Here is a 57,671-nt window from a genome sequence, read left to right on the forward strand (position 1 = left end):
TATCACTCCTTTATATAATTATAAATCAGAAAGAAAAACCCGTACACACAGAATATGTACGGGTTTAACTTGCTTTCTCATTATCATTTTTATCTTTACTTTTACGTTCTTTTTCGTCTTCCAATTTTATTTCTTGTGCCAATTCAAGGAGGGCTTTTGCTGCTTTACGAGCATCAAACTTTCCAATTTCTTTGTATTTAAAATTCATGATGCCTCTCACCTCTGCCGATATGATATGCGAGACGTTTTGTCTGTGTTCTTTGTCCCTATCGTTTTTCTATCGAGAGAATGAAAAGTGTAAATCAAAAACTAAAAAAAACATAAAAAAAGCCTCCCACAAGGGAAGCTTCTTCATAATCATCTATTACTTAATATCTTTAAGGTCTCCTTGGTCAAATAGCTCTTGAGTGATTTCTTCTCCGAAGTTATTCAAAACAAAAGATTGCTCTGCTACTGGATCCATAACTCCCGTAGCTTTACCAATGTTTCCTTCTTGAGTATCCCAGAAGTAATTATGATCTTCTACAATTTTACTAAAATCTCTGTTTACCCATCTTTCAGCTATTGCTAAAAGTTCTTCTTTCTTTTCAAAGTTACTATTTTTTAAGATGTCTCTTACTTTCTCTGCATTCTTCTTTGACATTGGGATAGTGCCCCATTTTTGAGTTGCTACTATTTTTTGGTGAGTCATGTGATGCATTGCTCTAACGACTTCATATTCTTGAGAATCTTCAGTAATAGGAAGATTTATAAAAACACCATCTTTTTGTTCTTTTGGCTGAATCAGTGACTCTTTTTCTCTTGGAACTGTTTTGTATTCGTCTGTATTTATATCGGCACTTGCTTGTTTGTCTGCGGGATTGTCTGCGAGTTCTAACATTCCAAAAGTAACTGCAACAGCAAGAAATCCCATAGCTGCTGTTATTCCTAACCAAGTTAATATTTTATTTTTCATTTTCATTCCTCCTGACTTCATTTAAACATCTCACTCTAGTAATATTATATCAAAATTACCTTTTTATGGATATATTTTCTTGTATTTCTTTTTTAAATCACTGATTTCATACACACTCTTTAAAATTAGCATTTTTATAAGAATATCCTGCTATTTCCTTTCAAATTCATTTTTATAAAAAATCACCTCGATGTTTGAATATCGAGGTGATAATAAAATTGATATTTTATAATTTTGGATTGTATTTGTACTAGTATTTATTTATTAGTCATTTTTTCTACATAAAGGACAATATGGTCTTGCTAATAAATGGTCACTACGTATTTCCCACTCATATCCACAGCTCTTACATTGCGCTGTTACTTTTTCTTTACTTGAAACATACTTTAATACTTCAATGGTATTATTAGACTTAATTATGACCTTTTGTTTATAGTTTTCTGCCCTTTTAACCTTACTTTCAACTTTAGGTTCACTCGATTTATCTATTACTTTCTTAGCTTTCGTTATTGAAGACTTTTACGTTTCTTAATTTTAGGTAATTTTTCGCAATCATTTTTTCTACAAATTCATTATTTTGAAGTCCTCATTTATCATACATAATCTTAAACAGTTATATGATTCGGAAAGATTGATATTAAATTGAGTTTCTTCATCGGTTAATTGCTGAATTTCATCCAATACAGCCGATAATTTAATCAATTTTTATCTTTTATTGTATAATCATTAATTCCATGATTACATTCAGCTAAAACCGATATAAAAGAGTTATCTACTTCATTATTTATTATGCTAGCAATTTTAAACTTCTCTTTCTTTATAGCCCATGGGTCATCAAAATCTTTTTCAAAATACTCTATTCCAGCCTGACAATTTCTTGTTGTTTCATTATCAATATAGTACTTATTTTCTATTTTATTTCCTTCGTTATCAATAAAACAATAATCAACCCTAATAATATCTGGGTCTTTTCTGATTTCAAAATTTCTAGTCCTTGCATTGTTCGAAATATATATTTGGATATGGCACGTGTTTAATAAATCATTATTTTCATTTATTTTTATGGAAAAGTTGTTATTTCTATCTTTTAAAGAAAAAGAATCAAATTGAAAAGAAGGAAATATTAATTTATATCTTTCAGTTCTCATTTGATCATCTCTTTTAAGGTATAAATCACGAACTTCTTGATAAGGAACGTTTTTATTATCTCTTTCTTCTAATTTTTTGTTCACATCTATAATCCGTTCATCAAAATTTTATAAAAATCCAATTTACACTTTTTGGATTTTAGATATTTAAGAAAGAGTTCTTTATACGTAGGATTACTTTTGTACTCTAAACTATAGATAAAACATTTAATTGCTTCCTCACTGTAGATTTTCAGTTCTTCAAATTTCTCACTAATATCTCTTTTCAGCAATTCTAATGATTCATAACATTCATCTCTGGAGATCTTATAAACTTCATATAGTCTTCGTTTCTTTTCAACCATTCTTTGAATTTCTTCAAAATCAGGTATGTACCGTCTGCACAATTCATAAAGACTTAATTTTACTTCATCAAATTTTAATAGTAGGTCACTATCTAGCCGTTCTTTTTCTTTCAATAAATAAGTAATATCTTTAGGTATCGAATGTTCAAAATTAAATCTTGTAAACCCATATTCATAATAAGAGTAAATACCTTTAATATCTTCCTGCAATATACTTAAATAATCCTTTATTTCCGAGTCAATCATTTGTGACTTTGAAAATCGAAAACTAAGCTGTTTAAGTAAAGAATTTAACTGGTTAAAGCCGAAAAATGAGGGTAATAATTTGTGAAAGTATTCTTGTTCTTTTCATCTAAATATTCTTCATCTACTTCTTCTAGTATAGTCATATGGAAGTCTTGTAGAGTACATTTATTTTCAATCATGTATTTAAAAATTTTACATGATTTAAAAGACCCTTCATAGAACGAACCAGATTCAAAAAAAGTATTTATGATACTCATCATAAGAAAGCCTGTTTAAAGCAATAATTTCTTCGAAATGTTGTTTATATCTTCTTTGTATATCCTTTGCTTGTCCTATATAAATTGGAACACTTTTTCAGAAATAAAATTGTCTATATAAATCATATATATACCTGAAATATTATGTTTTGTTTCTGGTGTAACTTCTCTATATAAATTATCTTGTATCAATTGTTTTACTTGGAATTTTATATTATCGATTTTTTCATATTATTATCCATCTGTCTTCTCCCATTCATTGTCAATGAATTGCTAGAATAGTACACGTTTTTCTATTCAGCTACCATAATAACTATCTCATAACCTATCTAATTCCTTAAATATTTTATGTACTCTAATTCCACCTTCTTATTTTCATTCTTTTGAGAAACAAACGGCTCAATCCCTTAGTTCATTCCAACTTAACATTTCCATTTACATCTCTCCTAACTACTTGTTCAATATATATTTTCACTTTTATTTACGGAAACCATTGTATAATTGGATTATATAGTAAATTGTACTAGAAAACATTTATATGTTACTTCACCTTTTATCTAATTTATTACAAAATTAAATGAGGAGAAAAATATGATTAATATATTGTTAAAAAGGAAGATTTTTAGAGACTAATTGGCAAAACATCATAAGTTCGGAAGAAATAAAAGAAAACCATGACTATAGTCAAAGTTTTTATAAAGCAATGCAGGAAGCCAAAGATAGTGGTGACGAAAAAAAAGAATATATTTTTAAATTATTAGGGGATGTTACATCTTATCATTTAGATTTAGACTCAAAGGAGAATGATTTTAAGCCCTATTGGATAATGGATGGAAAAAGATCCGCGAGTATAGAAGATCTAAAGGAATCCGATCTTTCCTTTTTTGAAGAAATTGTTGAGGAAATTAACAATCCAGAAATTAGATCTAGAATAGCTGATGTTTTATGGGTAAGAAGAAAAAATTATAAAAGAGCTATTCTTGCAATAGAAAATTATATTGAAGTATACGATAAAATGGATTCAGTGAATTCTTGGTATATTTTAGGGATACGACTGGAAAGAGCTGTTCAATTGGTAGGTTTATTCAAAAAAGGTTCAGTTAGAGAAGCATTAATAGAGAAACTAGAAGGAGAAATTGAGAAACATCAAGCAAATAATGAAGCATTTATTGTTAATTCCCTTTTAAAGTTACTTTTAAAATTGAAAAGGTCTGATTTAGAAAAATATATCCAAATTTCGAAAGAATTAGCGAAAATCGAAGAAGAAAGAGAAAATTGGAATGGAGCAAGGGAATCTTGGAACCTTTGTATTGAGTGTTTAACATATGAAAAAAGGTTTCATGAACGAAAGGAAGTACAATTATTAAGCGCTAAAACATATGAAATGGAAGCTGAAACTTCTCTAAAAAATAATATGAGTTACTTTGTGACTGCATCACATACTCAAAGTGCTATTGAAGCATACAGAAGAATTGAAGGAACAACAGAAATAGTAAATAGCCTCCATATTAAATTGTTAGAGTATCAAAAGAAGGCCCTTTCTGAGATGAAATTATTTGAAGCCAAAGGAGGTGACATTACTGAAGTCGTTGAAAATTCAGTCAACAAAGTAAAAGGAAAGCCTTTTAATGATAAACTTGTGACATTAACTTTAATGTCACAAGGCTTAAACATTCAGGAGCTTAAAAAAAACGCAGAAAAATACATTAAAGGAAGTGCTTTTAGTTCCCTTTTTTCTTCAACTAAGCTTAACTCAGAAGGAAAAGTAATTGGCAAGACGCCACCAATAACATCGAACAATCCTGAAGAATATAAGGAAGCCTTAATAATCGAAATGTATAAGGATGCTGGTTATCATCGACAAACGGTCGTTCAAGCTATTATAGAACCGATACGTCAACAAATTCTGCTAGAACATTTTGTAATGTTAAGAGATTTTATACCATTAGTAATTAACAATCCTTTTATCCCAGAGGGAAGGGAAGAAATTTTTTTAAAGGGATTATATTACGGATTACAAGGTGAATTTTTAATTAGTACTAATTTATTAATACCTCAAATTGAAAACTCTATTCGCTACATCCTTAGCAAAGAAGGAGAAATAGTATCAAGTCTTGACAGTGATGGAATCCAAGAAGAAAAAAATTTAAATACACTGCTTTATTTACCAAAGTTAAAAGAGATACTAGGAGAGAATATTGTATTTGACCTTCAAAGCTTATTAGTAGAAAAACACGGAGATAATTTAAGAAATAATGCTTCCCATGGATTACTTGGCAATGGTGAATTTTACTCTGCCTCAACAATTTATCTCTGGTGGTTAGCCCTTAAGCTTTGTATCAAGTATAAACTGGGTTGGTAGATATTTTTGAGCTTGTGCATTAACTGCATGAGCTTATTTTATTTCAATGGAGTTTGGGAATTTTCTTTAATGTCAGAGACCTAACGTCTACTAGATGATAAAGAAGGTATAAGCTTTCATAAAAAAGAAATAATATCGGTGAGGCTATTAAAATTGAACTAAGAGGGAGAAAATGAGTATGTCTGATAAGAAGCAAAATGATTCAAAAGCAGAATTAGCCCTTCCAGAAATCACAAGTCTAGATGAGCCGAGCAATCGGGAGGAGTTTGGCGAAGGTGTTACAGTTCACATAAGACCTTATCCAGGCATGGTAGGCGGAGATAAAGTCACACTTGAATGGCGTGACACTCAATCGTTTGGAAAAGACGAACCGAAGGATAAAGAATAAAAAATAATTCGAAGGGTTATTCTTACAGAATAATCTTTTTTTATTTCAACGGAGTTTGGGCCAATTGGTACCTTGGGTGTGAGTAACCCTCCCCTCGTTATTACATGATATTTTACGTTTTTTTCAAAAAGGGTAGGCGGTATCTCCCAAACTTTTTAGCCACACACTTTCCCAAAATTTTTCATCCTCTTTTTAACCGCGAATTTTTTGATCAATCATTTCTCTTTTAACATCATTGGTTTGATCTTCATCTTCAACCACTGCATCATCAACAACAATCATCTTACATCATCTCATCATCACTGTTGTTGAATCTGCTTCTACTACTGCATCATCTGAAGTAGTTGCTGCTGCTTACGACTGCATACATCATCTCTTATTACTGCTGATTGATACTGCTTTACTCACTGATGTTATAACTGTTGTACCTACGTATGTGTATGCTGTTGTTACTGCTGTTCATACTGCATATCATTCTGCTTATCTATCAGCATACATATCTGTTTATATAGCTGTAATAACCGCTGATTAAATGCTGCTGAGTACTGCTCTTATATCTGCATTTGTATCTGCTAGTAACTACTATACATACGGATATGTATAACAACATCCTATCCATATTAATTAGGTAGTGGCTTCCCCCCTCTTTAAGTATTACTTTCATTTGTATGCTTTCACCTATCATCCAATAGTGCTTTAAATAAAAAAAGGAGGACCGGCGAATGCCGATCCTTTAAATAATTAATCTAACTAGCGTTTTAAATACTTTAAACAATAACCAATTTAGCGATAGCTTCAGGATTATACACTGCACCATCCATGTAAGCATCAAGAAGAAATCCAATTGAACCTCGAAGAGCTTGTTCACTATCTTGAACTGTAACTAGCTCTGGTCCTTTCTTGATCATTACTGCATAGCCAGCTCCAATATTTCCAAACACACATGGAACCTGCCCAATAACATCACCAGCTTCTAAAGAATCAGTAACTATTACTTCTAAACCAAGAAAAGTATAAGATACTCGATCATTTACAATACCGTTCTGCATATAGAAATGGCCTGCTCCATCTTTCAACTTAGCAAGCCTATTAAAGAACGGTCGTGAAACAATAAATGCCGAACCTTGCAAGTAATCTGGGTGAATTGATGTTACCATATCGAGCATCTTATCCAACAATTCTTCGTCTGTAACTGTCGTCTGTAAAGTAAACTTTCCAATCTCTTCATTAGAAACAATACCTTTAAACTCTTCTTTCAAAGTACCTCGAAGGATTGATTTTTCAACAGCCTTGAATGTACGCTTTGCTAGTAAGTTAGGAATGTATTCACCCATGTTAATTGCAGCATCATTAACTAATTGTGTTGTTAGAGAAAGATACGCTCCTACTCGCTTTTGGCCAAGTTCTACATGTCCAAGAGAAATTATACCCTCAGTTAGATTTTTCCCTTCACCTACAAAAGCTCCTACACCTGTTGATGTTTCTCTTGCAACTTGTAATGTTCCACTAACCGATGGAAACTTACGAGCACGAGCAAATACCGGAGAAGTTTCTTCTAATTTCTCAACAAGAATATCAGCAACTGCTGTTGGAATCACAGCTCTACCTGATCCAGTTGTTTGAAGACCTATAGCACGTGCTTCTTCAATTTCACCTTTAACAAATTCATTAAAAGCTCGATTTTCTAAACTTCTATCTTCCACTGCTTTATTCTTATAACCAGTTCCATATCGATGTTCAGTTTTCATATTGTTTTTGTTCTCCTCTTTATTTAATTTAATTTGTTTTTCTAATTCTGTAGGAATATCAACATCTTCAACTAAATCAATACCTCGAGCTGCAATTGTCGATTGAGAATACGCAGGATCTCGAACAACTGATACTTCAAATAACTCAAGTTCTTCAATCGTTCTCTCGTAAAGATTAGTTTCAAGTAATCTCCAACTGTCTTTGATAGTACGGAAACCAAATGACATGTTTCTGAGAATGCCAGAATCGATTAATTCGTAATAATCTTTTCCCCAAGAAGTAGGAGTAATGGCTGCTTCCATAAACAAACCTTGCTCATCTTCAGTTAGTTTCAAAGAATTGTTACGAGTGGAAGCCAAAAGTAATTTGCTCTTATGCTCAGCTAGGAAATCAATATCCCTTGTAGCTGATTGAATCGCACGAGAGAAAGCTCCTTTAGCAATCTTTTCAACAAATCGTTTTGTAACTCCCAATACGTTACTTAACTGACCAGTTTTATTGACATAACCGGAAACTGTCATTGTTCCATCAGTATTTGCATGTAATTTAGCATTTTGAACTCGGAGTTCCATTTTCATAATTAGCTTTCACCTCTAAAGTTTTTAATTCGGGATAAGTCACTGTTTTATCAAAATAATCAGTAACAACAGACTCTAACAGTGCATCATTTAGACTATCGTTACACGTTCGATTTTCCACAATTAAATAAATGTTTCCGATAGCATCTTCATATGTATATGTCCTACCTGCTTTCACCCATTTATAAGAGTTTTTCATTTTCATTAATTCCTTTCTATGAACAAGATTTATAAATAAAAAATTACTTTTAAAATCAAAAATCGAAAAAATAAAAAAGCCAGGATATTTAATCCTGACTTCCGATGCACTTTGGTAAATACAAATCAACCACTACTCATGAAAGTATGTAAGCAACAAACAAAGCCGTTTTTATATTGGAGGAATATTAACGCCGAACAAATAGTTGTCGCTTTATCTACATACAATGGTGCCCATAAGAATGGACATGATAAAAATAGAAGGTTAAGTACTTAGACAGTACTAAAACTTAGAAGACCTAAGAGACTTTAGTACTGACCAAATACTCAACAATTCATGAATTTAAAAGGTCTTTAAAAGATTCAAAGACTTAGTCAGAAGTGAGAGAGTTAATAGGAGGAAACGTCTCTCATTATATATATAAACAAACAACGTTCAGTTTTTCCTTTTTGTACAAATTCCTCAAAAAATTTTCAACTTTTTTCTTTCATGAAGTCTTCGTACTCCTTAACAGGTACAAAATAAAAAGTATCTTTGTACAATGCTCGATTCTTTATATGTCCATACAACAGCGTTCGTCCATATCCTTTGTTAAACTTCTTACTTCTCCTAAGCCATAATCCAACTTCATGCTTAGCTTCAACCCAATCAATAATATTCATCTCATTATCAAGAATATAAACTGATTGAGAATGTTCTGGAGGTAGGAAAACCGAACCAATAAATAAAATTTGCTCTTTGTTCATACACCATTTGTTCCAATTGGGATTTCTAGAAATATGCTCTCTCTTACTCTTTCTGATTATCTCAATTTTGGCGATTTTTCTTCTTACTAGCTCTGGAATTGGGTGTTCATACGGATATACGAAATCTTGTATTTCCTGTTCCATTTTACGTTCTCTTTCTTTTTTTTCTATACGAGCTCTTTCTTTTCTTTGTCTTTTTCTTTCCTCAGGATCTTTCGGACCATCATCCCGACTAACAAAATTGTATTTTATCATTTTTTTCCCTCCATACATTTAAATTCTATATATTGTATTCTATCTGCACTTTTTAAAACGTAAATTAAACTCCTTACTTTTTAATAAAAAAACGCTTAGAATCAATATTTGTTAAATGATTCATTACAAGAAAAACTTGTTTTTCTTGTATAAATAAATTTTATAATTAAGTATTATTAATTAAATATTAATAGAGTTTACTTTTTACACTATCTAAGTGTATTTTTACACTTTCAAGGTGTAATAAGTACACTTAAAAAACAAATAAAAATGATAGCTTATACAGCTATCATTTCAATAAATTCATCTGGAGCAAGTTTTTCTTCTTCTTCAGTTAAAGCATTAATTACAACAGGATAATAAACAATATATTTATTTACTACGTTTTTATTAATATTAATTTTTTTCGAATAACTTTAACAAGTTTTTTCTCTTCTAAAAGTTCAATAGCCTTAACAACAGTTTTATTGCTTCCAATTCCTAAATCTTTTTGTATCGTCTTGATTGATGGAAACGCACAATTCATGTTTGTATTGTAGCGATGATTTAAGTAACTGTATACCATGTAAGCTGTTGCTTTACCTTTCAATAGATAAAATACATTGTTCGAAATTTGAGTAAAGTCTCTGTCTAGTTTATCAATTCTTCTAAATTTGATTTCAATTTTTTATTCATAATTAACTCCTCCGATTGATTTATTTCTCTCACTTTATGTTTATATATGCAAAATGAAAACGTAAATCAAACGGAGCAATTTTAAAATTTATTTTTTTAGAGGTGTTCCAAAAGGTTATCTTTCTATTTTAAATAAGAAACGTAACAAATTTGGAACATTAGAAAAGTATATAAAATGAGAATTTTATATCTTGTTGACTTAACTATTGCAGAGTAACTTTATTCTTTTACAATTACAAAAGGAGCTTCTAAAAGCTCCTTTTGTAATTATTGATACTATTAAAGTTAATACTTGATTTAAACAATCACCGATTAGAAGAATACTATTTGATTATTTAGTGGCTATTTTTAATTTAATATCCTTTTAGTTTTGTTATAATACTTTCAGCTTTTTTAAACCTTCAATAATTTGGTCATTGTTTATTGTTTTCTCTGTTGAGTGCACAATATTGTTCCTTAAACTCAAAATATATTTATAGCTTTCCATATCTTTATCATTTAAAATTTTCTTATTAAACAAAATGTTAAATACTTTTGTGATTGGAACATTATCAGAGACATCATTCTCCTTATTAATAATCAGATAAGAAAGTTTTTCAATTTCATTCCACTTCTGAACTAATTTATATTCATTTTCCGGTCCAAGCTCAAAGTACTGTTTTTTCTTATAGATAATTGATCTACATAGAAACCATAAAAATACGCTAATACTGTAGTTAAAACTCCTATACCGGCAAACAGTACACTTATCTTCTGCATAGAATTCTCAACACTTATATTTGTATATATGTACAACCAAATCCCGATTATGGTGTAAAGCATACCCACAAGTTTAATTAGTTTTATTGATCTTTCTCTTTTGGGATTATATTTATTCATATTAAGCGAACGCTTAAACTCTTCATTAAGAATCATGAGATCCCTAGGAAGTATATCCTCTGTTCTTTTTAAATTGTTGTTAACTAGTGCCTTCTCCACTAATAACTTCTTATATTCTTCAGATAGATTATCTAAAATTACTTGAGTACCCTCTTGGAGTTTATTATTATTGTAATCTCTCATTTAGTTGTCCCTCCCAACAAAGGATAAAATTGTGGTAATTATCGCAACAATAGAAGTAGCCCCAAATAACCATAATAAAGTTGTATTTGATGTATTAACTGCCCAAAGAGTCAATACATTCCCACTAATAAAGGTAGTGAGAGCTGCGACTGCTTGGAAAATAATTGCTTTTTTTGAGGTCTTACTTCTGTTATAGGGACTTTTTTGATAAGTTACTGCATCTTTAATTGTTTGCCTTATAATTTCAGGATCATTATTACCGGTTCTATACGCTGCTTCTAATCTCCCTGCTTCCTTAATAATACCGTCGGCATACTTAAGAGTACTTTCTTTAAGTTCTTCCTTTGCCCCATTTGATAGGTATTCTAAACTAGCATCAGGAATTTCAATTCTTAATGGCATTGGCCTACCTCTCTCTGAAAAAAACTATTATGTTACATATAATATTATACTCTATAGGAAATAAGTAGCAATATCGAATTGCTATCTTTATGTTGAAATTCAAAAAATTCCACTAGATTTAAAACGATTCACAAATATAATGGAGAAAACGAGAGGGAAGGATAAAATTATACTTACTTTACCAAGAAAGTATAATTTATATGGAAGCCACAAATTAAAAGATTTTTAAGCTGCTTTAGGATCTAATGTTCAATTTTGTTTTTAATTATAAAATATTGATTTTATAATTAAAAAGCTGAGCATAAGCCTAGTTGTGATAAAATAATGAAAGAAAAAAGGGGGGTAAGAAATGGGTAGAGGTGGTACAGGTACAATTCCAGTAGTTTGTTATAAAAAATTAGCCGATGGATCAGAAGTAGTTATTAAAAGATTTGATAGTGTTGGAGAAGCTAAAGAATGGGCTACAACTAATACAATAATGGGTCATGGTTCAGTTCAATGGACTCTAAATAACAATGCATATATAAAAAAACTTCACTGGGCAACTAATAGAAAGGAATATTCAGAACGTCATTTATATAGATTTTCTAAAATCTTAAATTCGAATATACATAATTGATAAGAGACCGAGCATTAAGCTCGGTCTGCACTCCAATATTCGTCAAATTCAGTACCACCTAAAGTTTTAACTTTCCTTAAAACCTCCAGATAGCGATAAATAGGCCACCCTCCAATATTGATGGGAGCAAAATCTTCTGGTCTTTTAAACACTCTAGTATCATGTCGTTGCATTGCTTGATAGAACGCTTCCCTCTTATTTTCCGCATTACGGATTTCATCATTAATTAACGAACGCAAAGTATAAAGAATGTTGAGGTCTACTTGATAATTGTAGTCCCTCTCACGAATAATTCTGTCCGCTTTCTCCAAATCTGCCTTTGTAATATTTCTTGCGTCGAATCTTTCTTTTTGCACATTTGTCATAATAATAACCTCCAGTAGTATTTTTATTTACACTACTCTTATATCTCGAACATACGTTCTTTAAAGTGATAAATGTGACAGATTTGTGAACAAATAAAAAAAGACCTGATTTCATTCAGGTCAATAATCTTCATCTAAAGGTTCATAATTCCCGCTTTTGTTGAAATATAAGTCGTACATTTTATCAAGAAGTTTCCAACGTTCTCCATTTTCCATCTCTTCAATGAGTCTTAAAATGTCCTCTGCGCTCATGCTCCAACCTCCTTATTTTACATATTAAACCTACATTTCAATTCAACAGCTAGCCTTATAAGGCCTCCTAAGAGCCATTCTGAAGACTTATTTTATAGCCATTCAATTTCTATTGTAGCGTCTTCTCTTGGTCTTGTTGTGTCATGATTCGCTTCTGTATTACTACTGAACCATATCTTCTTTATAAATTTCTTCAAAAATGTATTACATGATTCTGCTTTAAGTTCTTCTAAGTTATCTAGTTTTTTAATAGCATCTTGTAATCTAGCTTGTTCCTCATCTGTATTAGATAAATTCTCGAGTTTAATATCAATGAGCTCCATCTGTTGCTTAACTTGTTTGATTTGTTCTTCGTTTTCATCACGCATCTCATAAAACTCAGCTTTTGAAATTTCTCCATCCATCCGCATTTCTTTAAGATTCCGTTGACGTTTATTAAATCTGTTTATTTGTTTCTCTAAAGACTCTCGTTGAATTAATAGTTTCTTTTCTACCTCTGTCGTATCAAGAGATTTCAGCATTTGCAGTTCTTGTTCAAAAGCTGGCTTCTTTTCTTTAATTTTTTGTAATACAAATTGCTCAATTGGTTCATATTTGTATCCACGATCTCTACATTTATTATTATCAACTTTATAGATACATGATTTAATATAATCAATACCATTTCCATCGCATTGTATGTATCGTTTCCTCTTACAACAGTTACAGTAAATTAAATTTTGGAGCTTTCTTGTCGCTTTTAACTTATTAAAGAAATTGCCAGTCGTATTTTCCTCCAATATTTTTTGGACTTCTAAAAACATTTGCTTACTTACAATTGGTTCATGTGCGTCTTCAACAAACACTTCATCAACGACTCTACCATTTACTTTCCTACCTGCTTTTACAACTCCATAATAAACAACATTTCTTCTCATATTTGAAATGTGCGTCGAAGTTAATACTTTCCCTTGCCTGCTTCTCCATCCAAGTATATCTAACTGCTTCGCAATTTCATTGGCACTAACTCGTTCTAACGTCTTTTGAAAAATAAATCGAATTATTTTAGCTTCATCTTCAACTACTTCTAAACGCTTTTCTTCGTTCTTTTTATAACCTAGAGGGACTCTGTTACTCATTGTCCATTTTCCTTGCTCTGCTGCTGCTAATCGTCCCCTTCCCAATCTTTTACGAATTTGTTTATATTCAAAGTTCGCCATCATTGCTTGGAAAGAGAAAAGCATTTCATTACTTTCCTGTGATAAATCAATTGCACCTTGAGGAGTCAAAATTTTAATGTCGTGGATAATCAACATCTTCTTAATCTCTTCAGCATGAGCATTGTCACGTGAAATTCTGTCTATATCCATTACAAGGAGAGCGTCATAATCATCTAATCTGCTTAACAATAAATTAAGTTCCGGCCGTTCCGTATTTACTCCACTTGAGATTTCTTGATAGATGTCATAAGTCAACTTTTGCTGTTTTGCAAGCTTAGTTAATGCGTTTCGATGGTTCAATAAAATCTCATCTATGTTTAGTTGCTCTTCGTTTCTTGATAAGCGTAAGTATATTGCGGCTAATCCCATTTACTTCACCTCTTAATATATGTATTAGGAATGATAACATAATATCCACCGAGTAAAAATAGAAAATTAACATTTGTGATTTTCCCAACGGTTCCATATAGCGTAATCACGACTATGTCCCCTACGTTGTATTTAGGTTGTTTTTTTCTTGCCATCTCTATCTCTCCTTTTTTTGACGTCGTGATTTTGATATCAGTATATGCAACCTACATAAAAACGCTTATCACAGAAGCTTATATTCATAAATTTTTTCAATAAAAAATATAATCTTATAAAATTTACATTACACTCAAACAAAAGCTAGTAACTAGACTAGCTTTAAATCAACAAATTTCATAATAAAACATACAGAATACTTCACTTTAAATAAAGTAATGTATTCTGTATGTTTTCAAATAGTTTTTATCTATCTTGTATGTATAAATCCCAGGCTTCATCAAATATAGACATACTTTCTAGCATTCCGCTCAACTCTAAGTATGAACTAATTTCATCATAGTCTTCAGATTGCTTCGGAAAACTTAAATCATCATACATCGCCTCTGCTAAATCTGAAATTTCATTTCTAAATAAAGCTGCACGATGCTTCATCATATAATGGTAAAATGTCTTTTTCAAAAATATTCCCTACCTTTCTAACTTGGGTACATTATACAAGGCAAAAAAGAAAAAAACCAGCATAAAAGCTGGTTAAAAGTCGAAATAATTTCTTTTTAATAGACGCGGTCTTCCCATTAATTCTTCATATGTTAGTTGTTTTGGTAAATCTTTCGTGTAAATTAAGAATAATTGATCTTCAATTTCTTTTACTGTATGGTCTGATTGATAGTCCATCCCGCACGAGGAACAAGAAATACATGGTGTCTCTTGGATTTCAATGGCTTTCGTACCATCTGGTAATTCCCAATATACAGTATTCAAGCTTTCTTTCGCTTCTGTACTGTCACACCACATACAATTCATACTGCATCACCCTCAGTTTTTTTGTCGTTTTCTTCTAACTTAGCCATTTGTGCTTGATATTTTTTATCTTTTAATTGATCGCGCTTATCACGTTTATCTTTTAAAGATGCATGAGTATCATTATCTTCGTAGTCTTTACGACGGTTCATACGCTGTAAGTCGTCTGGAACGAGGTTAAATTTCTTATCGCTCATAAGACCTGCGATACCAACATCTGAACGTTTTTCTTCGTAGTTCGGATAAATCTCTTTAAAGTATCCTTCCGCTCTTCCTGGAATATAGCTCTCTGGCTCTGGATACGTCGTAATAACACCTTCAAAGTTACGAAGTACAACTTTATCTGCACTTTGTGAGATTAAATAGTTTGGCTGAAGTGCAATTTTACCGCCTCCACCTGGCGCATCAACAACGAATGTCGGAACAGCATAACCAGATGTGTGTCCACGTAAACCTTCAATAATTTCAAGACCTTTAGATACTGGTGCACGGAAGTGACCGATACCTTCAGATAAGTCACATTGATAAATGTAGTATGGACGTACACGGATTTTTACTAAGTCATGCATAAGTTTTTTCATAATTGGAACGCTGTCGTTAATACCAGCTAAAATTACTGCTTGGTTTCCGACTGGAACACCAGCATTCGCTAACATTTCACATGCCTTTTTCGATTCTTCAGTAATTTCAATAGATGTATTGAAATGTGTATTTAACCATACTGGATGGTATTTTTTAATAATGTTACATAAGTTTTCTGTAATACGTTGTGGGAATACTACTGGTGCTCTCGTTCCGATACGAATAATCTCAACATGCGGAATCTCTCGTAAATTTTTTAATACATATTCTAAAATTTTATCGTTAATTAGAAGTCCGTCACCACCGGAGATTAATACATCTCGTACTTGTGGCGTTTCACGAATATAAGCAATTGCATCATCTAATTGTTTCTTCGGTACACCCATTCCAATTTGTCCACTAAAACGACGACGTGTACAGTAACGACAATACATAGAACATTGATTTGTTACTAAGAATAGTACACGGTCTGGATAGCGATGTGTTAGCCCTGGAACTGGTGAATCTTCGTCTTCGTGAAGTGGGTCTTCTAAATCATATTTTGTTTTATATAACTCTTCCGAAATCGGTACTGATTGCATCCGAATCGGACAGCGTGGATCATCAGGATTCATTAGCCAAGCATAGTACGGTGTAATATTTAACGGGATCGTTTTCGTTGAAATTTTAACGCCCTCTTCTTCTTCAGGTGTTAAGTTAATCACTTTTCTTAAGTCATCTAACGTTTTGATCGTATTCGTTAATTGCCAAACCCAATCATTCCATTGCTCTTCAGTAACATCTTTCCATAATTCGATATCCTTCCAGTGACGATTTGGTTTGTATACATCATGTAACATTGCTATTCCCCCTTTTTATACGCTCATCCTTTATATAAGCAATAGTTATGCCAACTTTACATTGTTGATAAGTAAATGTGCGGAGAACCCTATTACATAAGCGAAAAAATATTTTTAAGCGTTGTATGAAATCAATACTTAACATCATATTCATTACTTTTTATATATGTAAACGCTCTTTTATTCGTGCAAACACACAAAAACCGCCGATTATTCGGCGGTTTTGTCGTACTTGCTCAGTTTATATTGAAGCGTTTGACGAGGGATACCCAACATTTTTGCGGCTTGTAATATATTCCCTTCCGTTTCAATCAACGCTTGATCTATTAATTCTTTTTCTGTTTGATGAAGTGCTTCTCTAAGTGGCATTATACCCTTCTTCTTCGAAAACTTCTCTTTCCGAAATGTACGTGGTAAACAATTGGCTGTTAATGTATTCCCTTCTGCAATAATAACAGCATGTTCAATCGTATGTTTTAACTCCCGTACATTTCCAGGCCACTGATAAGCTTGCAGTCTATCTTTCGCTTCCTCATCAATTTGAAGTACACCTTTTTTATAACTTTTATTATATTCTTTCAAAAAATAAGATGCTAATAATAGTACATCCTCAGTTCTTTCACGAAGCGGTGGGATATATAATGAAAATACGTTTAAGCGATAATATAAATCAGTGCGAATTTTATTCTCTCGTAAACATATTTCTGGAGGCTGGTTCATCGCGGTAATAACACGAACATCTACTTTTCTCGTCTTATTATCACCAATTCTTCTAATGACTCCATCTTCTAACACTCGTAACATTTTTGCCTGCAAATCAAGAGGCATTGAATTCAGTTCATCTAAAAATAATGTCCCACCATCAACAAGTTCAAATAGCCCAGCTCTTTCAATCGCTCCCGTATAGCTTCCTTTTGTCGTTCCAAACAATAAACTTTCTAATAGCGACTCTGGTAAAGCTGCACAGTTTTGTGCAATAAATGGCTTGTTTTTTCTTTTAGAAGCTTCATGAATTGCTTGTACGAACAGTTCTTTTCCTGTTCCTGTTTCACCATATATTAAAACATTCGCGTCTGTTGGTGCTACTTTTTGTGCTAACTCTTTCGTCTGTTTAAACCGCGTATCATTTGTCACTATCGTCTCAAATGCAGCGTGCTTTTTAATCACTTTTTTTCTAGATGATCGCTTTATTTTCGACTGTAAGTCAACAATTGTGTCAGTAAGCTTTTGAATTGTAGAGTAATCCTTTGCAATTTCAACAGCCCCAGCAATATTCCCATCTATAAAAATAGGTAACGTCGTATTTACTGTACAAACATCTTCACCATTTAAATTTTGATAATGTTGTACCTGATGTACGATAGGTTTTTTTGTATCTAGTACTTTCATCAATGTACTCGTTTCCCTTGATAAAGACGGGAACGCTTCTAACAGATGTTTCCCTAACACTTTTTCAATCTTCGATCCATCGTGTTTTGCAGCTACAGAATTATAAAATATTGTAATTCCATTTTCATCTACAGCGTGTATAGCCTCATCAATACTGCCCAAAATCGCTTCAATGACTTCTTGTGTCGAAACTGCTAGCAATGTCATCCCCCCTTTTGCCGAAAATCCAGCAATTACATGCCGAATTTTCGGCACACCTATGTGCGATTGTAAGCATGACGATTCCGTTCTATAATTTTAATCAATTTTATATTTTCATTAGATAACTCGAAACTCTAATTAGTACGGCTTTTTCAAACACCCAGCTCCACCTAACTGTTTTGCTTTACAGCCAAATTTTGAGGCGGAAGTTTTACTGCTTTCGAATAGCTAGAAAGATCTTTCACCCATATATTCATATCTTCCAACTTATCGAAAATGTAGCAATTATTCGCCAGTCTTCCTGTATACGTATAGCCTAATTGATGAAAGGCAGCATTCATTCCGAAAGAAAGCGATCGAGCAATTGTATAGGAGCAGAAAATAGATCTTTCTTGAAGTTCTTCCTCTAATTTAATTAGTAAACTTTTCATAAATCCATGTTTACGGTATTCAGGTAAAGTAGCACAATTCGTTAATTCTGCATTCCCTTCCTTTATGTTCATTTCTGCAGATGCTGTACTAATAATTTTCCCCTCAAATTCATACACGTAGTAAATTGTATCGTCTTCTTTCATCGTCTGTAATACATAACTCGCTTCATTTAAAGGTGTCGGATACACTTCAAATACTTTTCCGAATACAGTTGCTAATTCTTCTGCATCTTCTTCAGTCGCTTTTCTCAGCAAAAATTTCTCTGGAACTACTTTTTCTTTTATTTCTTTTCCTTTTACACCGCTTAATATAGTATCTTCCTCAATCCAATGCATACTATTTCGTCTTTCATCATTATTATATTTCACAAAAAAGTATGCATCGTGTCCTTGAAAATAATGAGGTATCGTTGCTTCCAACAAAAAACCGAAAGAGAGCCATGTTGAAACATGCTCTCCCTTTCCTTTAATAATACATTTAGTGAAAGAATGTTTCTCTGCTAGTTCGTCAATTGTCTGTATAATACTTTCAACATTTCCTGTATAGTGATCTACCCGAATACGCTTATTAAAATAATCTAAAACACCTTCTACTGTATAACAATTCGTCTGTTCTCTAAAAGATTCATAGTATTTCATTTTTTCACCTCACACCAATCTAGTAATGTACATGCAATAATTTTTGCGGCAGCTATCATTTTATCAACTTCTATATATTCGTTTGGATAGTGTGCTACTTTCGTCTCTCCTGGACCAAATACTATTGTTGGTACGTTTGCAATTTGTGTAAATAAACCTCCATCAGTCCCCCACGGAGATGCTTCAATAATTGGTTCGTTCCCTTCGATTTCAACAAAGTTGTGATGAAGTGTCGTAATGAGTTCATGATTCTCTTCTAGTTCACCAGGAACCCATCTCGCTCCAAACCATTCTACTTCTACTGGATTTTCAACAAACCAATTGTCCACATCATTTAATTCAGCAATCCAATTCTCAAACTCTTCTTTTGCCGCCTCTATAGTCTCATTCGGCGCAACACCGCATCTTCCTTCTAAAATTAATTCATCGGGAACAGAACTTGGCCAACTCCCTCCTTCAATTTTCCCAATGTTAATTGGAATTGGAATCGGAATTTCTTTAAATAACGGATCTGTAATTCGACTATTTCTTTTCTCCTCTAGCTTTCTTACATGTTCTATAACAAACATACTTTTTTCAATTGCACTAACCCCTTCATAGCGCGTTCCACCGTGTGCAGCTTTCCCTTTTACACGTAGACGAAACCACATGGAACCTTGTTGTTTCGGGAAAAACTTCATATTAGTAGGCTCCGGAATAATGACACCATCTGCCTTATATCCTCGTAATATAGTTGCTAATGTCCCTGCTCCGCCACTTTCCTCTTCTATTACACTTTGAAAATAGATGTCTCCTTTTAATTCAATGTTAGATTCAATAATCGCTTCCATCGCAAGCATAAGTGCGACATTTCCGCCCTTCATATCCGTCGTTCCACGGCCATATATACGATTTCCGATTTTCTCACCGCTATAAGGATGATGTTCCCACTGATTCACATCCCCTTCTGGAACTACATCAATATGCCCATTCAATATCATAGATTTCCCGTCGCCACTTCCTTTTAAAGTTGCTACAATATTTGGGCTATCTGAAAAACTTGTACGGGGTGATACAAAATAAGGATGATCTTTCATTTTAGAAAAAGAAGGCTCCCATATATCGAGCTCTAAACCTAATTCACGTAATTTTTCAATCACAATTGCCTGCGCACCGCTTTCATCACCAGATACGCTCTTTTCTTGAATTAATCGTTTTAAAAATTTCACACTTTCCTCTTCATGGCTCTCAATATAATCACAAACTTGCTTTTTTAATTGCTCCATATATTACATCTCCCTTCATTCAATTACTAGTAAGTTAGAACTAATTTGAAAATCAGCTTCTGTATGTCGTTTTACATCTTCTACTGTGTATGGGCTCATTAATTCTTGTAATATAAGTCCACTCGGAGTTACCTCCATGACTGCCATATCAGTAATAATTAAATCTACACATTTCTTTGAAGTTAATGGCAATGTACACTCTGAAACAATTTTTGCATTTCCGTACTTATCAACATGATTCATCACAACAACGACCCGCTTCGCTTTTTGTGCTAAATCCATTGCTCCACCAATACCTGGAACACGTTTTCCAGGTACAATCCAGTTTGCTAAATCACCATTTTCACTTACTTGTAATGAACCAAGAATCGTTATGTCTAGCAAACCTTTTCGAATCATCCCAAACGCTGTGCAGCTATCGAAATAACTTGCTCCTGTTATAAGAGAAGTTGGTAAACCTGCTGCATTACACAAATTTTCATCTTCATTCCCTTTACTTGGCGTTGGTCCCATGCCGACGATTCCATTTTCCGCATGAAACATAACATTTATATCTTCAGGCAAATGATTTGGTACAAGCGATGGTATGCCAATACCTAAATTTACAATCATACCATTTTGTATTTCTTTCGCCGCACGCCTAGCAATCTTATCCCTCACTTCTACGCCCATACCCATTTCCAGTTCACTCCTTCCGACGGTACAATATAATTTACGAAAACACCTGGAACGACAATTTCCTCTGGATCTAAACTTCCAAGCGGGACTATTTCTTCTGCTTCTACAATTGTTATATCCCCAGCCATAGCTACATGGGGATTCATATTTCGTGCACTTTTGTCAAATACAAGGTTACCAAACGGATCTGCCTTTTTCGCATATACAATTGAAACTTCAGCAGTTAATGCTGTTTCAACTAAGTAGGTCTTACCATTCATTTCAACTGTTCGTTTTCCCTCTTCCACAATCGTATCAACACCAACATCAACTAAAACACCACCAAGACCAACGCCACCAGCGCGAATACGCTCTGCTAATGTTCCCTGCGGAGAAAACTCAATTTGTAACCTTCCCTCGTTTAGTTGCCTTCCTGCATTTGGATTGGAGCCAATGTGAGAAGTAATTATTGATTTAACTCTTTCATTTGTAACAAGACGACCGATACCTACATCAGGAAATCCAGTGTCATTTCCAATTAAATTTAAATTTGTAACGCCTTTTTCTAAAATTGCCTGTATTAAAGATGGAGGGGATCCAATCCCTCCAAATCCCCCAAACATCAATGTCATATCATCATGGAACAAAGAAATTACTTCCTCAATTTCTTTTAATTTACCGAATGTATTTGTAATAGTTGTCATGCGATACTATGCCCTCCTTTTTGCATCATCTCTTCCACACTTTTAGAGAAAATTGAAAGTAATTCATCTAACTCGGAATATGTAGTTGTCATTGGCGGTGCTACAAGCAGTGCACTATCTTCTTTTCCTGCTTGCCCTGAAACTGCTTGGTATAAAAGCAGACCATTTTTAGCTGCAACTGAAATAAGCTCTGACGCTTTTGTAAACGGTTGCAATTCTACCCCGATTAGCAACCCTTTTCCGCGCACATCAGCAATGATTGTCGATTGTTGCTGAACTTTCTGTAAGCCTTTTATTAAATACTCTCCCTTTTCTGCTGTTTTTTCAGGAAGATTATGTTTCTCCATATATTCAATAACAGCTAAAGCCGTTGCTGCAGACAATGGATTTGCACTTAACGTATGACCGCTCATTACTGAACGTGATCCACGTAATATTGGTTCCATAACACGATCACTTACAACTGTCGCTGCCATCGGTGTATATCCCGCTCCTAACCCTTTACCAAGTGTCATAATATCCGGCTCTACGCCCCAATGCTCCATCGCAAACCATGCTCCAGTACGACCAAGCCCAGTCATTACTTCATCCGCAATAAATAAAATATCGTAATGGTCGCAAATCTCTTTAATGACTTTATAATAGTCTTTCGGCGGAACAACCGCGCCTCCAGCTGCTCCGATAATCGGCTCAGCAATAAAAGCAGCAATATGCTCTGCACCAATTCTTTCAATTGATCTTTCTAGTTCAGTCGCACATGCCAGCTGACAAGTTGGATATACCTTTTGAACAGGACATCTGAAACAATATGGAGCTGGTATAGTCGGATAATCTTCCAAAATAGATACGAAACGTTGTCTACGTAGTGGATGCCCAGACATCGATAAAGCACCCATCGTAATACCGTGATAACTCATCCATCTTGATAAAATTTTATGTTTCCCTTGAATACCTCGCTCTTGAAAATGCTGAATTGCAATTTTCATAGCTGTTTCATTCGCTTCCGTGCCACTATTTACAAAAAAACTCCAGTTCAAATCTCCTACACTTAAATCACTTAACTTCTTCGCTAATTTTTCAGCTGGTTCACTCGTAAACTGTGATCTATAAACGAAAGCAATCTCCTCAGCTTGCTTTTTAATAACGTCTGCAATCTCCTTTACGCCATGCCCAATACCTGCCGTAATTGCTCCTGACGAACCATCAAAATATTTATTGCCATTTTGATCATACAAATAAACACCTTTTCCATGTGAAATCATTGGATACGGCTGACCAACAAGTGGTTTAATTAAGTAATCGCGCATAGCGCTCCCCCATTTCTCCAATTTGTATATATATATGAAGAAAATTGACGTTTCTTTCATAAAAAAGAATCCTCTGCAAAAGCAGTGAATTTATCAAAAAACTATTATAAAATATACAAATGAGTGCTTAAAAATTTTTATAAAACAGAAAATTCAGAACTAAAAAACCGAAGACCAACCCTTTTCTATACGCCCAAATAACCCTCCTTTTTATATGAAATGACTACATCACCAAATGTTTTTATAGCATAATGCCAACTGTCCTTAAATGCCGACATTCTGTACACTTCGACGGAACTCCCGTTAAACTCCTTCCTATTATCCTACTTTAAATTGCATATTTTAAAACAAATTTCGACACCCACCTTACTAATCAATTCAGATTCCTATTCATTATGTAAACTTTTCAGTTTTAAACTATAAAAAAAGAACCGATTAACCACACTAATCAGTTCGTCATGACGCTCTCTTATGGGTTAATACTGTCAATTGCTAAAATAAATAGAAAAATGAAGTTTACAAATTCATCCTACAGCCTATAACACAAAACCTTTTCATAACTTCATTCACAACTACTATCGGGATATCCCTATCCCGAAGTGGCACTCCTTTCCTCAGATTCAAAGTATCTTTCCTTTATAATTTATGTAGGACAATTATCACTTTGTATGTGTATTTGCCTATAATTAAAAAAATCCCTAGTTTTCTAGCGATTTTTGGACATGTATTCAATATGTTAATTGAAATGCACTTTCAATTTGGCATTTATTTTACTTTCGTACAATCATATGTACTGCTTTACTCTGCGAAATTCTCGTAAGCACCAGCACCTCTTTATGAAAACATATTTGTTGTCAATTTTTAATTTTCCCTTTATAAAATCATTTTTTTTGCATAACCGCTTTCTTGCTTTGCATATAGTTTTAATGATGACAAAGGAGGAATGTTCATGTCTCAATCTGAAATCGAAAAATATGGACAAGAAGTTACACAATACGAACAACTCGCACGTTACTATCAGTTTCGTAATCCTAAAAAATATATAGAATTATATATGAAATATTACGATGCACTATCAAAACTTGTACAGGCGTATGAAACAAGAGACTCACAAGAAGCTGCTTTACCGTCACATATAAGAATTTTTCATGCCGATCCAAATATACCAGCGGTTGACATTTTAGTAAACGGACAAAAGGTTATTAAAAATATTTCATTTAAGCAATTCAGCCCTTATTTATCATTAGTGCAAGGTAAATACCGTATAGATATTGTTCCTGTCGGAAATGAAACTCCAATCTTTTCAGCGTTGGTACCAATAATGGGAAATCATACTTATACTCTTGCTGCAATAAATAGTGATAATCACCTACAATTACAGCCTATACTTGATAATACACATTTACCAGCTGGTCAAGCCAAAATACGGTTTGCACATTTCTCTCCAGATACCCCTGTTGTAAACGTAGATTTAAAAGATGGGGATCATTTATTTGAAAATGTACTCTTTAAACAAATAACAGATTTTTTGCAAGTTAGCCCTGGTACAGCAGATATTGAAATTTCACTCGCAGATAATAAAAACGTTTTATTGACTATACCAAAATTCAATGTTGAACCAAATGTTATTTATACAATTTCAATAGTAGGTTATTCAACTAAAGATCCTAAATTAGAAGCCGTTATACTCACAAATTAAAACAGTCTACACCATTCATTTGGTGTAGACTGTTTATTTTTGAAATGCAATTTGAAATTCTGTCCAATCGTTATCTGATCGACACATAATGGATCCATTATGTTTTTCCACAATTTGTTTACATACAAATAATCCAATACCAGTTCCTAACTTTTTAGTAGTTACAAATGGTTCAAAAATCGTTTCTACATTTTCAGCTGGAATCATTGGTCCATTATTTTTTATCACAATTCGAATAGCTTGATCTTCTTCAAATACATCAATGATAATTTTTCGTTCTTCTTTCATTGATTCAAGAGCATCAATTGAATTCATTAATATGTTTAAAAATACTTGTCTCACTTCACTCCGATAACCAACAAGCGGAATTGGATACGGTAAATTCTTTTCAATCAAAACATTCGCATTGACCAAACTCGGATATAAGAATTGTATAATGTCTTGAAACAAGTCATTAAGCCAAAACCGTTCCGATTCATTCCACATTTCTTTTTTCGATACGAGTAAAAATTGCGAAATACGAAAATTTAATTGATCTAATTCATGCGAAATAATATCTAAATACGATAAACTCGGATGATCCGCCTTTAATAATTTAACAAACCCCATAATGGAAGTAAGCGGATTACGAAATTCATGTACAAAACTAGCTGACATTTGCCCTAAAATCGTCAGCCTTTCTTTATGTGTTTCGTTAATATATTGCTGTTTTTCCTCTAAATTCTTCGATATAATTTCCGAGTATTTTAAAACGGTATAATAAATTAATTTGTCAAAACAAGTATGTATTTTTGCCATAATTGGTTTCAATTCACGAGCGCTAACATCTAATTCACACATCGCTTCGAAAAGTTCATTTCTTCCCACGTTTGCGTTATAAACAAAATCTCCAATATTCGCATCTGCTCCAGCACGTTCAATAGCAATTTTCTCACATAACGGTTGAAGATAATTTATATCTTTATCTTCCATAGTAAGTTCGATAATTAACTCTAGTAAATCCTCTCCATTTTGAACTACTTCTAGTTTAAATGGATCTTTTTCGGAAATTATCATTTTGTTTTTCCAGTTCTCTACGAATTGGTGCCTATTGTTTTTCAAGTGTGAACAAAATATTTCTTTAATATCCTTATCGATTGGAAAAACCTCCATTCCCTCCATTTCCATACGACGAATACCCTTTATATTTTGAATATTAACACAAAAATACGATTCGTTAATAGATTTTTGTCACATTTTGTTAATTTCTGTTGATAAAATTATTTTTCTTTCTTATTTAACTAATTGTATACAAATCCCCTTTTTCCTTCACATATTTTCATTATTTCCGTAGTCAAAACGACTTTTTTTTGCATCATTTTTAATTCTTGCGTACAATAGAAAATGAAAGGTGTGAAAAATATGGTAAATAAAAATGTGGAAGATTATCTCCAAGAAGGCATTTACGGCCAAAAGCAAAACAAACCAGAAGAACGTAATATGTATTTAACTACATTACGTGAGCGTGTGGAAATCGCTTTAACAATCGGTCAAGTAATGCAAAGTAATGTATACTCTGAAGTGGCGGGTAGCATGCGCTCTTCTCAATCATTACAACTCCTCCTAAATGGTGGCATTGCTTACCCACATTTATCAAAATACATTAAATTAGCAAACGAAAAAAATGTTCCTTTTACAATTGTTCAAAATAAAGATACAAAAACACCAATCGGTTTAGTATTAACTCATGCTACTGCTATAGATAAAGAACAAATTTATGTAGAAGATACTATTTTCAAACAAGAAATGAAGTAAAAGTTACACTTAATTAAATAGTTACTAGAAGCGTAAAAAACGAGTATGGAATCGTAAACATTTCCTACTCGTTTTTTAGTGCAAGTTTTAAGTTTTTCCACTTTATTTTTTAATACATACTAATTTCATTTCTGTCATTTCTTCTATTGCATATTTAATTCCTTCGCGTCCCGTGCCACTTTCTTTCACACCACCATAAGGCATATGATCTACTCTGAACGTTGGAATATCATTAATCATGACACCACCAACCTCTAGCTCATCAATTGCACGCATTGCTTTAAATAAATTATTTGTAAATACTCCTGCCTGTAAGCCGTAACGCGAATTATTTACTTGCTCAATCGCTTCATCAAATTCCTTAAATGTATTTACTGTCATGAGTGGACCGAATACTTCTTGGCACTGCACAGATACATGATCTGGAACATTTGTTAATACAGTCGGTTCAAAAATTCTTGCATCCTGCTTCTTACCACCACATAAAACAGTTGCTCCTTCCTTAATTGCTTCTTGAACCCACATATCAATTCGCTCTACATCTTTTTTTGAAATTAAAGCTGATACATCCGTTTCCTCAAGCAATGGATCACCAACAACAACTGATTCCATCGCTTTCTTTAGCTTTGAGAGAAATTCATGTATTTTCGTTTCATGTACAAAAACACGTTGTACTGAAATACAAACTTGCCCATTATTAACAAATGCTCCCCATTTTACACGTTCAATTATTTCATCTGTTAACTCTACATCTTCATCAATAATAACAGCAGCATTTGAGCCTAGTTCTAACGTAACTCGTTTTAGCCCAGCCTTTTGTTTTATTCCGATTCCAACTTTTGGACTTCCGGTAAAAGTAATAGAAGCAACGTAATCATTTTTGACGATTGCCTCACCAACCGTGGGGCCAGGGCCAGAAATGATATTTAAAGCTCCATTTGGCAATCCTGCCTCTTCAAATAACTCAACTAATGCATAAGATGATAATGGCGTTTGATCAGCTGGCTTTAATACAACTGTATTTCCGGCAGCGATTGCTGGTCCAACTTTATGCGCTACTAAATTTAATGGGAAATTAAATGGTGTAATAGCCCCTATAACCCCAATCGGCTTTCGGATTGTATATGCAATACGCCCATCTGCACCAGGTGCGGCGTCTAATGGCAATGTCTCACCATATATACGCTTCGCTTCTTCAGCTGCAAATTTGTACGTTTGAACAGTACGATCTACTTCTCCCCTTGCAGCACGTATTGGTTTTGCAGCTTCTTTTGCAATAATCTCTGCAAATTCTTCTCTTCTTTCATCCATTTTTTGTGCAACTTTCTCTAAAATAGTCGCACGATCATATGCAGATAATTTATTCATTTTTGTCATTGCATTTTTTGCAGCAGTAACAGCCTCTTTTACATCTTCTTCCGTTCCTTGTGCAATTTCCGCTAATGTTTCTTCAGAATATGGTGCGTATAATGGTTTATACGTGTTTACAGATTTCCAACTTCCGTTTATATATAAATGCTTTTTCATACTTCTTCTCCTTCCAAATATATGTATACAACAATACTTCACCTGGTGAAAGGTTCAACTTATGTCATTGTATCATAGCCCCTATCCCTCAAAAAACATTATGCTCAAAAAAACTCTGCTATATAGCAGAGTTTACGAGCTAATTTGCTCTTGTAACGAAATTTGTTTTTCATCTTCTAAAATAACAATCGATTCTACTATCTTTGTAACTTCTAATCTTTTTATATAATGTCCATCTAATTCTTTCACACAAAACTTATAATTTTCAATTTCAATGGAATCCTCTTCAGCAATCTCTATATTCTTCGTTAAAATCCAACCACCGATTGTATCAACACCATCATCATCAATCCCTAAACCAAATAACGTATTCACTTCACTAACAAGTACTTTTCCCTCTAGTATCGTCTTCGTTTCACTAACCTTTTGAATTTCTGGCTGCTCATCCGTATCAAACTCATCCTGAATATCTCCAACAATTTCTTCCAAAATATCTTCAACAGTAACAAGTCCAGATGTCCCACCATATTCATCTATCAATATAGCAATATGTGTTCTTTCTTTTTGCATTTTTAAAAACAAATCATGAATTGGAATAGAATCGATAACTAAAATAATTGGTCTCATATATTGCTCTACTGTCTTCTTATTAACAGCTTTATGTTGTACAAACTCAGTAAAAATATCTTTAAAATTCACAAAACCTATTACGTGGTCTTTGTCGCCATCAACAACTGGATACCTTGTATATTTTTCGCGAGACATTTTTTGCAAAGCTTCTTCAGCAGGCATTTCTTTACTTATAATATTCATTTCAGTTCGAGGTACCATTATTTCTTTTGCAATCCGATCATCAAATTCAAAAATTTTATTTACATATTTATATTCAGATTGATTAATCTCACCATTTTTATAACTTTCTGAAACTAACAACCGTAATTCTTCTTCTGAATGAACCTCATCATGCCCCTTCGGCGGTTTCAGCCCTAGCAGCTTCGTAATGATTCGAGCTGAACCATTTAATAGCCAAATGAATGGGAATGCAATACGATAAAAGAAAATTAACGGCTTAGAAACAAGCAAACTCACTTGTTCAGATTTTTGAATTGCAAATGTTTTTGGGGCCAATTCCCCTATTACAACATGTAAAAAAGTAATTAACAAAAATACTAAAGTTACAGCAAAAATGTCTGCTAGTTGAGTAGAGATATTCCAATTTGCAAAAAGCGTATCAAACATTTGCTTTAACGCAGGTTTACCAAACCACCCAATTCCTAAAGCTGTAACAGTAATTCCTAACTGACAAGCAGATAAATATTCGTCTAAGTTTGTAATGACTGTTTTGACCGATGTTGCACGATTATTTCCTTCTGCAATTAAATAGTCAATTCGTGAACTTCTCACTTTAACAATTGCAAATTCTGCTGCAACGAAAAATGCCGTTAAGGCAATTAAAACAATCACTATACTTATACTATATATGTCCAAATACTTTTCCTTACTTACTTTGTAAGCAAGGAAGCCACCTCCTACTTAATTTTATTCAAGTGAAGTAAGCATTCTAATACTCTAACAAAATTCTACATTAGCAACCACCTTTTTATATATTATATGCATACATAAAAAAGATATTTATCATTATGATAATCTAATTCATTTACACTCGTCAAATTATTCTAAATGTTACGATAAGACATTTTTATTTAAAAGAACTATTCTCCTCAACTCAATTTCGTGAAAAAACACTTTCTTTGCCGATTCCACACTTCTTTTGTCGCACTAGAAGGGAACTTACTTCATAGCTCGAAATCATTCAACAGGATATATATAGGGGGGATTATTTTGGAATATAAAACACCATTTATCGCAAAGAAATTAGGTGTTAGCCCAAAGGCTGTTGTCCGGATCGCGCAACAATTAAATCTTACGATAGAGAAAAACAAATATGGCCACTTTATTTTCACACAAGAGGATGTCGATCAAATGTTAGAACACCATCGATTTCAAATAGAGCAATCTCAAAATTCTCAATCTACTCAAAAGGCTTCCTCAAATGAAGTTGAGGAATTAAAAACTCAAGTTAATACAATTGTTCAAAACATATCATTGAATGATTTTGAGCAATTAGCTAATCAATTAAACACTATTACGAGAAGACTTGATCGAATGGAAGAACAAATGCAAGATAAGGCAAATGATGTCGTCACGTACCAACTTTTACAACACCGTCGTGAAATGGAGGAAATGTTAGAGCGAATTCAAAAGTTAGAAGCTGCCCTAACGAAAGAAGAACCCATTTATATTACTCCGGATTCAAAACCAACATATGAACGAGAAAAGAAACCGAAGCGCCGCAAAATGATTTTTAGTATATTTGGATTATAATTTTTAGACCCTTATTAAAATAATAAGGGTCTTTTTTAATGAAGAGTTATATCCTATACAAATATTATTCTCTTTATTATACATATTCACTTCGCTTTATTTCGTTAACATAATATTTTTACTGTATTCTGTAATTAATGCCTGTGCATGAGCATTCCCTTGAATCACATCACGAAATTCTTTTAAAGAATACAAATGCGTAACCCCTTTTCGAGCATGAATTCTTACTGGTACACCTTGTAAAGTATCATGAAACTGAAAAGGATTATCTATTGGTTCAATTGGAAAACCAAGTGTAAGTAAATACATATACATTCTTTTTGTTACTGCTGCAATGTACCATTCAGCTTTTGTTTCTAACGCATGTATAAATAAAATAGCTGTTAGCCTTTTGAAATGTCCTCTTCCACGGGACGTTTTCGAAATACTTAACTTGCCTATTTCATATACATTCTTCAAATCTTTTACTAAATCATTTTTAGAAAACGGATAGAAAAACTCAGAATTCGATTGTTCAGGTACCGTATACTTAATACATTCTACTGTACCAATAGGATGTTCATCTTCTATTAATAAAAATCGTGATGGATTTAAATTACGTTCTACGAACATTAAGTTTCTTTCTTCACAAAAATCTCCCCATAGTTGCTCGAACCCAAAATGTTCTTCCTTTGTTTGAACACGCTGGAACATATTTAACCGCCTTTCCCATCGCCGCTCTGTTTTTTTGATAACGCTTTCACTATCTATCATATAAGAACAAATCTTCGTATGCAACTAAAAATATTTATGACTTATTATATTCTGCAAAATGAATTAGATTCCAATTTAATCGACTTTTATCCCGCGCTCACATTCCTTTTAATAACACATTTGTAGCACTTTTCAAATCTAAATTACACTACGTTTCTTTCCATACAGCATATAATTCTTCTTAATCTAAAGAAATCCTTTATGAAAAAGGATTTCTTTTACTTCTTAATGCTTTTTAGCCATTTTTCAAAAATTTGTACCATCCCATGTTTTCCAGCTAATTTCTCTTCCCCTTGTTTCGTCTTATATGGATATAACTGCAAGAAAACACCGCATCCAGACTCAATTTTTTTACTATGCATATGGCTTCCTGGATATACACAAATGACTTCATAAATTGACCTTCGATAATAGACTCGCTTTCCATCCTGTTCTTCTACATACTTTATAGACCAGTACTTATACATTTGCTCAGTTGCTTTCGTATTTCCGACGTGCTGAAAAATATTGTACATTGGACTATACTTCACTTCAATAATAATAGAAGATTTATACACGTATTTCCCATCTTCTTTTACATAACAGTCTAAGCGAATATCTGGCTTCTTCGTATCCTCACCATTGTAAAAATTACTACCTTTACTTAATGCAATAAGAGGATGTGTTTCAATTAAGTCATTAAATGCGACATGCACCTTTATATCATCTCGTTCTAAAACTACTGTCGTTCCATCTTGTAATCCATCTACATAAAAATGTTCTTGTATTTGTTCACGGATGGAGTTTCTAGCCTCAAAACCAATTTGCTCTAAAAGTAAAATAACGATAAAAAAAGCGTAATATTCATACACTAAAAACGTTGGCTTATAAACAAATAATAATGATGGAGATTGATCCGTATATTGCGGGAGTACTTCTAAATGATGTAGTAATTGTTGATGTGGTATCGATAAATCATGTAAGTTCATGTTACTTGTTTCAGTAACTTCCCTCCAAAATGAAGAGTGCATTAACATTTGAAAGTATTGTACATTTTCATGCACAATATGCGCCAATATTTTATATTCTTGTATTTTCATTGAGCTCTTTCGTAAATCGGCTTCTTTTAGTAAATGTATATTTTTATATTTTTGCTTCTCTCTATCGGTTACTGATCCATTACGCTCAATTGTTTGTATAATCGTTTTTACAGCTTGAAACTCTTCTGATTTTTTCTTTTTTTCTCTTTCTAATATTTCAATTGTTTGACGTAAAAAACTTTTAGCTTCAATTAAATAATGATAAAATTGCATCGCTTTATATTTAAGAAATGCATTTTCCTTACTATTTTTTTGTTCCATAAACTTACGATTATAATGTTTGGCATAAGGTTTTCGTTCTGCCACTATAGTTCCTTTTCTTGTTGGCTTTCGCTCTTTTCCTTCCCATTTATATTCATTTATAAATTTTGAGCTTGATTCTATTTTCTTAAAGATTTGCTTTATCATTTTCATTTTTTGCGGTAACTTTCTAAGTAACACTAAATAAGAAGAATCCTCAATATCGCTAAGTGCAGAGAAGGTTTTTTTATAGTAACCTCTATCCAAAATCAACTCATTTAAAATTGACTTCACATAGTCTTGAATCATTTCAAATTGATCATCAAAAAAGTTTTTCGGTACGATTTGAAATGCGCCATAATACGTTGTATCTTCTATACGCACTTCAAAATGGTATAGACCACAGCGCCATGGATAAAAGAATTCTGTTTTCCCGTGTTCATATATTAATACTCTTTGTTTTTTTTCATTTATTTCATATTGAGCCTCTTTTATATTTTTCTGTCCCTCATATACTTTATTCCATATAAAAGTAATATTCATTGGGATTTCATAATTGTACTGCAATCTTATTGGTTTTAATTCTTGTACTTTATAAATACATTGAACTAATGCTGTAGTAGATGTACAAAGACGATTTAATAAAATATAATCTCCTTTCCCCTCATTTCCAATGATTAACTTTAATACAAAAGGGAGCGTTTCATTCGTATCAACGATTTTTGTTTCATAACGCCCTTCATTTTGCATATCCATACAACTCCAGTTCTCTACGTTTTTCTCGTATATATGCTAAAGAGTGTTCAAATGTAGATACTCTGTTTGCAAGTGTAGATTGCAAAAGAGGTACTAAGGTCGCCCCCCTTTTTGCTTCTTCAGAAAGTAAAGGCCCAACCATCATTTCGGTCCCTCTGATTTTCGTCAATACACGCTGCTTTATTTGTAAATCAAACCCCTCTTCTCTACTAATCATATAGGTATGGTTATTTTGAAACGGTATGTTTTGCAAATAAGTCGCAATTGCATTTGCACATCGGAAAGAAATTCCCTTAGACGCGTCATGTGATGACAATACGACATGCAACTTATCTAATAGCTCTAATTCTTCTTCAGAAAACACTTCAATCATCGCTTTATTTCTCATCCAATTTATCCGAAATTCTCCCGCCGTTACTTTCAAAGGTGGATGTAATACGACTTTCCCCTGTTCCATGCCCATCTCACAAAACGGAATTTTCTGTAACGTTATTAGGTTCGTTCGGTCTAATAATCGATCAGAGAGCTCTTTCGTTGTTTCATCAAAATTTACAGTACCTACAAATATAATATTTTCTCCAATTTCAATTGTTGATGGAATTGAATTCTCTATGTCCTGTACACCCTCATACAAGTTTAAAATACGATTTTTTGTTTCAAGTTCAAGAACAGATAGAAACGGAGTAAACCAATGCTCAATATGAGACATGTTCATTTCATCAAAAACGATTATATACAGTTGATTTGGATTTTCTTTCGCCTTCATTAACGTCCTAACTAACTTCGCTTCAGATTCAATAAAAGTACCATTTGGATGAAGGTAACCAAGTAAATCATGTGGTTCTTGATACGATGGCGAGATTGGAATCCAAACCAACTCTTCCCCATACTGTAACCCTAATGCTTCTGCATAAGTTTGCACAAAACGTGATTTCCCAACGCCCGGTATACCACCAAGAATCGTTAACATATTTGTTTTTACACTTATATGGAAATTATAAATATCCGTTTCATCCAAATATAACCCTTTATTATGCACCATACTTTGTACATACTGTAAAAAGGACGATTCACGCTCATCCCATTCCCATTCATCTTTTTGTATTTTTATATCCTCTACTTCAACTAGCTTACCTTCTTCATGCATTCGTTTTTTTAATTGCTCATATACATAATCACTTACAAAATATAATTGATCTTCTACCGCTATTTCTACATACTTCGTCCAGTCACTGCAGTTTATATATTTACATTCACGTTTCTGTTCAAAATAGGCGATTGAGCTAATTGATGACTTTAGGGATATGTTTCCGTACAGTCTTCCATCGTGCCACAATAATTCGGGAGGCTCAAAGTCTTTCGGAAATTTTGGCATAAGAAATGATAAATAACCGTTGCTAAGTTTTCGCTCTAAAGATTCTCTTTTTTTATGATTTGTAACTTTAGGTGCCGGAATCATTTTATAGCTGCTTGCTATTTCTTTCGGTTCTTCTGTACATATTAACTCCACGTATACATTTCCTCTTTCATAATAAAGACGAAACATTACTAATTGCTTTTCTAATTTCCTCTTCTTTAATTCCGAAAAGATTTTTTCATTCTTTTTATTGCTACATAACCCTTCAAATACATATGGTTCATTTGTAAATTGTTCCTGTAAAGTGAATGGTATTGGCGATAAGCAGTGTACAAAGAAATTCTCTCCACTCTTCTCTTTCTCAGCTTTTGTAAATTTCCCTAAAAATCTCATATAGTACATTCGTTTTATAAAACTTGGCTGAAGAGCTTTATGTAATTTCACCTTAGTCACCTTCTTTTTTCATACTATTCTTAGTGTATGAAAGAAACGAAAAACTAGAAATAAAAAACCTGACGTTATCCGCCAGGTTCAAAATAAAAACTTATATTAATGAGAAGGAAATGCTTTTTTCTCTTGTAAAATTGCATTATGAGCAATTTTCATTTTCGCAAGTACGTAACGTAATCGATCTTCAGCGTTTTCATCTTTACTTATTTGTAATTCCGCCAAATTTTCAACAGAACTTGCTAAATTTTCAATGACTCCTCTTAGTTCAGGATGATGATTAAAAAAAGATTCTTGCACTAATACTTTCCTTAACTCACTAGCTAAATCAATTATTCTAGACAACTGTTCTTTTTCTTCCATTCTCATCCCTCCTGAATATCTTATGTAGTAAATATTCTCTAAACAAAGAAAAAAGCCCTTTAAATAAAAAGGACTTTTTACATTTTTATATTTCCAGTTAATAACATATATATTGATGTGATAGCCGCAACAATAATTGCCCACATCACATACTTCTCTGCACCTACAAAGCAACGGTTCCCTTGTTCTTTTCTTGCAAACGTGTAAACAATAATTCCAATTCCATACACAATTGAAACGAGTAGTAAATTCTTTAAACCAGCTGCATAAAGAAGCCATACAGAGTAAATAGAAGCAATTAAAGCTAACGCTCCATTTTTTAATTTAGCGTCTTTTAGTTCGTTTGTAATGACTAATTTAAATTGGAATAACGCTGATAATAAATATGGTAATAAAATTGATGTTGATGCAATGAAATACATAATTTGATATGTTGATTCCGAAAACAAAACGATGATAAATATAATTTGGGCAACACCATTTGAAATCCATAATGCCATGTGCGGTGTTTGCTTCTTATTTGTTTTCGTAAAGACTTTCGGAAATACGCCATCTTTTCCTGCTACATGAGAAATTTCAGAAACAAGTAAAAACCAGCCAATTAATGTACCGACAAGTGAAGCAACTAATCCGATGTTAATCGCAACTGCACCCCATGGACCAACAACGTGCTCTAATACATGTCCCATGGACGGAGTTTCTAACACAGAAAGTTCGCCTCTTGTCATAGCTCCCATTGACAGGACAGAAATTAAAATATAAATGGACATTACTAAAATAAGTCCCAATACTGTTGCCTTACCAACATCTCGACTATTCTTCGCTCTTCCAGATAATACAACCGCTCCTTCAACTCCAATGAAAACCCAAAGTGTTACAAGCATTGTATTTTTCACTTGACCAAGTATAGCGGAAAGTGAGATCGTTCCTTCCCCCCAAAAATCATGTGTAAATGTGTCCCAGCGAAAGGCTGTTACCATTACAACAATAAATAAAACGATTGGAACTAACTTCCCTATTGTTGCGATCACATTCATAATAGAAGCTTCACGGATTCCAAATAAAATTAAAAAATGAAGTGTCCATAATAAAAGTGATGCCCCAACGATAGACGCAACATTATTTCCTCCTTTGAAAATTGGAAAGAAATAACCTAATGTACTAAACAGTAACATAATTGTTGCGACATTACCTAAGATTCCTGCTAGCCAATATCCCCAAGCACTATTAAATCCAATATATTCACCGAAACCAGCACGTGCATAACTATAAATTCCACCTTCAAGTTCCGGTTTTTGTCTTGCTAACGTTTGATATACGAGCGCAAGTGGAATCATTCCCATCGCTGTAATACACCAGCCAATTATTATTGCACCACTGTTTGCTCCTACTGCTAAATCATGCGGTAAACTAAAAACACCGCCACCAACCATTGTTCCAACTACTAATGCGATTAATGGAAAAAATCCTAACTTCTTTTCTATTTGTACCACCCCATCTGTCATTCTAGGTGTTATGTTCGTTCAACTATTAAAGTCACCTTTTTCTCTAATAGACGTTTCTCTTATATTTTTTCAGGAAAACATTACTTATTCTAAAAGAAAATGAGCAAAAATGGAATACTTTTTTGAAAAAATGTATAAGTATGCACAAAAAAACCGCTCATTTTGTAATGAACGGTCATTTCAAACATATAAATTTGTATATTTCTTGTAAATTTAACGAAGTAACTTCTCTTTTTGTAAAAATTGTTTTGCGACTTCTTCACTACTTTTACCATTTACGTTAACTTCATAATTCATTTTTCGCATTTCTTCATCTGTAATCTTTCCAGATAATTTATTTAATACCTTTTCAAGTTCGGGATATTTCTGTAACGTTTCTTTTCTTAATAATGGTGCTCCTTGATAAGGTGGGAATAACCCTTTATCATCTTTCAGCACTTTCAGTCCGTATTGCTCCAATTCACTATCTGTTGAATATGCATCAATTACGTTAACATCTCCAGATTCAATTGCGCTATAACGCAGCTTCGGCTCCATCGTTTTAACATTCGAGAACTTATAGTTATATAATTTTTGCATTCCTTTATAACCATCTTCACGATCAGCAAATTCCAATGTAAATCCTACTTTGGCTTCCTGTGCAACATTCCCTAAATCAGAAATTGTATTTATATTCTTTTGATCTGCTATTTTTTTCGGCATAGCTAGTGCATATGTATTGTTATACTCCATTGGCTTCAACATAATCATATTATATTTCTTTTCCATTCCAATGCGAGCCTGCTCATATACTTCATCACGATTTGTACTCTTTGGTTCTTCTTTCACGAAAGTAGATAAAGCTGTTCCTGAAAATTCTGGATATATATCTACTTCCCCTGATTTCAACGCTTCAAATACAAATGCTGTTTTTCCAAGACCTGGTTTTAATTGTACGTGTAAATCTGTATCTTGTTCAATAAGCTGCTTATACATTTGAATTAAAATTTCAGGTTCTGATCCAAGTTTGCCCGCAATAACAATATCTTTCTTTTCTGTACTCCAAAGAAATGGAGAAGCAATCATTATACATACAATACATATCGTCAATATAACACGCTTAGAAGAGCGTTTCGGTCGTTCAAGTATGCGAAGTACTATATCAAAGAATAAAGCGAGTAACGCGGCTGGTACGGCCCCTAAAATGATAAGTGCATGATCATTTCGATCTATACCTAATAGTATAAGCTTACCGAGCCCACCAGCACCAATGAGAGCTGCTAATGTAGCCGTTCCAACAATTAATACCATCGCTGTACGAATACCGGCCATAATGATAGGCAATGCAAGAGGAAGTTCTACCTTCCACAATCTTCTCCAACTATTCATCCCCATAGCTTTCGCGGCTTCTATTAGAGATTCATCTAATTCCCTTATTCCTGTATATGTATTTCGTAAAATAGGTAATAGTGCATACACAACTAATGCGATAATCGCTGGAAGTTTTCCGATTCCTACTAATGGAATTAATAGTCCGAGTAATGCAAGTGATGGCACTGTCTGCATTACTGCAGAAGTTCCTATTATAAATTCAGCCATTCGTTCTTTTCTTGTTAATAAGATGCCAAGTGGCACCGCTATAATTACTGCAAAAAATAATGAAATAAGCGATATTTGTAAATGCTCACTTAATGCAGTTAGTAATTCTATTTTTCGTTCTTGGAACGTTTGTATAAAATTAGTCACTGTTTAGCCTCTTTCCTTCATTTGTTCAACAATGTAATTGACAATATGACGACTTGTTAACGCTCCAATATATTGACCGTTTTTTTCAACTGGAACGACCTCCTCATCACGCACACGAACTAACGCTTCTTGTAAAGAAGAATGTAATGATAGCGCCTGCCCTTCTAATTGCACACTTTGATCAAGCGGCAATACATCTGCTATACTTTTCCCCTGATACCAAGTTCGTCCGCGATTTCCAATAAACTCCTCTACAAATTCATTTTTCGGATTATGTATAATTCCTTCTGGTGTATCTAGTTGAACAACTTTTCCTTCTTTCATAATACAAATGCGATCTCCAAGTGATAATGCTTCTTGCATATCATGTGTTACAAATACGATTGTTTTTTGAATCTTTTTTTGCAACTGTACAATATCCTTCTGAAGCTGTTCCCTACTTAATGGATCTAACGCACTAAATGGTTCATCCATAAGAACGATTTTCGGGTTTGCAGCTAATGCTCGCACGACACCGACACGTTGTTTTTGTCCTCCTGACAATTCATGAGGCATACGATTTCGATAAATATCCGGATCTAATCCAACCATATGTAACAATTCATCGACGCGTGCTTTAATTTCTTTTTTGCTCCATTGCCTCATTTCAGGAACAATTGCAATATTTTCAGCAATTGTCATATGAGGAAACAAAGCAATCTGTTGCAACACGTATCCTATATCCCAACGTAATTCATTTATATTATATTGTTGAATATCTTTTCCATCGATTAAAAGCGATCCTTCAGTCGTTTCGATTAAACGATTAATCATCTTCATTGTCGTTGTTTTACCGCATCCACTCGGACCGATGAGAACAAAAAATTCTCCCTTTTTAATTTCTAAATGCAATGAATCCACTGCTTTCGTGCCATCTTCATACGATTTTGACACATGATTAAATTGAATCACAAATACAACTCCTTTAATGTTGTTTCCTTTATTTTGATGGAATATGGCATTCATTTCAAATGATACGCTTTTAAATTAAAAAAGAGCTCACATTTGAGCTCTAACGGTCGAACAATATTGTTTTCATAATAGCAGCATATTCGCGAACATACATTTTTCTCTTAGAACGAATTGGTGTTTCAGCAGCTAGTGCCTCCATCTTCATGCCTAAACGCTTTGCAATTATTTTCGTTCGATATAAATGATACGTATTACTTACAACTACTGCATGTTTCACATTATATAAATCCATACTAAACTTTAAGTTTTCATACGTATTTGTAGATTGATCTTCTATTAAAATACGACTCTCATCTATACCGTGTACCATTAAATAGTTTCTCATGCTGTGAGCTTCCGGTATATCTTCATCTTCTCCTTGACCACCTGAAACAATTACTTTCGCTTCAGGATGGGAAAATAAATACTCCACCGCTACATCCAAACGATTTTGAAGAGATAAAGACGGTCTATCTCCAAATAACTTTGCACCCAGTATAAGAACGTACGGAGAGTGATAGCTCAACTTTTCACGAGCAACTTTGTTCATTCTAAACGTCATATAAATGATATATAGTGGCGGTAATAATAAAATGATAAGAAAGATCCATTTGTTCATAAATAAGTTTGCACTCCCTTTCTTTTTATTATACAGAAAAAGAAAGGGCGGCAGAAGTGTTTTTTAAACGATTGATTTATTAGAAACATTCGCCGCTACTTTACGTTGTGATAGTACATAATAAATAGCTATTCCTAATGAGAAGATCAATATGCAGCTTAATACGTAAAACGGAAGCATTACTCCGGCTTTAGATACACCCGCTGTAAACAGCATTAATAATACAATTCGTATTCCAGTACCAATTAGGCGAAATAAGCTGTCTACACGTCCCATTACTTCGTTTGGAATTTCCTCCATCATCAATACATTTCTCGCCACTCTTGTACCCGCATTTCCAACTGCATGAAAAATTGCAAGTCCATATAAGAAAATTACGGAAGGTTCAATAATCATTGCGGTAATTGAAATTACATAAATGAACATCGTCATAACGATTGAAACTTCTGTTTTTACATATTTCATTATGAGTGGAATACAGATTCCTGCAACAACCGCTCCGACACCGTACATCGTGCCCTCTATTGCGTATACAGAGGCATTGGCTTTAAGTATATCCGAAATATAAACTGGTATTAAATAATTTGCCATCATAACACCTATAAACGGCATATAAGTGGCCAGTAAGAACCAAAAGAGCTTAGGACGTTTTTTCATAAAGTGAATTCCTTCAAACAATTGCTTCTTAAATGTTATTTTTCTTTTCACTTCTTTTTTCTTTACGTACGGTATACATAAGAAAAGAAAAAATGCTCCAGCAAAAGTTAACATGTCTACTAACAAAATCCACTTCAAAGATACAATTTCAATTAAGAAGCTCGCAGCCGCTCCAGAAATAACTTGTGTTAACTGTCCTTGTATTTCCATCGTTCCACTTAAACTTTTATAATGTTCTGCTTGAAATATCTCTTGGTTGAACGCAAATATTGTAGGATAAAACAATAAATAGTAGAATGATCCGGCTATATAAATAAGAATATAGTGAATAGAATGATAAGGTTGCCCAGCAAATCCCCATATAACCATTATTCCGATTACGGCTATTCCGATTCCTTCGTTACATAGCAATAAAGATTTTCTTGAAAAACGATCAATACTTTGCCCAATGAATGGTGTTAATAAAAACATAATGAGGGTTGCAATGATAGAAACATAACCAAATGTTGTCTCTCCTCCACTCTCTTTAATTAACAGCCAAGGAATCGTTATCATAACAATTCCGGAACCAATAGCAGATAGACTATTGGCTCCTAGAATGTAATACAAGCGAGAATCATGATAAAGTGAGGACATATCATTCCACTCCTAGTTGTTTTTTCACCTCTTTATATACGCTCATATATGCTTTTAATTCTTTAACTACATCATGAATTAATGGTTTTGCATCTTCTCCAAGTTCACCATCTTGCACATGTAATCCATCAAGCACAACTTGTTTTGGAATTGCATTTGCATAAACACCTCTAGCGACCGTTCGCATGCTGTTTAATGCATTTATTCCACCTTTACCGCCACCAGCAACCGCTAACAATGCAACTGGTTTATGAATAAATTCACTACTACTTAAGTAATCTAAAGAGTTTTTCAGCGCACCGCTCATCGCATTATGATATTCTGGTGTACATAATACAACCCCATCCGCAGCTTTCACTAACGTTTTTAATTTTTTTACTGCCTCTAAATCACGTTGTGACTCTTCTCCATTGTATAAAGGTAACTCCTCAATTGCTAAATCATATAATTCCCCTTCAAATTGATCCGCAATATATTTTGCCACCACACGAGTTCGACCAAATTTTCTTGGTGTACCGTTAATAACGACTAGTTTCATGATTATTTCTCCCCTTTGTTTTCAAGTTCTACTTATATATTATCAGAAATTTCTATACAAAACACAATATAAAGAGTTAACTTGTTTCATAAAATAGTATGATAAACAAAAAAGAACTCATACTTTCGTATGAGTTTTGTACAATTACTTTGTTTCATCTCTCATGCTCAATGTACCTAAACTTTCATTTGCTTCAAAATGATTATATGCTTTTTCCGCTAATCTTTTCCGTTCTTCTGGTAATTCTATATATTTCATTACGTTTTCAATTATTTTTTCGTACGGAGTAAACACAATTCCTGGCCACTCTACCTCATCTTCTGGATTACTATTTTCGGAAATAATAAATTTCTTATTTGCGACTGCATAAGACACGCGAGGTGTTTCAAGAATTCCTGATAAATAAAAATGAATATTTAATATAATTTTAGCTCTAGCAATCAATTCATTTCTAACAATTCCCCACGCATTATTTTTAAAAACTATATTTAAATTCGGGGCAATCGCTTTTAGATGATCAAAAATAGCTTGTCGCCTCGGATTAAGAGCACCTATAAACAGAATATCAATATCTTCAATAATTTCATCTTCAAACGCATCTTTTTTTATTTCCAAAGTTGGAGCATAGTTCATTTCTACATGTTTTATTTCTTTTCCTACCCCTTTTTGTTTAAGCCATTCTATATTTTGTTTACTATAATCCCAAATCACTCTATCTTTTAATAATATTAAATAAAGGGGGTGCGCATATGGACTTCCTTCGTATAGCTGTTCTAAATTATAAACAATTGCATCTTTCGGAAGAAGGTTCGGGTTATATGCATATGTATGTGCTCCAAAAACAACTGTATTCTTTACATTTTCCAGTATTGTTTCTGATATAATTACTGTATTTCCCTCCTGCTCCAACCTCCACTTTAAAGCTCGCGCAATATCTATGAAACTACCGTATGTCTTTGGGCATATAAAAAGACAATAATCATATTCTTTATTCAAATAAACTTCCATTAATCTTAAATTATTTTTATATAGATCTACATCCGGATGTTTAAGTACCAACTCATTTGCATGTTTTCTTGCTACTTTATATAATCCAGCATAATAAGCAGCGATGCATCTTCTTAATTCGATTCTTTCCCGGTCCTCATCTAATACATCCATGTTTAAAAGAAGATTTGCGATACAATACGCTTTTAAATGATCACGATCATAATAATAGTCTAGTAGTGGCATCAATTCTTCATACGTATTTCCATGCACCGATTCTCCTAGTTCAATCGCCCATCGTATTAATTCCATGATTACTCCACTACTCCTTTAATCGAAAATGTATTTAATAAAATTTCGCATTATTCTCTACTATATTTGCTATATGAAATGGAATCTTTTCTTTTATCGATTCCAAATACTTTTGCGACACCGCCCCTAAATGTTTTTTATGAGGTATATAGAAAGCACTAATAGAAATTTCATAGTCAAATAAGTAATCATACACATGATAATCTACAAATAGTAGATCATCCTTTGGAAAAGGAATTTCCTTCCCTTGCAGAGCATACATCAAAGCAATATTGTTTTGAGATCGTAATCGATACAACCTTGCAAGTTGGTATAATGGTTCAGCCCGGGTTGGTCTATATTCCCAAGCTTTTTGAAAATAAAAAACAGCTAACGCTAAATATTGCTCTTCTTGCCCTTTAACAGTTTCTTTTTCATCAGCATCTGTCACTTCATTTTGTTTATTTGCTGAACGATTTGCTAACTGCTCATAACAAAATCCTATTCGCAATAACGAATAGAATACCTCTTCAACCCATCCTCCTGCTTCCACACGTTTTTTATACCATTTAATTGAATTCTCAAATTGACTTAAATGAAAATAAGTCTGAGCTAAATAAAATAAATATCTTATATGCAAATCTGGCGTTGTTTCTGGGTCGTTTATTCCCTGTAACAACAACCTCTCATCTCTTTCAAATTTATCAGCTTTGCTCCCGCCATCTCCGGGATCATTCACGACAAGAGTCTCTAACCGAGCTACCCTCGTATTGTAATTCGCTCCAACTTTTGAACGATCTATATCCCAATACTCATGAGTAACACCGACAGATTTCCATGGTAAAGAAGCTTTTAAAAGACGTGTAAGCCAATATTTAATATGAACATCATATTGTAATGTAAGATAATGATCTTCCGTTAAGCTCGTTTTATCGAAATTCGGATCAACCTCTAAAATCATATCCGCATCTAATATTAATAAATAATCTGCTTCTGGGTATGTTTTTTGCGCTAACGAAACAGCTAAGCTTCTGTTATAACCAAAGTTTTTAAACGGCTCATGATGAACCGTCCCAGGTATCTCATTTTCCTTACACCAATTTTCAATAATTTCAGGCGTATTATCCGTCGATCCAGTATCACAAATAGAAACAAAGTCTACAATTGATTTTGTTGCATTTAAACATCTTTCCATAATTCTAGACTCATTTTTAACGATCATACAAAGACATAACTTTTTTTCTTCCTTTACAGACTTCACTTGCTCATTTCCCATTTAACCACCTCATATTTTATTAACACGCTCTTCTCATATGTAACAACATTTCTTAGCTATACTGATGACATAAGCACCCTTTTACTATTTATGAAAACTTCATTTTATTTATTCTTACTTTTATGTTGGGACATATTTCATGCTTCGCTTTATATTTGATACAATCAATACAAAAAACATAATACGGGAATCCGTACATTTCAAAGTCTAAGAGGAGGTTATATTTTGTTGGATTACATTTGGCTAGATGACAAATCACCAATTTTAGAACAACTACCAAGAAACTTTAAATCTGCAGCTATATTGCTATATCCTTTTATCCAAATGCCTTTAGAATGGGAAAAGTCTGTGAGAAAAAGACCATATGAGCACATCTATCCTAGCGCTGAAGAAATCATTTATAATGGGAAATCCGTTTCTTGGAAGGAAATGATGTCTTGTAGTGGATTACATTCATACGCAGACCTAGCAATGGCCATGTTGACTTCCATTAGTGCCCTTTCAGAAGAATATAAAAGAGAGGATTTAGCTGAAAAGCTACATTCAAACTTAAAAAAGATCTTTATTATCCAACAGAAGATTATACGTCTATATTTTTATTACACAAATTACTTAAACTCCTCGGTTCTAAAGGTGCAAAAAATCTATATTTCTCTGAACCAATTCTTGATACAAACGGATTATTACAGGTAAATAATACTACTCCATTAGATATTTGGGACATTAGCAATAATGAGTTAATTATTACTGGCGAAGATAATGAGTATGCGTTTATGAGTATATACGATTCCTTTACAACCTTATTATTAGCTAAAGAAGAAAATATAGAATATATTGTTCATTCAATGAACGTCGAAGCTATCATTTGTGACAAAAAAACGATGATTGATTGGTATTTTTAAATTAGTAATTTCTTAAACTATAAAAAAGAAACTTGCGCTTATACACAAGTTTCTTTTTAAAAACATCCTTATTTTTTCACAACTTCATGTCCACCGAACTGATTACGTAATGCTGAAACTACTTTTCCATGGAATGTATCATCTTCCTGAGAACGATAGCGCATAAATAATGACATAGCGATAACTGGTGCTGCAGCTTGAAGTTCAAGTGCAGTTTCAACAGTCCATTTTCCTTCTCCTGAAGAGTTCATTACACCTTTAATGCCATCTAGTTTCGGATCTTCTGCAAATGCTTTTTCAGTTAAGTCCATTAACCAACCACGGATAACTGATCCGTTAGCCCATACTTTTGCAACATCTTCATAATTGAAATCAAAGTCACTCTTATCTAGTACTTCAAATCCTTCAGCGATTGCTTGCATCATGCCGTACTCAATACCGTTATGAACCATTTTCAAGAAATGACCACTACCAACACGGCCAGCATAAGAATAGCCATTTTCTACTGCTAAATCTTTAAATAAAGGTTCTAATTGGTCGTAAATTTCTTTTTCTCCACCAACCATTAAGCAAGCACCGTATCTAGCTCCTTCTACACCGCCTGATGTACCGATATCTACATAATGTAATCCGAAGCTTTTTGCTTCTTCAGCACGGCGTAACGTATCTTTATAGAATGAATTTCCGCCTTCAATAACGATATCACCTTCATCTAATAATGGATATACATCTTTTAGTACTGACTCTACAACTTCTCCTGCAGGCACCATTACCCAAATTGTACGAGGAGCTTCTAGTTCAGCAATCATTTCTTTTAATGTATGACGTGCAGTAATTCCTAGTTTTCCTGCCTTTTCAACAAGCTCTTTATTTACATCGTATACAACTACTTCATGCTTGTCTTCATATAAGTGTTCAGCTAATGGAAATCCCATTTTTCCTAATCCAATTAAACCTAGTTTCATATTAATCAATCTCCTATTCTATACAAATATATTTAATATCGAAATTAGCCCAAGTGCTACTACAGATAATATAGTCTCCATTGCAGTCCATGTTAATAATGTTTCTTTCACAGTCATTCCGAAATACTCTTTAATCATCCAAAATCCTGAATCATTCACGTGTGATAAAATTAATGACCCTGCACCAGTTGCAAGTGCTAATAATTCAACATTTACACCTGGTGTGCTTGCTGCAATCGGCGCAACAATACCAGCTGCTGTCATCATAGAAACAGTTGCCGATCCAGTTGCAATTCGGATTAGTGCCGCAATTCCCCACCCTAATAATATCGGTGAAATATGTGATTCTTTCGCCATATCTGCAATTGTCGTTCCAATTCCAGAATCTAATAATACTTTATTAAATGCGCCGCCTGCACCAATCACTAACAATATGTTTGCAATAGGTCCAAGGCAATCATTTGTAAATTGTAACACTTTATCTTTTGAGAAACCTTTTGCATATCCAAGACTAAAGAAAGAGTAAATGGTTGCAATTAATAAAGCCACAATCGGATCTCCAATAAAGTGTAATACTTGTGCTAGTTGACTCGTTTTATTTAATGCAACTTCTGCTATTGATGCACCAAGCATAAGAAATACTGGAAGTAAAATTGTAAACAATGTATTCCAAAAGCTAGGAAGCTCTTTTTTATTATCTTTTTCAACAAATTGCTCCGCTATATCTAATGGTACTTCCTTATGTATACGAGCACCAATCCATTTCCCGTAAAGTGGACCTGAAATAATTGCAGTTGGAAGTCCGACAATTAACGCATATAAAATTGTCTTCCCCACATCTGCTTTAAAAATACCAACTGCCGCCATTGCCGCTGGATGCGGTGGAACAAGTCCGTGTACGACTGACAGTCCTGCTACTAGCGGAATACCAATTGTAATAAGTGATACCCCAGTTTCTAACGCAATTGTAAATACTAACGGAATTAATAGTACAAATCCAACTTGGAAAAATACCGGAATCCCTACTAAAAATGCAACGAACATCATCGCCCAGTGAACTCGTTTCTTCCCAAAACGATTAATTAATGTGTTAGCGATACGTTCAGCACCACCAGATTCGGCCATCATTTTTCCAAGCATCGTTCCTAGTGCTAAAACTATTGCTAAAAACCCTAATGTATTACCAAGCCCTAGTTTAATAGAATCAATAATCCCTGGATCTTTTGGTGAAGTTCCAATTAAAGGCATTCCCATTGCTAATCCTACACCAATTGCTGTTAAAATTAATGCGACAAATGGATGCCATTTTACTACCGTAATAAGTAAAAGTAGTATGACAACTGCCGCTAGTACGATCCCAACTACCATTTCTCCCAATCCCCCTATTGTTTACGTTGGAAAGCAGCTATACAATCAAATTCTTCTTTCAAGCGATTGTAAAGTCGTTCATACATATAAAACATTTCTAAATATATAGCCGTATTTTCTTTATTCGGTACATGGTGATGGACAATATCAATCCAATCCTTTACCTCTTCAAGAGAATCAATTTTTCCTACAGCATATAAAGCAACTGCCGCTGCCCCAAGCGCAGATGCTTCATGACTTTCAGGTACAAGCAATTCTTTTCCCATCATATCGGACAACATTTGTCTCCAAAATGCAGATTTTGCAAACCCTCCTGAAACTCGTATTTCAGTAAGTGGCCCTGTACAATCCCTGATTGCGAGTGCTACTGAATATACACTCATACAAACACCTTCCATCACTGCACGTATAAAATGTTCTCGCTTATGTTGAAGATTGATTCCAAAGAATGTACCACGAGCATTTGCATTCCAGTAAGGTGCGCGTTCTCCAGATAAGAAAGGTAAGAACAATAGCCCATCCGCTCCAGCTGGTACGCTTTCTGCATATTTAATTAATAAATCATAAGGATCAATGCCGAGCTTTCTTGCTACTTCTTGCTCTGGACTACCAAATTCATCACGTAACCATCTCAGTAATATTCCGCCGTTATTCGTTGGACCACCGATTACCCAGTGCTCATCTGTTAATGCGTAACAAAACGTTCTCCCTTTCTCATCTGTATTTATATTTGATGAGATTGTTCGAACCGCACCACTCGTTCCAATCGTAATTGCAGCCGCACCCGGTGATATCGCACCAACTCCTACATTTGCAAGAACCCCATCACTTGCTCCGATGACAATTGGTGTTTCTGCACTTATCCCCATCTTCTGTGCTAACTCTGGCTTCATACCTGATAAAATATATGTAGTTGGTACAGGGGTTGATAATTTTTCTGATGACATATGTAACATAGTTAAAACATCTTCATCCCAGTTTAATGTTTCTAAATTAAATAACCCTGTAGCAGAAGCAATCGAATAATCAACTACGTAGCGTGAAAATAATTGGTAAATCACATACTCTTTAATGGAAATGAATTTATAGGCACTTGTATATAACTCTGGTTCCTCTTCTTTCATCCATAACAATTTAGAAAGTGGTGACATCGGATGAATCGGTGTACCTGTACGTCTATAAATTTCATGCCCATTCATTTGTTGTAATAATTTTTCTGATTGCTTCGTACTTCGATTATCTGCCCAAATGATAGAACGCGTTAATGGCGCACCATTTTCATCTACTGCAATTAATGCGTGCATAGCTGTACTAATACCGATTGAAGAAATATCTTCTGGTAATACATTACCTTTTTCAATGGCAACGCTTACACTTTTGTATACAGCGGCACATATTACATCAGGATCTTGCTCAGCCCATCCTACATTCGGTTGAATAATTGGGTAATCGATTGCATGTGATGCAATGACTTTTCCTTTTTCTGTGAACACAACCGTTTTTGTACTTGTGGTACCGATATCAATCCCGATTACTCTCCCCCTTGTTTCCATGCGAATCTTCCCTTCATTACTAGCAAAATACGATTTAGTAAACCGTTTACATGAATTAGTATATAAAATATTTTTTCATTTATCAAGTTATAAAAAGAAAATTTTTTTCATACCAAAAATAAATCCCCTCATTCCATTTCACTTATATACTAAATTTAGCTTTTCCATGCGGTAAAATTACGTTATATTCGTTACGCAATACACTCTTTCCTCTCATTAACAACACATACATAATCCTCCATACGTTCTACTTATTTGCTTGAAGAAAAAGTTGAAAAGCAATATTCATTTTTAGCGGTCACGTAACATCACCATCAAGCCAAGAAAAGTAACTAACCGCAGAATGAGAATTCTGTGCATTTTACTCATATTTATTGTTTTAGGTTCACTAGTCTTTTATCTTGATAAACATAGAGCGTGGCCCCCTACTATCACTTTTTTATCTTGTAAATATATCTTGCATACTATAAAACCGAAAAGTATTTTTATTTTTCAGAAAAATAAAAACAATAACACGAAATTTATTGTATAATGTTGTAAAAAGATGTCGGAGGGATTTAATGTTAAATAAAATATCTCAATTCACAATTAAGCTTTCATCAATTCTTTTATCACTCTTACTATTATTAAATTTACCTTATTTATTTATCACTCAACAAGGATTTACCTTTCAACCAATTTATTTTTTTAATCAGACCGTTACTATGTTAAAACAAGTTTTTTCCCCTGAATCATTAGTGATTATAGGATCAGACCCGAAGTTTGGCCATTTCAAAAAAACACCATTATTTCCAACTGTTTTAGAACCTTACCTATATTCATTTACTATATTATTTTTAGCCTTTTTTCTTGCTCTCTTTTTATCATCTAGCATGGCATTTTTTTATTTTTTAGCAAAAGATTATATAAAAAAATGGATAAACCGAATTGTGTTCATATTAGAAGCTGTCCCTGATATGATGATGATGATCTGTTTGCAAATATTTTTCATATGGGTACTTCAGAAATTTGGGGAATCTCCTGTCACTATTATTTCCTTTAATGAAAATCGAGCTTATTTACTCCCTATTTTATCATTAGCTGTCTTACCTACATTACAAATGTTTCGGATGATGGTGTTATACATAAAAGAAGAGCAAGGAAAACATTACGTAGAGGTTGCATATGGAAAAGGCCTTTCATCAAGTTATATACTATGCATTCATTTATTCAAAAATATATCTATCCACTTCTTCCACCATTTAAAAACGATTTTTGTTTTCTTACTTTCTAATTTATTCATTTTAGAATTTGTTTTTAATATGGAAGGCATTATTCAATTTTTATTTAATAAGGCGTTTGTTTCACCTCCAGCTGCATTTATCATACTTGTTATGATTATTTTACCATTTTATGCTATTTTCCAAATAGTCTCATTCATGATGAATAGATGGAAAAAGCAATTGAAAGGAGTATCATTATGAAATCTATTTGGAAATCAAAACGCTTTTTAATCGGCTTTACTTATCTATTCATACTTATTTCAGCTAGTTTTATTTATAGTTGGTTCTTTAAAGATAACATCCCAAAACCTCCTCAGTTACTTTACAATGACAATAACGAATTACTTGGGAAGGCCCCCTTTCCGCCATCGTTAATTCCACCTTTTGGATCTGATCGTTTTGGAGAGTCTGTTTTCTTACAAATTGTAGAAGGAGCAAAATTCACTATTTTATTAGCCATGGCAATTAGCTTCTTTCGAATTTTATGCGGAACATGTATAGGAATCCTCTTAAGTTTATTTGCTCCAAAACTCAAGAGATTTTTCCAGTCATGCTCAGAAGTTTTTTATTACATTCCAACTCTATTTATCGCATTCATACTCATCACGCCCGTTAATATTATAATCACATCAAATGCTGATGGGGTAGATCCAAATATTTCATTTACGTTTTATCAAGTACTCGTACTTATTTTCGTCGCTCTGCCTACACTTTCTTTATACATATCCTCAGAGGTTGATGAATTTATGAAACAAGATTACATCTTAAGTTCACAATTACTGGGGGCTAGTCGTTTTCATATTATAAAAAAACACTTACGAGTCTTATTACTTGACCGCTTATTTGTATTATTTATGGAACATATCGTCCAAACACTCATACTCGTTATCCATTTAGCGTTGCTTAACATTGTAATTGGCGGCATACAAATGCGTGAACTCTATGACGGAGTGCTCAAACCTGTTTCTCTATCTAATGATTGGGCAGGTCTTATTGGATTAAATCGTAATGAAATGAATCTTTCATGGTGGATTATTTTTTATACTCTCGCTTCATTCTTTATTACGATTCTATTTATTAAGCTTATGACCATCGGGATTCAAGATGCACTGAAAGCAAGAGATTCGCAAATTGTAGCAATTCAAAACGTTCCAGATCATAAAAAATTTGTTAAACATAAAGATTCCTTTTCGTTTGCAAATAAAGTAAACCTTTAATCATTTCTCATTAATGAAGTATTAATTGGCATCGATATTAGTAGGAAATAAAGAAGATGATCCCTATTAAATACAGGGATCATCTTCTTATGCTGTCTAACTTTTTTACATGTCCTTTGCTAGACTCATGTTTTTTATATTTAAAGTGAATTATTTGCAATCACAATTATGTTTTTTAAAATCAATTACCATACGCCCTTGAATTCTACCTTGTTCCATTTCTTCGAATACATTTTGTACTTTATCTAGCGAACAAGTTTGAACAACCGGCACTACTTTTCCTTCTGCCCCAAACATAAACGCCTCTTCCAAATCTTTACGAGTACCAACTAGAGAACCAACTACTTCAATTCCATCCAGTACAAGTCGTGGGATGTTTAAGTCCATTGTTTCTACTGGTAGCCCTACTGCAACTACTTTACCGCAAGCACGTACTGCATCAACTGCTGAGTTAAAGGCTACTTTAGAGACTGCTGTTACTACCGCAGCATAAGCGCCACCAAACTTCTCTTGCACAATTTTATCAGCAGGACCTTGAGAAATTGGATTGATAGTCATATCAGCACCAACTTCTTTCGCTAAGGCTAATTTATCGTCATTAATGTCTACTGCGATTACCTTTGCACCAAATACATTTTTAGCATATTGGATAGCTAAGTTACCTAATCCACCGCAGCCATAGATTACAATAGGTTGACTAGGTTTAATATCTGATACTTTAATAGCTTTATATGTAGTTACACCAGCACAAGTAATTGATGATGCTTGAGCAGGATCTAATCCTTCTGGTACTTTTACCGCATAATCAGCTGTAACGATACATTGTTCAGCCATACCACCATCCACTGAATAACCAGCGTTTTTAACTTCACGGCAAAATGTTTCTCTACCAGTTACGCAATATTCACAACGTCCACAAGATTGGAACATCCATGCAATACTTACACGGTCACCTATCTTTAGTGAAGTAACATCATCAGCTATTTTCGTAACAATACCTACACCCTCATGACCAAGAATACGGCCATCAGTGTTACCAAAATCATGATTCGCAACGTGTAAATCAGTGTGGCAAACTCCACAATACTCTACATCTACTAACGCTTCACCTGAGTGTAACGGACGTAATTCTTTTTCAATCACTTCGATGTTTGCTTTGCTGTTTTTATTAACCACTACTGCTTTCATATGTGATCTCCCCTTTAGTGTTTTAGCATTTTAATGAGTTTATCTCACAACTACTTTCTTCACTACTTTGGCTAGTTATTGTACCAAATTTAAGTGTTCAATCATCATTACATCTTCATCATAACATGACACTTCATAAACAATTTGTGAAATTATGAACAATATTTGAATTATTACATAAATCGGTCTTTATTTTAAATTTTTAAAAATGAGAGTTTATCACTGACTATAAGTAAGTCATACATTTCTAAAAGAAAATAAAGTAACAAACTTCTCATCGATAAAAAAGCTCTTCACTCAATATTCTCTATATTTAAACACTTAGTTTCACAGTAATAGCCTTTGCCACCAACATAAACTTTTTCTATTTTATTCTTGCTATTGGTTGCTAATTTAACTAATATTTCGGAAGGTGAGTGTAAAGAATAACCTTGTTCAAATACATAGACTTCTTTTTGCAAATAGTGCTGTTCATAAAGATAGCAAGCTAATGCACCGTTTGAAGTTCCAGTCGCTGCTTCTTCATTAATGTCGTATAGTGGAGCAAAATTTCTGCATATAATTCGATTGTCATTAAAAGTATATAAATGCATCCCGACAACATTATAATACTTGCTGATTTCTTTAATTTTTTCAAAATTAGGTTGCAGTGCATGTAATTGTATTTCGCTTTTTATAGGAATTAAAATATCTTTTAAGCCAGTGGAGACAATTTGAATTGGGTATTTATTGTCTATATCTTTACTATCAAAACAGTCGATGAACTCGTTTGGAGATACAACATCATAGAATCTCGGTTTATTTTGTTCCATGAATATGATGTCATCTTTTATAGTGATAGTAAGAACACCGCTGTTCGTTTCAATCGTATAGCGATTCCTGAAAAGTTTATTTAAATACATCAGTATCGCGAAAGAGCCAATTGTGGCATGACCACATAAATCAACTTCTTCTTTTGGAGTAAAATACTCAAATTTATAATCAGCAATTTCAGATTCTGATATAAATGCGGTTTCCGCATAACCCAGTTGTTTGGCTATTTCGATTTTTTGAGTAGTGGTCAATGTATTTGTATTCTCAATAAATACCACTCCTGCTTTATTTCCGCCTTTATGCTCCTTGCTAAATGCACTTGCAACATAAACAGATATTTTCATAAGACATCTTCCTCACTTATAGTAAATTATAGTATAGAAAGCACTACATATAAATTCCATTGGATAAATTATCCCTAAAATAAGAAACAAACTATTTTTAGCATTTGAACTCTCCAAAAATAGTTTGTCTACAGTCTGAAAGCTCTTCATTTGAAGAGCTTTTTTTATATTCGCTTCATCGAAATCGTTTCACGTATACTTTGTAAATTTTTTAGAGTTTCCTCTTGTCGCTGCAACGACAACCCTACATACAAAGTATCTAATAAGCTTAACTGTGCTAATCGTGATGAACTTGCTTCTGTGCGGAATTCAGTCTCACGTGTTGATGTATATAACGTTATATCAGCAAGTTGACTTAATGCTGATTTCTTATAGCTCGTAATCGCAATAATTTTGGCTCCTCTTGCTTTCGCTACTTCTAACGCTTCAAGTAATCCTTTATTGCTACCAGAATGAGAAATACCAATAACAACTGAATTTTCTGAGAGTAAACCTGCTCCCATAATTTGAAAATGCGAATCAGTATGAGCGATACAAGAAATACCCGTTCTCATAAACTTATGATACGCATCCATTGCAATAATACCAGAGCCACCATTTCCATAAAACTCAATTCGACTTGCTTCTTGTAAGGCTCGTACAGCCTGCTCAAGTGCCGTTTCATTAAGCAAATGTAAAGTATCTTGCAGTCCTGTAATATGCGAATGAAAAACTTTTTTAGCAACAGTTACCATACTATCTTCTGCTGATACCTCTTCATGAATATTTTGCATCGGTGTATGTACAATTTCACGAGCTAATGTAATCTTTAAATCTTGAAAACCTTGCAAACCAAGGTTTTTACATAAGCGGAATATCGTAGCTTCGGAACTATTCGTAACTTCAGCTAATTCTGTAATAGATTTATGTACAACATCTTGTGGATGTTTCAAAATATGTTCGGCAATACTTCGCAATTTCGGTGATAAACCATTTAACGAAGCCTGAATCTTTCCAATCCCACTTCTTGTACCAGGCATAGCATATCCTCCCCTTCCATCGTAGCTTTATCCTGTAAAAACCGATTAGTTAAACTAATCATCAGTGGGGATGGTCCCCCACTGATTAGAGTTTCACTTTATTGTACCTAATTATCGAAAGAAGAAAAACCTATATTAGGGATTACTATAAATTTTAATTGCTCCTATGTATTCTGTCATACGATATAACAGAATTATTCATGCTTATGAATAATTCTCTCCATGTTTCACTGCGTATAATGCGGCTTGCGTACGATCATCCACTTCCAATTTAGCTAAAACGTTTGAAACGTGTGTTTTCACAGTTTGTTCTGTAATATGAAGTTCTGCTGCAATCTCCTTGTTGCTTCTTCCTTTCGCAATTTCGCGAAGTACCTCTTGCTCTCTTTTCGTTAACATTGAAAAAGGATTTTCTACTTCCTTCTTTACTGCAGAACGCCCCATTAATGCAGGTGTTACTTTCGGGTGAAAATTCGCATTTCCTTGATGTACTGCAATAATAGAAGCGACAAGTTGCTCAGGTTGTACTTCTTTTAATTGATAACCATCTGCTCCAGCTTCAAGTGCTGGTATAACATAATCTTGCTCTGAAAAACTACTTAATATAAGTACCTTTATTGTCTCATCATATTGCTTTAGACGTTTTGTTGCCTCAATTCCATCCATTTTCGGCATCGATACATCCATTAGTACGACATCTGGTCTTTCTTTTTGCATGAAATGTAATGCCTCTTCGCCATTTTCCGCTTCCCCAATAATTTCAAATTCTTCTCTCGTTTTCAAAAAGAATACAAGTCCTCTTCGAACGATATGATGGTCCTCAACTAGTAGCAGTTTAATCTTCAACCTTATTCTCCCCTTCAAATCGGCAATTGAATTTCTATTTTTGTACCCTTTTTCAGCTCTGTTATAATTTGAAACGACCCCTTCATTAACTGAATACGTTCCTTCATACTTTTCAGGCCAAGTGCTGATCCCCTTACTTGTTCTTGTATAAATCCTATTCCATTGTCTTCTATGTAAAAATGTAACTGGTTATTTTCTATTTTCAAAAGAATATGTACCTTTTCACACGAAGCATGCTTTTTACAATTATGTAGCGCCTCTTGGCTAATACGCCATAAAACTTCTTCTATTTCATCCCCAATTGAAACCATCCCATCAATTCGAACTTCCACTTGAACTCCTAATAACTTCCCGTAATTTTGAATTGCTTCTGCTAATCCTTTCTCCAATCCTTCAGGTCTTAATTGCCAAATTAATAGCGTCATCTCTTGTAATGCTTCTTGTGATAATTCCCCAATATAACTTAACATCTCTTGCAATTCTCTATCTTGCGCCATATTCAGAGTACCTTTCGCTGTTAGCATAATAGAAAATAACAATTGTTTTACTGAATCATGTAAATCACGTGCAAGTCGATTTCTTTCCGCTACCACTACATATTTACGTTCTTTCTCAACTAATTGAATACGTTGTATTGTCGTTCCAATTTGAAATGCAATTGATTCTAATAACGCTAACTCTTCCTCAGAAAAATGAGTCTTATGAGGTGCAGCCACATTTAGTAGACCAAATTTTTCTGATCCAGACCTAAGCGGAATTGTCGCATGATGTGTAACATCTTCTGTCTCTCCCCAATTACATTCAATTGCATCTTCTATTCGCTTACATTCAATAATATTAGTCGCTTTTTCCAATCTCCCATTCACAAAACGTTCTACACACCAACAGTTTCCTTCGCACATCGGCTTCTTCTTTTGCCACGTAAGAGCCTCTGGTAAATTTTCGTCTACAAGCATGCTGTGCTTTCCACTTTCATCAATAAAGAATATCCACCCTGTTTGTAAATTCATTACTTGTAACAATGTATGCAACACTTTTTCTAACATATCCTGTAAGTTTGTTGCTTCATTTAATAATTCAGCAATTTCTTTTAATGCTTCTAAACGACGCATCTCTTTTTCTTCAAAGTTCATTCTCATCACCAACTACAATTATAACATTAAGAAATTTCTAAATTCTATAAATAAAAAAAGAACCGAATTCCTTCAGCCCTTTCTTTATATCAATCATTTTATTATTGTTATTCTATCCAATGTTGGAAGCAGAATTTTTGTTAACAAACGATTCTACTTTAGCTGTCCGATAAAGATTGTCCACCATGGATATGCTGTAAACCTTCAGTAGTAACAACCATATTCGCTGCTGGCATTTGCACTTGATTCTTATGGAACATAGACATTAATTCAAATCTTACTTGTCTAGAAGT

54 protein-coding genes and 2 pseudogenes (1 of these 56 only partly in view) are annotated in these 57,671 nt (G+C 33.6%); 9 read left to right on the forward strand and 47 right to left on the reverse strand.

Features of this window, described 5'->3' with window-relative positions; genetic code table 11:
• Positions 1–64: 64 nt before the first annotated feature.
• The 4 genes from IQ781_RS04280 to IQ781_RS04295 form a co-directional block, all read right to left on the reverse strand.
• Positions 65–208 carry a hypothetical protein gene (locus tag IQ781_RS04280; protein ID WP_242808229.1) on the reverse strand — a complete coding sequence of 48 codons (144 nt, stop codon included), beginning with the start codon at positions 206–208 and terminating at the stop codon, positions 65–67.
• 156 nt (positions 209–364) lie between these two features.
• Positions 365–955 (reverse strand): PRK06770 family protein, encoded by a 591-nt coding sequence (locus IQ781_RS04285; RefSeq protein ID WP_242808230.1) that lies wholly within the window; start codon positions 953–955, stop codon positions 365–367.
• Between the two features lie 698 nt (positions 956–1,653).
• Positions 1,654–2,187 carry a hypothetical protein gene (locus tag IQ781_RS04290; RefSeq protein WP_242808231.1) on the reverse strand — a complete coding sequence of 178 codons (534 nt, stop codon included), beginning with the start codon at positions 2,185–2,187 and terminating at the stop codon, positions 1,654–1,656.
• A gap of 2 nt (positions 2,188–2,189) precedes the next feature.
• Positions 2,190–2,657 (reverse strand): hypothetical protein, encoded by a 468-nt coding sequence (locus IQ781_RS04295; protein WP_242808232.1) that lies wholly within the window; start codon positions 2,655–2,657, stop codon positions 2,190–2,192.
• 954 nt (positions 2,658–3,611) lie between these two features.
• Here IQ781_RS04295 and IQ781_RS04300 point away from each other — a divergent pair.
• Both IQ781_RS04300 and IQ781_RS04305 read left to right on the forward strand, forming a co-directional pair.
• Positions 3,612–5,312, forward strand: coding sequence for a DUF4209 domain-containing protein (locus tag IQ781_RS04300; protein ID WP_481748666.1), 1,701 nt, complete (start codon positions 3,612–3,614; stop codon positions 5,310–5,312).
• A 178-nt stretch (positions 5,313–5,490) separates the two neighbouring features.
• Positions 5,491–5,700, forward strand: coding sequence for a hypothetical protein (locus tag IQ781_RS04305; protein ID WP_242808234.1), 210 nt, complete (start codon positions 5,491–5,493; stop codon positions 5,698–5,700).
• A 767-nt stretch (positions 5,701–6,467) separates the two neighbouring features.
• Here the strand turns inward: IQ781_RS04305 and IQ781_RS04310 are convergent.
• The 6 genes from IQ781_RS04310 to IQ781_RS04330 form a co-directional block, all read right to left on the reverse strand.
• On the reverse strand, positions 6,468–8,027 hold the full coding sequence (locus tag IQ781_RS04310) for a phage major capsid protein (protein WP_242808235.1): 1,560 nt from the start codon (positions 8,025–8,027) through the stop codon (positions 6,468–6,470).
• A complete protein-coding gene (locus tag IQ781_RS04315) occupies positions 7,996–8,226 on the reverse strand; it encodes a hypothetical protein (protein ID WP_242808236.1) in 231 nt (76 codons plus the stop codon). The genes IQ781_RS04310 and IQ781_RS04315 overlap by 32 nt, the downstream gene beginning before the upstream one ends.
• Positions 8,227–8,699: 473 nt before the next feature.
• A complete protein-coding gene (locus tag IQ781_RS04320) occupies positions 8,700–9,227 on the reverse strand; it encodes a hypothetical protein (RefSeq protein WP_242808237.1) in 528 nt (175 codons plus the stop codon).
• Positions 9,228–9,606: 379 nt separating this feature from the next.
• Positions 9,607–9,792 carry a helix-turn-helix domain-containing protein gene (locus IQ781_RS28390; protein WP_481748664.1) on the reverse strand — a complete coding sequence of 62 codons (186 nt, stop codon included), beginning with the start codon at positions 9,790–9,792 and terminating at the stop codon, positions 9,607–9,609.
• 728 nt (positions 9,793–10,520) lie between these two features.
• Positions 10,521–10,964 carry a hypothetical protein gene (locus IQ781_RS04325; protein ID WP_242808238.1) on the reverse strand — a complete coding sequence of 148 codons (444 nt, stop codon included), beginning with the start codon at positions 10,962–10,964 and terminating at the stop codon, positions 10,521–10,523.
• Entirely contained in the window at positions 10,965–11,366 is a 402-nt protein-coding gene (locus tag IQ781_RS04330) for a hypothetical protein (protein ID WP_242808239.1), read from the reverse strand.
• Positions 11,367–11,715: 349 nt separating this feature from the next.
• Here IQ781_RS04330 and IQ781_RS04335 point away from each other — a divergent pair, with 349 nt between their 5' ends.
• Positions 11,716–11,985, forward strand: coding sequence for a hypothetical protein (locus tag IQ781_RS04335; protein WP_242808240.1), 270 nt, complete (start codon positions 11,716–11,718; stop codon positions 11,983–11,985).
• A 14-nt stretch (positions 11,986–11,999) separates the two neighbouring features.
• On the opposite strand, the gene IQ781_RS04340 is transcribed toward IQ781_RS04335, so the two are convergent.
• The 13 genes from IQ781_RS04340 to IQ781_RS04395 form a co-directional block, all read right to left on the reverse strand.
• A complete protein-coding gene (locus IQ781_RS04340) occupies positions 12,000–12,350 on the reverse strand; it encodes a hypothetical protein (RefSeq protein ID WP_242808241.1) in 351 nt (116 codons plus the stop codon).
• 120 nt (positions 12,351–12,470) lie between these two features.
• Complete coding sequence (locus IQ781_RS28145; protein ID WP_255289642.1) at positions 12,471–12,602, reverse strand: hypothetical protein; 132 nt, start codon at positions 12,600–12,602, stop codon at positions 12,471–12,473.
• 92 nt (positions 12,603–12,694) lie between these two features.
• Positions 12,695–14,170, reverse strand: coding sequence for a recombinase family protein (locus IQ781_RS04345; RefSeq protein ID WP_242808242.1), 1,476 nt, complete (start codon positions 14,168–14,170; stop codon positions 12,695–12,697).
• Positions 14,171–14,175: 5 nt separating this feature from the next.
• A complete protein-coding gene (locus IQ781_RS04350) occupies positions 14,176–14,325 on the reverse strand; it encodes a hypothetical protein (protein ID WP_165362287.1) in 150 nt (49 codons plus the stop codon).
• A gap of 247 nt (positions 14,326–14,572) precedes the next feature.
• Complete coding sequence (locus IQ781_RS04355; RefSeq protein WP_000750717.1) at positions 14,573–14,788, reverse strand: YozE family protein; 216 nt, start codon at positions 14,786–14,788, stop codon at positions 14,573–14,575.
• Positions 14,789–14,860: 72 nt separating this feature from the next.
• Positions 14,861–15,133, reverse strand: a complete 273-nt coding sequence (locus IQ781_RS04360; RefSeq protein ID WP_000995763.1) for a YokU family protein — start codon at positions 15,131–15,133, stop codon at positions 14,861–14,863.
• Positions 15,130–16,551, reverse strand: coding sequence for a lysine 2,3-aminomutase (kamA, locus tag IQ781_RS04365; RefSeq protein WP_000902142.1), 1,422 nt, complete (start codon positions 16,549–16,551; stop codon positions 15,130–15,132). Before kamA ends, IQ781_RS04360 begins: the two co-directional genes overlap by 4 nt.
• 210 nt (positions 16,552–16,761) lie before the next feature.
• Positions 16,762–18,147, reverse strand: coding sequence for an arginine utilization transcriptional regulator RocR (gene rocR / locus IQ781_RS04370; protein WP_011110073.1), 1,386 nt, complete (start codon positions 18,145–18,147; stop codon positions 16,762–16,764).
• Positions 18,148–18,311: 164 nt separating this feature from the next.
• Positions 18,312–19,211 carry a putative beta-lysine N-acetyltransferase gene (gene ablB / locus IQ781_RS04375; protein ID WP_000878594.1) on the reverse strand — a complete coding sequence of 300 codons (900 nt, stop codon included), beginning with the start codon at positions 19,209–19,211 and terminating at the stop codon, positions 18,312–18,314.
• On the reverse strand, positions 19,208–20,476 hold the full coding sequence (locus tag IQ781_RS04380; protein ID WP_000436698.1) for a peptidase: 1,269 nt from the start codon (positions 20,474–20,476) through the stop codon (positions 19,208–19,210). The genes ablB and IQ781_RS04380 overlap by 4 nt, the downstream gene beginning before the upstream one ends.
• A 15-nt stretch (positions 20,477–20,491) precedes the next feature.
• On the reverse strand, positions 20,492–21,154 hold the full coding sequence (locus tag IQ781_RS04385) for a CoA transferase subunit B (RefSeq protein ID WP_000525293.1): 663 nt from the start codon (positions 21,152–21,154) through the stop codon (positions 20,492–20,494).
• On the reverse strand, positions 21,139–21,837 hold the full coding sequence (gene atoD / locus IQ781_RS04390) for an acetate CoA-transferase subunit alpha (RefSeq protein WP_000208102.1): 699 nt from the start codon (positions 21,835–21,837) through the stop codon (positions 21,139–21,141). Before atoD ends, IQ781_RS04385 begins: the two co-directional genes overlap by 16 nt.
• Entirely contained in the window at positions 21,834–23,144 is a 1,311-nt protein-coding gene (locus tag IQ781_RS04395) for an aspartate aminotransferase family protein (protein WP_001205882.1), read from the reverse strand. Before IQ781_RS04395 ends, atoD begins: the two co-directional genes overlap by 4 nt.
• Positions 23,145–24,093: 949 nt before the next feature.
• Here IQ781_RS04395 and IQ781_RS04400 point away from each other — a divergent pair.
• Entirely contained in the window at positions 24,094–24,843 is a 750-nt protein-coding gene (locus IQ781_RS04400) for a DUF4397 domain-containing protein (RefSeq protein WP_000083284.1), read from the forward strand.
• Positions 24,844–24,876: 33 nt separating this feature from the next.
• Here the strand turns inward: IQ781_RS04400 and IQ781_RS04405 are convergent, their stop codons facing one another.
• The gene (locus IQ781_RS04405; RefSeq protein WP_000425086.1) at positions 24,877–26,010 is read right to left on the reverse strand and encodes a BA2291 family sporulation histidine kinase; all 1,134 of its coding nucleotides are present in this window, start codon (positions 26,008–26,010) and stop codon (positions 24,877–24,879) included.
• Between the two features lie 234 nt (positions 26,011–26,244).
• Here IQ781_RS04405 and IQ781_RS04410 point away from each other — a divergent pair, with 234 nt between their 5' ends.
• Positions 26,245–26,637, forward strand: a complete 393-nt coding sequence (locus IQ781_RS04410; protein ID WP_000247558.1) for a YueI family protein — start codon at positions 26,245–26,247, stop codon at positions 26,635–26,637.
• A gap of 102 nt (positions 26,638–26,739) precedes the next feature.
• Here IQ781_RS04410 and IQ781_RS04415 read toward each other — a convergent pair whose 3' ends face one another.
• Positions 26,740–28,164 (reverse strand): aldehyde dehydrogenase family protein, encoded by a 1,425-nt coding sequence (locus IQ781_RS04415; protein WP_065382285.1) that lies wholly within the window; start codon positions 28,162–28,164, stop codon positions 26,740–26,742.
• Positions 28,165–28,296: 132 nt separating this feature from the next.
• Positions 28,297–29,652, reverse strand: a complete 1,356-nt coding sequence (locus IQ781_RS04420; RefSeq protein ID WP_000356252.1) for a hemolysin family protein — start codon at positions 29,650–29,652, stop codon at positions 28,297–28,299.
• 354 nt (positions 29,653–30,006) lie between these two features.
• On the opposite strand from IQ781_RS04420, the gene racA reads away from it, so the two are divergent.
• Positions 30,007–30,549, forward strand: a complete 543-nt coding sequence (racA, locus tag IQ781_RS04425; protein WP_139846921.1) for a chromosome-anchoring protein RacA — start codon at positions 30,007–30,009, stop codon at positions 30,547–30,549.
• Between the two features lie 96 nt (positions 30,550–30,645).
• Here racA and IQ781_RS04430 read toward each other — a convergent pair whose 3' ends face one another.
• From IQ781_RS04430 to IQ781_RS04485, 12 genes are all read right to left on the reverse strand, one after another.
• The gene (locus IQ781_RS04430; protein WP_000487796.1) at positions 30,646–31,242 is read right to left on the reverse strand and encodes a hypothetical protein; all 597 of its coding nucleotides are present in this window, start codon (positions 31,240–31,242) and stop codon (positions 30,646–30,648) included.
• 278 nt (positions 31,243–31,520) lie between these two features.
• Positions 31,521–33,371 (reverse strand): hypothetical protein, encoded by a 1,851-nt coding sequence (locus IQ781_RS04435; protein WP_063536284.1) that lies wholly within the window; start codon positions 33,369–33,371, stop codon positions 31,521–31,523.
• Positions 33,361–35,178 carry an AAA family ATPase gene (locus tag IQ781_RS04440; RefSeq protein WP_000766187.1) on the reverse strand — a complete coding sequence of 606 codons (1,818 nt, stop codon included), beginning with the start codon at positions 35,176–35,178 and terminating at the stop codon, positions 33,361–33,363. Before IQ781_RS04440 ends, IQ781_RS04435 begins: the two co-directional genes overlap by 11 nt.
• 105 nt (positions 35,179–35,283) lie before the next feature.
• On the reverse strand, positions 35,284–35,544 hold the full coding sequence (locus IQ781_RS04445; protein ID WP_000391445.1) for a hypothetical protein: 261 nt from the start codon (positions 35,542–35,544) through the stop codon (positions 35,284–35,286).
• A 77-nt stretch (positions 35,545–35,621) separates the two neighbouring features.
• A complete protein-coding gene (locus IQ781_RS04450) occupies positions 35,622–37,049 on the reverse strand; it encodes a basic amino acid/polyamine antiporter (protein ID WP_000129444.1) in 1,428 nt (475 codons plus the stop codon).
• Positions 37,050–37,262: 213 nt separating this feature from the next.
• On the reverse strand, positions 37,263–38,774 hold the full coding sequence (locus IQ781_RS04455; RefSeq protein ID WP_000181014.1) for an ABC transporter permease/substrate-binding protein: 1,512 nt from the start codon (positions 38,772–38,774) through the stop codon (positions 37,263–37,265).
• Positions 38,775–38,777: 3 nt separating this feature from the next.
• Positions 38,778–39,725: an ABC transporter ATP-binding protein gene (locus IQ781_RS04460; protein WP_016124535.1), complete on the reverse strand. Its 948-nt coding sequence runs from the start codon at positions 39,723–39,725 to the stop codon at positions 38,778–38,780.
• Positions 39,726–39,825: 100 nt separating this feature from the next.
• The gene (locus tag IQ781_RS04465) at positions 39,826–40,383 is read right to left on the reverse strand and encodes a YdcF family protein (protein ID WP_001045715.1); all 558 of its coding nucleotides are present in this window, start codon (positions 40,381–40,383) and stop codon (positions 39,826–39,828) included.
• 63 nt (positions 40,384–40,446) lie between these two features.
• Entirely contained in the window at positions 40,447–41,676 is a 1,230-nt protein-coding gene (locus IQ781_RS04470; RefSeq protein ID WP_000097165.1) for an MFS transporter, read from the reverse strand.
• A 1-nt stretch (position 41,677) separates the two neighbouring features.
• Positions 41,678–42,214, reverse strand: a complete 537-nt coding sequence (locus IQ781_RS04475) for an NADPH-dependent FMN reductase (protein ID WP_000780355.1) — start codon at positions 42,212–42,214, stop codon at positions 41,678–41,680.
• A 144-nt stretch (positions 42,215–42,358) separates the two neighbouring features.
• A complete protein-coding gene (locus IQ781_RS04480) occupies positions 42,359–43,513 on the reverse strand; it encodes a CgeB family protein (RefSeq protein WP_000420428.1) in 1,155 nt (384 codons plus the stop codon).
• Between the two features lie 34 nt (positions 43,514–43,547).
• Positions 43,548–44,768, reverse strand: a complete 1,221-nt coding sequence (locus IQ781_RS04485) for a glycosyltransferase (protein ID WP_000526219.1) — start codon at positions 44,766–44,768, stop codon at positions 43,548–43,550.
• A 139-nt stretch (positions 44,769–44,907) separates the two neighbouring features.
• Between IQ781_RS04485 and IQ781_RS04490 the strand changes: the two are divergent.
• Positions 44,908–45,670 (forward strand): annotated as a pseudogene (locus IQ781_RS04490) (DUF2711 domain-containing protein).
• A 68-nt stretch (positions 45,671–45,738) separates the two neighbouring features.
• On the opposite strand, the gene gnd reads toward IQ781_RS04490, so the two are convergent.
• The 3 genes from gnd to gntK are packed head-to-tail and all read right to left on the reverse strand — an operon-like array spanning position 45,739 to position 49,556.
• Positions 45,739–46,635, reverse strand: coding sequence for a phosphogluconate dehydrogenase (NAD(+)-dependent, decarboxylating) (gene gnd, locus IQ781_RS04495; RefSeq protein WP_000765995.1), 897 nt, complete (start codon positions 46,633–46,635; stop codon positions 45,739–45,741).
• Between the two features lie 18 nt (positions 46,636–46,653).
• Positions 46,654–48,003: a GntP family permease gene (locus tag IQ781_RS04500; protein ID WP_000260208.1), complete on the reverse strand. Its 1,350-nt coding sequence runs from the start codon at positions 48,001–48,003 to the stop codon at positions 46,654–46,656.
• A 14-nt stretch (positions 48,004–48,017) separates the two neighbouring features.
• Positions 48,018–49,556 (reverse strand): gluconokinase, encoded by a 1,539-nt coding sequence (gene gntK, locus IQ781_RS04505; protein WP_000450003.1) that lies wholly within the window; start codon positions 49,554–49,556, stop codon positions 48,018–48,020.
• A 560-nt stretch (positions 49,557–50,116) separates the two neighbouring features.
• Here gntK and IQ781_RS04510 point away from each other — a divergent pair.
• Complete coding sequence (locus tag IQ781_RS04510) at positions 50,117–51,019, forward strand: ABC transporter permease subunit (RefSeq protein WP_000932683.1); 903 nt, start codon at positions 50,117–50,119, stop codon at positions 51,017–51,019.
• Positions 51,016–52,035 carry an ABC transporter permease gene (locus IQ781_RS04515; RefSeq protein ID WP_000836565.1) on the forward strand — a complete coding sequence of 340 codons (1,020 nt, stop codon included), beginning with the start codon at positions 51,016–51,018 and terminating at the stop codon, positions 52,033–52,035. The genes IQ781_RS04510 and IQ781_RS04515 overlap by 4 nt, the downstream gene beginning before the upstream one ends.
• Before the next feature lie 150 nt (positions 52,036–52,185).
• Here IQ781_RS04515 and adhP read toward each other — a convergent pair whose 3' ends face one another.
• The 6 genes and pseudogenes from adhP to IQ781_RS04545 all read right to left on the reverse strand — a co-directional run.
• Positions 52,186–53,223: an alcohol dehydrogenase AdhP gene (gene adhP, locus IQ781_RS04520; RefSeq protein WP_000649120.1), complete on the reverse strand. Its 1,038-nt coding sequence runs from the start codon at positions 53,221–53,223 to the stop codon at positions 52,186–52,188.
• Between the two features lie 293 nt (positions 53,224–53,516).
• Positions 53,517–54,380 (reverse strand): PhzF family phenazine biosynthesis protein, encoded by an 864-nt coding sequence (locus tag IQ781_RS04525; RefSeq protein WP_000704350.1) that lies wholly within the window; start codon positions 54,378–54,380, stop codon positions 53,517–53,519.
• A 164-nt stretch (positions 54,381–54,544) separates the two neighbouring features.
• Positions 54,545–55,399 carry a MurR/RpiR family transcriptional regulator gene (locus IQ781_RS04530; RefSeq protein ID WP_001119646.1) on the reverse strand — a complete coding sequence of 285 codons (855 nt, stop codon included), beginning with the start codon at positions 55,397–55,399 and terminating at the stop codon, positions 54,545–54,547.
• 204 nt (positions 55,400–55,603) lie between these two features.
• Complete coding sequence (gene casR, locus IQ781_RS04535; protein ID WP_000694623.1) at positions 55,604–56,245, reverse strand: two-component system response regulator CasR; 642 nt, start codon at positions 56,243–56,245, stop codon at positions 55,604–55,606.
• A gap of 14 nt (positions 56,246–56,259) precedes the next feature.
• Positions 56,260–57,378, reverse strand: a complete 1,119-nt coding sequence (gene casK, locus IQ781_RS04540) for a two-component system sensor histidine kinase CasK (protein ID WP_139846919.1) — start codon at positions 57,376–57,378, stop codon at positions 56,260–56,262.
• A 158-nt stretch (positions 57,379–57,536) separates the two neighbouring features.
• Positions 57,537–57,671, reverse strand: a pseudogene (locus IQ781_RS04545) (mechanosensitive ion channel family protein); it runs 758 nt beyond the window's last position.

This window comes from Bacillus sp. N447-1, assembly GCF_022701035.1.
Taxonomy (GTDB): Bacteria; Bacillota; Bacilli; order Bacillales; family Bacillaceae_G; genus Bacillus_A; species Bacillus_A cereus.

What these genes read in the sequence shown, in the direction of transcription:
- IQ781_RS04280 (WP_242808229.1), bottom strand. Translation starts at nt 208, where the DNA reads ATGAATTTTAAATACAAAGAAATTGGAAAGTTTGATGCTCGTAAAGCA.
- IQ781_RS04285 (WP_242808230.1), bottom strand. Translation starts at nt 955, where the DNA reads ATGAAAAATAAAATATTAACTTGGTTAGGAATAACAGCAGCTATGGGA.
- IQ781_RS04305 (WP_242808234.1), top strand. Translation starts at nt 5,491, where the DNA reads ATGTCTGATAAGAAGCAAAATGATTCAAAAGCAGAATTAGCCCTTCCA.
- IQ781_RS04310 (WP_242808235.1), bottom strand. Translation starts at nt 8,027, where the DNA reads ATGAAAATGGAACTCCGAGTTCAAAATGCTAAATTACATGCAAATACT.
- IQ781_RS04315 (WP_242808236.1), bottom strand. Translation starts at nt 8,226, where the DNA reads ATGAAAAACTCTTATAAATGGGTGAAAGCAGGTAGGACATATACATAT.
- IQ781_RS04320 (WP_242808237.1), bottom strand. Translation starts at nt 9,227, where the DNA reads ATGATAAAATACAATTTTGTTAGTCGGGATGATGGTCCGAAAGATCCT.
- IQ781_RS28390 (WP_481748664.1), bottom strand. Translation starts at nt 9,792, where the DNA reads ATGGTATACAGTTACTTAAATCATCGCTACAATACAAACATGAATTGT.
- IQ781_RS04325 (WP_242808238.1), bottom strand. Translation starts at nt 10,964, where the DNA reads ATGAGAGATTACAATAATAATAAACTCCAAGAGGGTACTCAAGTAATT.
- IQ781_RS04330 (WP_242808239.1), bottom strand. Translation starts at nt 11,366, where the DNA reads ATGCCATTAAGAATTGAAATTCCTGATGCTAGTTTAGAATACCTATCA.
- IQ781_RS04335 (WP_242808240.1), top strand. Translation starts at nt 11,716, where the DNA reads ATGGGTAGAGGTGGTACAGGTACAATTCCAGTAGTTTGTTATAAAAAA.
- IQ781_RS04340 (WP_242808241.1), bottom strand. Translation starts at nt 12,350, where the DNA reads ATGACAAATGTGCAAAAAGAAAGATTCGACGCAAGAAATATTACAAAG.
- IQ781_RS28145 (WP_255289642.1), bottom strand. Translation starts at nt 12,602, where the DNA reads ATGAGCGCAGAGGACATTTTAAGACTCATTGAAGAGATGGAAAATGGA.
- IQ781_RS04345 (WP_242808242.1), bottom strand. Translation starts at nt 14,170, where the DNA reads ATGGGATTAGCCGCAATATACTTACGCTTATCAAGAAACGAAGAGCAA.
- IQ781_RS04350 (WP_165362287.1), bottom strand. Translation starts at nt 14,325, where the DNA reads ATGGCAAGAAAAAAACAACCTAAATACAACGTAGGGGACATAGTCGTG.
- IQ781_RS04360 (WP_000995763.1), bottom strand. Translation starts at nt 15,133, where the DNA reads ATGAATTGTATGTGGTGTGACAGTACAGAAGCGAAAGAAAGCTTGAAT.
- kamA (WP_000902142.1), bottom strand. Translation starts at nt 16,551, where the DNA reads ATGTTACATGATGTATACAAACCAAATCGTCACTGGAAGGATATCGAA.
- rocR (WP_011110073.1), bottom strand. Translation starts at nt 18,147, where the DNA reads ATGACATTGCTAGCAGTTTCGACACAAGAAGTCATTGAAGCGATTTTG.
- ablB (WP_000878594.1), bottom strand. Translation starts at nt 19,211, where the DNA reads ATGAAATACTATGAATCTTTTAGAGAACAGACGAATTGTTATACAGTA.
- IQ781_RS04380 (WP_000436698.1), bottom strand. Translation starts at nt 20,476, where the DNA reads ATGGAGCAATTAAAAAAGCAAGTTTGTGATTATATTGAGAGCCATGAA.
- IQ781_RS04385 (WP_000525293.1), bottom strand. Translation starts at nt 21,154, where the DNA reads ATGGGTATGGGCGTAGAAGTGAGGGATAAGATTGCTAGGCGTGCGGCG.
- atoD (WP_000208102.1), bottom strand. Translation starts at nt 21,837, where the DNA reads ATGACAACTATTACAAATACATTCGGTAAATTAAAAGAAATTGAGGAA.
- IQ781_RS04395 (WP_001205882.1), bottom strand. Translation starts at nt 23,144, where the DNA reads ATGCGCGATTACTTAATTAAACCACTTGTTGGTCAGCCGTATCCAATG.
- IQ781_RS04400 (WP_000083284.1), top strand. Translation starts at nt 24,094, where the DNA reads ATGTCTCAATCTGAAATCGAAAAATATGGACAAGAAGTTACACAATAC.
- IQ781_RS04405 (WP_000425086.1), bottom strand. Translation starts at nt 26,010, where the DNA reads ATGGAAATGGAGGGAATGGAGGTTTTTCCAATCGATAAGGATATTAAA.
- IQ781_RS04410 (WP_000247558.1), top strand. Translation starts at nt 26,245, where the DNA reads ATGGTAAATAAAAATGTGGAAGATTATCTCCAAGAAGGCATTTACGGC.
- IQ781_RS04415 (WP_065382285.1), bottom strand. Translation starts at nt 28,164, where the DNA reads ATGAAAAAGCATTTATATATAAACGGAAGTTGGAAATCTGTAAACACG.
- IQ781_RS04430 (WP_000487796.1), bottom strand. Translation starts at nt 31,242, where the DNA reads ATGTTCCAGCGTGTTCAAACAAAGGAAGAACATTTTGGGTTCGAGCAA.
- IQ781_RS04435 (WP_063536284.1), bottom strand. Translation starts at nt 33,371, where the DNA reads ATGCAAAATGAAGGGCGTTATGAAACAAAAATCGTTGATACGAATGAA.
- IQ781_RS04445 (WP_000391445.1), bottom strand. Translation starts at nt 35,544, where the DNA reads ATGGAAGAAAAAGAACAGTTGTCTAGAATAATTGATTTAGCTAGTGAG.
- IQ781_RS04450 (WP_000129444.1), bottom strand. Translation starts at nt 37,049, where the DNA reads ATGACAGATGGGGTGGTACAAATAGAAAAGAAGTTAGGATTTTTTCCA.
- IQ781_RS04465 (WP_001045715.1), bottom strand. Translation starts at nt 40,383, where the DNA reads ATGAACAAATGGATCTTTCTTATCATTTTATTATTACCGCCACTATAT.
- IQ781_RS04470 (WP_000097165.1), bottom strand. Translation starts at nt 41,676, where the DNA reads ATGTCCTCACTTTATCATGATTCTCGCTTGTATTACATTCTAGGAGCC.
- IQ781_RS04475 (WP_000780355.1), bottom strand. Translation starts at nt 42,214, where the DNA reads ATGAAACTAGTCGTTATTAACGGTACACCAAGAAAATTTGGTCGAACT.
- IQ781_RS04480 (WP_000420428.1), bottom strand. Translation starts at nt 43,513, where the DNA reads ATGGAATTAATACGATGGGCGATTGAACTAGGAGAATCGGTGCATGGA.
- IQ781_RS04485 (WP_000526219.1), bottom strand. Translation starts at nt 44,768, where the DNA reads ATGGGAAATGAGCAAGTGAAGTCTGTAAAGGAAGAAAAAAAGTTATGT.
- gnd (WP_000765995.1), bottom strand. Translation starts at nt 46,635, where the DNA reads ATGAAACTAGGTTTAATTGGATTAGGAAAAATGGGATTTCCATTAGCT.
- IQ781_RS04500 (WP_000260208.1), bottom strand. Translation starts at nt 48,003, where the DNA reads ATGGTAGTTGGGATCGTACTAGCGGCAGTTGTCATACTACTTTTACTT.
- gntK (WP_000450003.1), bottom strand. Translation starts at nt 49,556, where the DNA reads ATGGAAACAAGGGGGAGAGTAATCGGGATTGATATCGGTACCACAAGT.
- IQ781_RS04510 (WP_000932683.1), top strand. Translation starts at nt 50,117, where the DNA reads ATGTTAAATAAAATATCTCAATTCACAATTAAGCTTTCATCAATTCTT.
- IQ781_RS04515 (WP_000836565.1), top strand. Translation starts at nt 51,016, where the DNA reads ATGAAATCTATTTGGAAATCAAAACGCTTTTTAATCGGCTTTACTTAT.
- adhP (WP_000649120.1), bottom strand. Translation starts at nt 53,223, where the DNA reads ATGAAAGCAGTAGTGGTTAATAAAAACAGCAAAGCAAACATCGAAGTG.
- IQ781_RS04525 (WP_000704350.1), bottom strand. Translation starts at nt 54,380, where the DNA reads ATGAAAATATCTGTTTATGTTGCAAGTGCATTTAGCAAGGAGCATAAA.
- IQ781_RS04530 (WP_001119646.1), bottom strand. Translation starts at nt 55,399, where the DNA reads ATGCCTGGTACAAGAAGTGGGATTGGAAAGATTCAGGCTTCGTTAAAT.
- casK (WP_139846919.1), bottom strand. Translation starts at nt 57,378, where the DNA reads ATGAACTTTGAAGAAAAAGAGATGCGTCGTTTAGAAGCATTAAAAGAA.